The organism is Rhizobium leguminosarum, assembly GCF_010668065.1.
Taxonomy (GTDB): Bacteria; Pseudomonadota; Alphaproteobacteria; order Rhizobiales; family Rhizobiaceae; genus Rhizobium; species Rhizobium leguminosarum_S.
The window spans coordinates 57,672-115,342 of sequence record NZ_WUEN01000001.1 but is presented as its reverse complement, the minus strand read 5'-3'; the positions used below and the strand labels follow the sequence as shown (position 1 = coordinate 115,342).

45 protein-coding genes (2 of these 45 cut by a window edge) are annotated in these 57,671 nt (G+C 62.0%); 21 read left to right on the top strand and 24 right to left on the bottom strand.

What is annotated here, in order from left to right; all coding sequences use genetic code 11:
- Together GR198_RS00480 and GR198_RS00475 are read right to left on the bottom strand one after the other, a co-directional pair.
- Positions 1-2,166, bottom strand: the 5' portion of a protein-coding gene (locus GR198_RS00480; RefSeq protein WP_164066953.1) for a hypothetical protein. 378 nt of this gene lie to the left of the window's left edge; the window shows 2,166 of its 2,544 coding nt (coding positions 1-2,166); it begins with the start codon at positions 2,164-2,166; its stop codon lies off the left edge, out of view.
- A gap of 60 nt (positions 2,167-2,226) precedes the next feature.
- A complete protein-coding gene (locus GR198_RS00475) occupies positions 2,227-3,525 on the bottom strand; it encodes an adenylosuccinate synthase (protein WP_011653210.1) in 1,299 nt (432 codons plus the stop codon).
- Positions 3,526-3,716: 191 nt separating this feature from the next.
- Between GR198_RS00475 and GR198_RS00470 the strand changes: the two genes are divergently transcribed.
- A complete protein-coding gene (locus GR198_RS00470) occupies positions 3,717-4,634 on the top strand; it encodes a DMT family transporter (RefSeq protein ID WP_029872445.1) in 918 nt (305 codons plus the stop codon).
- A 25-nt stretch (positions 4,635-4,659) separates the two neighbouring features.
- On the opposite strand, the gene GR198_RS00465 is transcribed toward GR198_RS00470, so the two are convergent.
- The 7 genes from GR198_RS00465 to GR198_RS00435 form a co-directional block, all read right to left on the bottom strand.
- Positions 4,660-5,508 (bottom strand): GNAT family N-acetyltransferase, encoded by an 849-nt coding sequence (locus tag GR198_RS00465; RefSeq protein ID WP_029872446.1) that lies wholly within the window; start codon positions 5,506-5,508, stop codon positions 4,660-4,662.
- Between the two features lie 369 nt (positions 5,509-5,877).
- Positions 5,878-7,695 carry a putative bifunctional diguanylate cyclase/phosphodiesterase gene (locus GR198_RS00460; RefSeq protein ID WP_029872447.1) on the bottom strand — a complete coding sequence of 606 codons (1,818 nt, stop codon included), beginning with the start codon at positions 7,693-7,695 and terminating at the stop codon, positions 5,878-5,880.
- Positions 7,696-7,826: 131 nt separating this feature from the next.
- Complete coding sequence (locus GR198_RS00455; protein WP_029872448.1) at positions 7,827-9,611, bottom strand: IlvD/Edd family dehydratase; 1,785 nt, start codon at positions 9,609-9,611, stop codon at positions 7,827-7,829.
- On the bottom strand, positions 9,608-10,519 hold the full coding sequence (locus GR198_RS00450; RefSeq protein WP_029872449.1) for an NAD(P)-dependent oxidoreductase: 912 nt from the start codon (positions 10,517-10,519) through the stop codon (positions 9,608-9,610). Before GR198_RS00450 ends, GR198_RS00455 begins: the two co-directional genes overlap by 4 nt.
- Before the next feature lie 161 nt (positions 10,520-10,680).
- Positions 10,681-13,881 (bottom strand): efflux RND transporter permease subunit, encoded by a 3,201-nt coding sequence (locus GR198_RS00445; protein WP_164022934.1) that lies wholly within the window; start codon positions 13,879-13,881, stop codon positions 10,681-10,683.
- 120 nt (positions 13,882-14,001) lie between these two features.
- Entirely contained in the window at positions 14,002-15,192 is a 1,191-nt protein-coding gene (locus GR198_RS00440) for an efflux RND transporter periplasmic adaptor subunit (RefSeq protein ID WP_029872451.1), read from the bottom strand.
- Positions 15,193-15,238: 46 nt separating this feature from the next.
- A complete protein-coding gene (locus GR198_RS00435) occupies positions 15,239-16,051 on the bottom strand; it encodes an alpha/beta hydrolase fold domain-containing protein (RefSeq protein WP_029872452.1) in 813 nt (270 codons plus the stop codon).
- 163 nt (positions 16,052-16,214) lie between these two features.
- Between GR198_RS00435 and GR198_RS00430 the strand changes: the two genes are divergently transcribed.
- Positions 16,215-17,126 carry a LysR family transcriptional regulator gene (locus tag GR198_RS00430; RefSeq protein WP_029872453.1) on the top strand — a complete coding sequence of 304 codons (912 nt, stop codon included), beginning with the start codon at positions 16,215-16,217 and terminating at the stop codon, positions 17,124-17,126.
- A gap of 281 nt (positions 17,127-17,407) precedes the next feature.
- Here the strand turns inward: GR198_RS00430 and GR198_RS00425 are convergent, their stop codons facing one another.
- Together GR198_RS00425 and GR198_RS00420 are read right to left on the bottom strand one after the other, a co-directional pair.
- Positions 17,408-18,310, bottom strand: a complete 903-nt coding sequence (locus tag GR198_RS00425) for an SDR family oxidoreductase (protein ID WP_029872454.1) — start codon at positions 18,308-18,310, stop codon at positions 17,408-17,410.
- An 87-nt stretch (positions 18,311-18,397) separates the two neighbouring features.
- Positions 18,398-19,141 (bottom strand): SDR family oxidoreductase, encoded by a 744-nt coding sequence (locus GR198_RS00420; RefSeq protein ID WP_029872455.1) that lies wholly within the window; start codon positions 19,139-19,141, stop codon positions 18,398-18,400.
- 119 nt (positions 19,142-19,260) lie between these two features.
- Here GR198_RS00420 and GR198_RS00415 point away from each other — a divergent pair, with 119 nt between their 5' ends.
- Genes GR198_RS00415 through GR198_RS00405 form a run of 3 tightly spaced genes read left to right on the top strand, consistent with a single transcriptional unit; the run spans position 19,261 to position 21,209 of the window.
- On the top strand, positions 19,261-20,169 hold the full coding sequence (locus tag GR198_RS00415; protein WP_164066952.1) for a LysR family transcriptional regulator: 909 nt from the start codon (positions 19,261-19,263) through the stop codon (positions 20,167-20,169).
- A gap of 54 nt (positions 20,170-20,223) precedes the next feature.
- Positions 20,224-20,538: a hypothetical protein gene (locus GR198_RS00410; protein WP_003542413.1), complete on the top strand. Its 315-nt coding sequence runs from the start codon at positions 20,224-20,226 to the stop codon at positions 20,536-20,538.
- A 53-nt stretch (positions 20,539-20,591) separates the two neighbouring features.
- Positions 20,592-21,209 (top strand): DNA-3-methyladenine glycosylase, encoded by a 618-nt coding sequence (locus GR198_RS00405; protein WP_032984064.1) that lies wholly within the window; start codon positions 20,592-20,594, stop codon positions 21,207-21,209.
- 123 nt (positions 21,210-21,332) lie between these two features.
- On the opposite strand, the gene GR198_RS00400 is transcribed toward GR198_RS00405, so the two are convergent.
- From GR198_RS00400 to GR198_RS00390, 3 genes are read right to left on the bottom strand one after another with little or no spacing between them, the layout of a single operon-like run.
- Entirely contained in the window at positions 21,333-22,874 is a 1,542-nt protein-coding gene (locus tag GR198_RS00400; protein WP_029872458.1) for a DHA2 family efflux MFS transporter permease subunit, read from the bottom strand.
- Positions 22,867-24,096, bottom strand: coding sequence for an HlyD family secretion protein (locus GR198_RS00395; RefSeq protein ID WP_029872459.1), 1,230 nt, complete (start codon positions 24,094-24,096; stop codon positions 22,867-22,869). The genes GR198_RS00400 and GR198_RS00395 overlap by 8 nt, the downstream gene beginning before the upstream one ends.
- Positions 24,089-24,553, bottom strand: coding sequence for a MarR family winged helix-turn-helix transcriptional regulator (locus tag GR198_RS00390; RefSeq protein WP_018073683.1), 465 nt, complete (start codon positions 24,551-24,553; stop codon positions 24,089-24,091). Before GR198_RS00390 ends, GR198_RS00395 begins: the two co-directional genes overlap by 8 nt.
- A 245-nt stretch (positions 24,554-24,798) precedes the next feature.
- On the opposite strand from GR198_RS00390, the gene GR198_RS00385 reads away from it, so the two are divergent.
- The 3 genes from GR198_RS00385 to GR198_RS00375 all read left to right on the top strand — a co-directional run bounded on the left by GR198_RS00385 (position 24,799) and on the right by GR198_RS00375 (position 30,966).
- Positions 24,799-26,343 (top strand): cation:proton antiporter, encoded by a 1,545-nt coding sequence (locus tag GR198_RS00385; RefSeq protein ID WP_029872460.1) that lies wholly within the window; start codon positions 24,799-24,801, stop codon positions 26,341-26,343.
- A 262-nt stretch (positions 26,344-26,605) separates the two neighbouring features.
- Positions 26,606-27,781: an efflux RND transporter periplasmic adaptor subunit gene (locus GR198_RS00380; protein WP_029872461.1), complete on the top strand. Its 1,176-nt coding sequence runs from the start codon at positions 26,606-26,608 to the stop codon at positions 27,779-27,781.
- Entirely contained in the window at positions 27,778-30,966 is a 3,189-nt protein-coding gene (locus GR198_RS00375) for an efflux RND transporter permease subunit (protein ID WP_029872462.1), read from the top strand. Before GR198_RS00380 ends, GR198_RS00375 begins: the two co-directional genes overlap by 4 nt.
- Positions 30,967-30,995: 29 nt before the next feature.
- Here GR198_RS00375 and GR198_RS00370 read toward each other — a convergent pair whose 3' ends face one another.
- Positions 30,996-31,772: a metallophosphoesterase family protein gene (locus GR198_RS00370; protein ID WP_029872463.1), complete on the bottom strand. Its 777-nt coding sequence runs from the start codon at positions 31,770-31,772 to the stop codon at positions 30,996-30,998.
- 164 nt (positions 31,773-31,936) lie between these two features.
- Between GR198_RS00370 and GR198_RS00365 the strand changes: the two genes are divergently transcribed.
- A complete protein-coding gene (locus GR198_RS00365) occupies positions 31,937-33,064 on the top strand; it encodes a monooxygenase (protein WP_029872464.1) in 1,128 nt (375 codons plus the stop codon).
- Position 33,065: 1 nt separating this feature from the next.
- Here GR198_RS00365 and GR198_RS00360 read toward each other — a convergent pair whose 3' ends face one another.
- Together GR198_RS00360 and GR198_RS00355 are read right to left on the bottom strand one after the other, a co-directional pair.
- Positions 33,066-33,530 (bottom strand): RrF2 family transcriptional regulator, encoded by a 465-nt coding sequence (locus tag GR198_RS00360; protein ID WP_029872465.1) that lies wholly within the window; start codon positions 33,528-33,530, stop codon positions 33,066-33,068.
- A 176-nt stretch (positions 33,531-33,706) separates the two neighbouring features.
- Complete coding sequence (locus GR198_RS00355; RefSeq protein WP_025395731.1) at positions 33,707-34,495, bottom strand: SDR family NAD(P)-dependent oxidoreductase; 789 nt, start codon at positions 34,493-34,495, stop codon at positions 33,707-33,709.
- Between the two features lie 143 nt (positions 34,496-34,638).
- Between GR198_RS00355 and GR198_RS00350 the strand changes: the two genes are divergently transcribed.
- A complete protein-coding gene (locus GR198_RS00350; protein WP_029872466.1) occupies positions 34,639-35,409 on the top strand; it encodes a TIM barrel protein in 771 nt (256 codons plus the stop codon).
- On the opposite strand, the gene GR198_RS00345 is transcribed toward GR198_RS00350, so the two are convergent.
- Complete coding sequence (locus GR198_RS00345) at positions 35,406-36,425, bottom strand: LacI family DNA-binding transcriptional regulator (RefSeq protein ID WP_029872467.1); 1,020 nt, start codon at positions 36,423-36,425, stop codon at positions 35,406-35,408. The two genes, GR198_RS00350 and GR198_RS00345, sit on opposite strands and share 4 nt — an antisense overlap.
- Before the next feature lie 178 nt (positions 36,426-36,603).
- On the opposite strand from GR198_RS00345, the gene GR198_RS00340 reads away from it, so the two are divergent.
- The 8 genes from GR198_RS00340 (at position 36,604) to GR198_RS00305 (ending at position 48,634) form a co-directional block, all read left to right on the top strand.
- Positions 36,604-38,529, top strand: a complete 1,926-nt coding sequence (locus tag GR198_RS00340) for an ABC transporter substrate-binding protein (RefSeq protein WP_029872468.1) — start codon at positions 36,604-36,606, stop codon at positions 38,527-38,529.
- A gap of 87 nt (positions 38,530-38,616) precedes the next feature.
- Entirely contained in the window at positions 38,617-40,725 is a 2,109-nt protein-coding gene (locus GR198_RS00335) for an alpha-amylase family protein (protein WP_029872469.1), read from the top strand.
- A 104-nt stretch (positions 40,726-40,829) separates the two neighbouring features.
- A complete protein-coding gene (locus GR198_RS00330; protein WP_029872470.1) occupies positions 40,830-41,816 on the top strand; it encodes an ABC transporter permease in 987 nt (328 codons plus the stop codon).
- Positions 41,817-41,826: 10 nt separating this feature from the next.
- A complete protein-coding gene (locus GR198_RS00325; protein WP_029872471.1) occupies positions 41,827-43,017 on the top strand; it encodes an ABC transporter permease in 1,191 nt (396 codons plus the stop codon).
- A gap of 10 nt (positions 43,018-43,027) precedes the next feature.
- Positions 43,028-44,746, top strand: coding sequence for an ABC transporter ATP-binding protein (locus tag GR198_RS00320; protein ID WP_029872472.1), 1,719 nt, complete (start codon positions 43,028-43,030; stop codon positions 44,744-44,746).
- A gap of 10 nt (positions 44,747-44,756) precedes the next feature.
- A complete protein-coding gene (otnI, locus tag GR198_RS00315) occupies positions 44,757-45,551 on the top strand; it encodes a 2-oxo-tetronate isomerase (RefSeq protein ID WP_029872473.1) in 795 nt (264 codons plus the stop codon).
- On the top strand, positions 45,548-46,423 hold the full coding sequence (locus GR198_RS00310) for a 2-hydroxy-3-oxopropionate reductase (protein ID WP_029872474.1): 876 nt from the start codon (positions 45,548-45,550) through the stop codon (positions 46,421-46,423). Before otnI ends, GR198_RS00310 begins: the two co-directional genes overlap by 4 nt.
- 108 nt (positions 46,424-46,531) lie before the next feature.
- On the top strand, positions 46,532-48,634 hold the full coding sequence (locus GR198_RS00305) for a beta-galactosidase (RefSeq protein WP_164066951.1): 2,103 nt from the start codon (positions 46,532-46,534) through the stop codon (positions 48,632-48,634).
- 4 nt (positions 48,635-48,638) lie between these two features.
- Here the strand turns inward: GR198_RS00305 and GR198_RS00300 are convergent, their stop codons facing one another.
- Positions 48,639-49,181 carry a hypothetical protein gene (locus GR198_RS00300; protein WP_132613883.1) on the bottom strand — a complete coding sequence of 181 codons (543 nt, stop codon included), beginning with the start codon at positions 49,179-49,181 and terminating at the stop codon, positions 48,639-48,641.
- Positions 49,182-49,313: 132 nt separating this feature from the next.
- Here GR198_RS00300 and GR198_RS00295 point away from each other — a divergent pair, with 132 nt between their 5' ends.
- On the top strand, positions 49,314-49,787 hold the full coding sequence (locus tag GR198_RS00295) for a cupin domain-containing protein (protein ID WP_003542461.1): 474 nt from the start codon (positions 49,314-49,316) through the stop codon (positions 49,785-49,787).
- Positions 49,788-49,873: 86 nt separating this feature from the next.
- Here GR198_RS00295 and GR198_RS00290 read toward each other — a convergent pair whose 3' ends face one another.
- From GR198_RS00290 to GR198_RS00270, 5 genes are all read right to left on the bottom strand, one after another.
- Positions 49,874-50,983, bottom strand: coding sequence for a sn-glycerol-3-phosphate import ATP-binding protein UgpC (locus GR198_RS00290; RefSeq protein ID WP_029872477.1), 1,110 nt, complete (start codon positions 50,981-50,983; stop codon positions 49,874-49,876).
- Positions 50,984-50,995: 12 nt separating this feature from the next.
- Complete coding sequence (locus GR198_RS00285; protein WP_029872478.1) at positions 50,996-51,910, bottom strand: ABC transporter permease subunit; 915 nt, start codon at positions 51,908-51,910, stop codon at positions 50,996-50,998.
- Positions 51,911-51,920: 10 nt separating this feature from the next.
- Positions 51,921-52,805: a carbohydrate ABC transporter permease gene (locus GR198_RS00280; RefSeq protein ID WP_003542466.1), complete on the bottom strand. Its 885-nt coding sequence runs from the start codon at positions 52,803-52,805 to the stop codon at positions 51,921-51,923.
- A gap of 232 nt (positions 52,806-53,037) precedes the next feature.
- On the bottom strand, positions 53,038-54,393 hold the full coding sequence (locus GR198_RS00275) for an extracellular solute-binding protein (protein ID WP_003542468.1): 1,356 nt from the start codon (positions 54,391-54,393) through the stop codon (positions 53,038-53,040).
- A 361-nt stretch (positions 54,394-54,754) separates the two neighbouring features.
- The gene (locus GR198_RS00270) at positions 54,755-55,960 is read right to left on the bottom strand and encodes an ROK family transcriptional regulator (protein WP_029872479.1); all 1,206 of its coding nucleotides are present in this window, start codon (positions 55,958-55,960) and stop codon (positions 54,755-54,757) included.
- 223 nt (positions 55,961-56,183) lie between these two features.
- Here GR198_RS00270 and GR198_RS00265 point away from each other — a divergent pair, with 223 nt between their 5' ends.
- Positions 56,184-57,422: an extracellular solute-binding protein gene (locus GR198_RS00265; protein ID WP_029872480.1), complete on the top strand. Its 1,239-nt coding sequence runs from the start codon at positions 56,184-56,186 to the stop codon at positions 57,420-57,422.
- 73 nt (positions 57,423-57,495) lie between these two features.
- Positions 57,496-57,671: the 5' end (the start) of a carbohydrate ABC transporter permease gene (locus GR198_RS00260; RefSeq protein WP_029872481.1), read on the top strand. It continues 709 nt past the right edge of the window; the window shows 176 of its 885 coding nt (coding positions 1-176); it begins with the start codon at positions 57,496-57,498; its stop codon lies beyond the right edge, outside the window.

Sequence of the window (57,671 nt, the reverse complement as noted above, 5' to 3'; positions counted from 1 at the left end):
GCGCTTGAAGGTGACGAGAGCCGAGAGATTGCGCTCCGGAACCGTGACATTGCCCTGCACCGTCGCCTCCTGCCGGCCATCCTGGCCGGCCTCGTGCTGCACGCTCCAGACGACCGATCCCTCGATCGCCGTCGGCGAGCTCTGGCCGATGCGCTCCTCATAGAGGAACATCTTTTGCGACGAACCGACGGGCGCGGTCTGCGGCGGCGATGTCACCGGGCCATTCGGCGTCCGCGTGTCGGCGGGTGCCGCATCGCCCTGCGCGCTGGCAGGCGGCGTATCGGCTGCCGCGACATTCTGTTCGGCGACCGACTTTCCTTCCGCGGTCGGCGTTCCCGGCACCGTCGCCGGGCCACTGTCGACCTCGGTTCCATCGGTCAGCAGCCGCTGGGTGAATTTCGAATTGGCCGCAGCGCCGTCATTGTTCACTGACGCTACCTGCGGGTTCGGGTTCGGGTTCGGCTGCGCCGGCGCCGCTGGAGTATTCTGCGCTCCTGGTGTGGTTGGCTGGGCTGGCGTCACCGCGCTCGGCTGGGCAGGCGTCGTCGTCGAGCCGTCCGGTGCGGTTGCCGCCTCGTTCCTGGTAGCCTGCGACGGTGCCGAGCTGACGAGCCCGTCGACCATCGCCACCAGCGCCTCTCTGTTCGTCCAGCCGGCATAGGCGCCCCCACCGATCAGGATGAGTGCGAAGATGAGCGTGATCACGGTGCCGATGCCGAAGCGGCGGCGCTTCGGCTCCATACGGAAGCTCTTGCCCTGCAGCTTGGAGGCAACAATCTGATCGATATCCATTGACGGATTGGTGTCATCGTCATCAGCGGCGACCGAGCCACGGCGGTCGTAACCGCGCAGCGCCTTCGCCTCTCGCCAATCCTCGCTCGGCGCGCCGCTAGCAGGAGCCGGCTTGCCGTTGTGCACTTCGGCGAAGATATCGACATCGTCGAAATGCGAAGCAACAGGCGTCTTCTTATTATTGCCGGCCTCGATCGGCGGCAGATCGTCGAAGGCGGCCGTCTCCCAGGAAAAACTTTCCTTGGCGGCCGGCATGACGGCCGCGGGTGCCACTTTTTCGAGGCTCGATATCACCTCCTCGAAGGCGCGCGCCGAGGCATCGGCGGTAATCGGCGCCGGCGCCGTCTCCGAATATTGCCTGAGCTCCTCTTCCGCCCATTCGGTCTCCGCATCCTTGGGCGCCGGAGCCGGCGTTTCGGCAACGGGCTCGGTCCAGACGGGGTCGAAATGCGCCGCAGCTTCGGCCTGCAACGGCTCCTCGCGGCTGTGCTCGACGAACTCCTGCGGACGATCGAAATCGGCGACCGGCTCCACCAGGCGGTTGGATGCGTGGTCTATGCCGCGGGTGATCGGCTGCAGCGGCTCGTCGGGCTCGTAAGCCTCCTCGGCCTCCGGCTCCTCGCTTTCCACTGCCGCAGGTTCGTCCGCGATCTCGTCGGCTTCTAGGGGATGCTGCTCGTCGGCATGCTGTTCGTCGGCTTGCTCGTCGCGATGCTCGGAGGCTGGCGCTTCCCAGCCATCATGTTCGGCCGGCACGTCTTCGGCAGCGCCGTCGCGCGCCTCGCTGGCATGCCATTCCTCGGCCGGCGCTTCCTCCTCCTGGGAGGGATGCCAGTATGTTTCGGCCAGACCGGATGTTTCCGGCGAAACCGGTGTCTCCGCGGAAACAGAGGTTTCCGCGGAAACGGATGTTTCAGGGGAAACGAGTGTTTCCTGGGAAAGAGGCTCCTCGGAAGCGACCTCTTCCTCAGCCTCCTCCGGTGCGCCGGCCTCCACGTGATCGGGCTCGTCGGCGGCCTCGGCCGCCTGCGGTTCCTCATAAGCTTCGTATGCCGGTTCCTCGACAGTCGTCTCCGGCGCCGGTTCGCTTTCGTCGGGAACCGGGTGTTCTTCGAAGGATTCCGCCGCGGCGACGGCCGCAACCGGCTCATCGAGCGGCATCGCCTCGGAGTGTTCGCCTTCCACTTCGCGGATGGCAGCCTCGAGCTTTTCGAGCTGGCGTTGCAGCATGGCTTCCGGCGGACGCGGCTTCATGTTCTCGAGCTGCCGCTGCACTGCGCCGCGGGCACGTTCGTAGACCTTCACCCGCATCTCGGGGGTATTTTCAGCCAGGCCGTCGACGGCCCGCCGAATGACTGCAATAAAATCCGCCATCAGTACTTTCTCAAGAAGTCCGGCACTCTACCGAACCATCCTCCACAGTGACCCGTGAGCTTAATCCTCAAACGGATCGGTCACAAGTATCGTGTCATCCCGCTCCGGGCTGGTGGAAAGGAGCGCGACGGGTGCCCCGATCAGCTCTTCGACCTGGCGAACATATTTGATCGCCTGTGCCGGCAGATCCGCCCAACTGCGGGCGCCGACGGTCGATTCCTTCCATCCCTCCAGGGTGATGTAGATCGGTTCGACTCTAGCTTGCGCTCCCTGGCTTGCGGGAAGATGATCAATCTGTTCGCCGTCGAGCATATAACCGACGCAGATCTTCAATTCCTCAAGGCCGTCGAGCACGTCGAGCTTGGTGAGCGCGATGCCCGTAATGCCATTGGTAGCGATCGATTGGCGCACGAGTGCGGCGTCGAACCAGCCGCAGCGCCGCTTGCGTCCGGTCACCACGCCGAACTCATGACCTTTTTCGCCAAGGAACTCACCGATCGCGTCCTTCAGCTCGGTCGGGAACGGGCCTTCGCCGACGCGCGTCGTATAGGCCTTGGTGATGCCGAGGATATAGCCGAGCGAGCCAGGTCCCATGCCTGAACCGGCAGCGGCCTGACCGGCCACCGTGTTCGACGAGGTCACGAAAGGATAGGTGCCGTGATCGATGTCGAGCAGAGTGCCTTGCGCGCCTTCGAACAGGATGCGGGAGCCCTTGCGACGCTCCTTGTCGAGGAAGAGCCAGACTGTATCACGGAAGGGCAGCACCCGATCGGCGACCGAGGTCAGTTCGTCCATGATCGCCTGGTGGCTGACTTCGGCAACGCCGAGGCCGCGGCGAAGCGCATTGTGATGCGTCAGAATACGGTCGACCTTGCCGGAAAGACTATCGAGATCGGCAAGATCCATGACGCGGATGGCGCGGCGGCCGACCTTGTCTTCATAGGCCGGGCCGATACCGCGGCGCGTCGTGCCGATCTTGGTGCCGCTGTTCGACGCCGCATCCTCGCGCATCGCGTCGAGCTCGCGATGCAGCGAAAGAATGAGCGTCGCATTGTCTGCAATGCGCAGATTGTCAGGCGTGACCGTCACGCCCTGCGCCTCCAGCCGGCCGATCTCGGCGATCAGCGCATGCGGATCGACGACGACACCGTTGCCGATGACGGCCATCTTGCCCGGGCGCACGACGCCGGACGGCAGCAGCGAGAGCTTATAGCTCGTGCCGTCGATGACGAGCGTATGGCCGGCATTGTGTCCGCCCTGATAGCGCACAACGATATCCGCACGCTCCGAAAGCCAGTCGACAATCTTGCCCTTGCCTTCGTCACCCCATTGCGAACCGACCACGACTACGTTCGTCATCCAACTCTTCCTGTTACCGGCGCGAAACCGCGCACCTGCTCAAACCCGCGCATCTATAAAGCTTTGTTTTTTGGAAAGCGACCCTGTTGTCACAGTAGATTGGGCTTTTTACGTGACAAATCAGCAGCCGACAGGCTATTTCCCGTCACAAAACGCCGCTCGGCGATCGCGGAAAGACGGGAAGAACGCTCTTGCAAGCCACGGCCTATATCAGTCTCGTTATCGCCACCCTCTGCTGGGGCGGCAACTCCGTCGCCGGCAAACTCGCGCTCGGGCATATCAGCCCGATGATGCTGACCTTCCTGCGCTGGTTCCTCGCCGTGGCGATGATCGCCGTGATTTCAGTACCGCAACTGCGGAAGGACTGGCCGGTGGTGAGGAAGAACCTGCCGCTGCTCCTCTTCTACGGCGTCATCGGCTACACCCTTTTCAACGCTATGCTTTATTCGGCCGTGCAATATACGACGGCGATCAACGTCGCCATCGAGCAGGCCGGCATCCCGATGCTGATCTTCCTGCTGAATTTCATGTTCTTCCGTACCGGCATATCGCTGGCGCAATGTCTCGGTTTCGGCATGACGCTGATCGGCGTCGCTCTGACCGCCGCCCATGGCGACCTCGCAACGCTGCTGCAACTCAGCCTCAACCGCGGCGACGGGCTGATGCTGATCGCCATTGCCGCCTATTCGGTCTACACGATCTTCCTGCGCTGGAAGCCGCCGCTCGACTGGCGCACGCTGATGGCGGTCCCGGCGCTCGGCGCCATGCTGACCTCGCTGCCGCTGCTCTTCTGGGAGGCCGGCCGGGGTGCCGCGCAGTGGCCGGACCAGGCCGGCTGGGTCATCACTCTCTACACGGCGATCTTCCCCTCGCTGGTGGCGCAAATCCTCTATATCAAGGGCGTCGTGGCAATCGGCGCCAACCGGGCCGGCCTCTTCATCAATCTCGTGCCGGTGTTCGGAACGCTGCTCTCCGTCGCCCTGATTGGCGAGCAGCTGCAGTCTTTCCATGTGATCGCACTGGTGCTGACCTTGGGCGGCATCGCGATCGCCGAAAAGGGCCGCCCGAAAGCTTCGTCGCCGACCGTGCCCGCCTCACCCGTGGATTAAAACCTTTTCCTGGTCAGGAAAGGTTTTAACCAAGCTCCAGCGTCGTCACGCCGAAGACGTGCTTCAGCGGGATGGCCGGTGCCGGTCCGCGATACATGCGTGTCGCCTCGAATACCGGTTGAAGGCCGATGCCTTCGGCAAGCGCGACCGCCTCGTGGTTCTCTGCGGGAATGTCGATGAAGACCGCGGCTCCCTTCGCCTCGGGGATCAATTCGGCAAGCAGCGCCGCGGCGCTGTCGGCATCGTTGGCAAAGAGCGGGCCGATCTTGTAGCCCTCGTAGCAGCGGCGGATCGTGCCGTAACCGCGGATCTTGTGGCTCTTGCGCACCACCGCCGAACGACGGCCCTTGCGGGCGGTGCACCAGGCAGCGAGAAAGGCATCCCGCGGCTGCGGAAAGATCGCCGAATCATATCGCTGCAGGCCTTCCAGGCGTGAATCCAGCACCGGCTGCGCGACAAGCGTCGAGACCGGCAAGGAAGTAGCGACACCGCCGTAACGAATGGTGGAATAGGCGGGTTCGAAGCCGGCCTTGCGGTAGTTGTCCTGCTGTGCGGCGACGCCATCGAGACCGATGGTGCGGTCTCCCGCGCTGGCGATGCCCGCCGCCCAGATCGCCTTGCCGTAACCCTTGCCGCGAAAATCGGGATGGACGATGTAGAGGCCCAGGAAGGCGAAAATATCGCCATATTTGACGACCGAGATCGAGCCGACGGGGACTTCACCGATGGAGCCGACGAAAAATCCCGACGGATCGGCCTCGTTGAATGCAAGCGAATCGTCGAGGCCAGGGTTCCAGCCTTCCTGACGCGCCCATTCGAGCACGAGTTCCAGTTCGCCGGGCCGCATCGAACGAACGGCAAATTCCGAATTCATGCAACTTTCCCAGATTGAATGTCCCGCAAGTCCATCCCGGCAACGGCAAAGCAATTGTCAGGCCCCAGCCCCCGGTTGCACCTGCGAATGATGGAGAGCCGCGCTCATGGACTTGACGACGCGTATAATCATTTTTCGATGCAATACAGAAAGCTTCGTTTCCGCATTACCATGAAACAATGCCGTTGCAAGCTCAAGAAAATTACTTGCGCCTCAATTATCTTCCAGCCGATGCGAATAAAAAGCCACGCCGAAAAGATACCGCCTGCCAATTTGAAGGACGAGAGAAGCATTCGTCCGAAATCACCTCCGCGACGCGGCAAAAAACCGGGAGCGACGGCCGTCGCCCGCGGAAGGATCACCGGCCGTTCAGCTGCCGATCGCGGTCTTCTGCTTTTCGGCTCGGCTCGTCATCGATGAGAAAAGACGGTCTGTCTCGGCCGCCGGTGCGGGATAACCGAACGCATAACCCTGCAGGCCGTCGCAGCCGAGCTGCGCCAGCACGACGGCATGCGCCTCGGTCTCGATGCCCTCGGCGATCACCTCGACATCGAGTGCCTTGGCGATTTCCACGATCGAACCCACCACGCGCCGCTGCTCAGCGGAGCTGACGACCTCGGTGACGAGCTGCCGGTCGATCTTCAGCCGCTTCGGCCGCAGCTTGACGAGACCGATGAGCGAAGCATGGCCCGATCCGAAGTCGTCGATCTCGATGTCGATGCCCATCTTTTTGATATCGCCGATATGAGCGAGCAGTTTTTCGTCGCTGTCGTCGAGGAAAATCGTCTCAACCAGTTCGAAGACGATCACGCCGGGCGGGATATCGAGTTTCCTCAGCTTGTCGAGCAACGCCGGATCGGCAAGGCGCGACGCCGAGATATTGACGGCGATGCGCGGAACTGCAAGGCCGCGCAACAGCCAGAACAGCCGGTCTTCGAGAACGCTTTTGAGGATCGCCGCGTCGATCTCCGCCGCAAGCCCGTGCTCGTCGGCGATCTTCAGGAATACCCCCGGGGCGAGCACGCCCTTTTCGGGATGTTTCCAGCGCGCCAGCGCCTCGAAGCCGATGACCTCCCGCGTCCGGGCGTCGAGCTGCACCTGATAATAGGGAAGGATCTCGCCGCGCTCCAGCCCGAGCTTCAGCTCTTCGGCGAGGCGACGCTTGGAGCGCAGATCCTCCTGCAATTGCCGTGTGAAGAATTCGACGCGGTTACGCCCGAGCTTCTTGGCCTGGTAGAGCGCCAGGTCGGATTCGGCAAGCAGGTTGCGCGCTCGCCGATCGCCGCTCCAGGAAACGCCGATCGAGGCGCCGGATTGCAGCATCTCCTGGCCGAAGCGGATCTTCTTTCGCAGCCGGCGCTGGAGATCCTCGGTGATCAGCTTCAGCTCAGTGAGATCGGTGAAATTGACCAGCACGATGACGAATTCATCGCCGCCGACACGGGCGACCATGCCATTCGCAGGAATGGCAGCGGTGATGCGAAGGGCCGCGGTCCTGAGCACAGCGTCGCCTGCCGCATGACCGTGGCTGTCGTTGATCTGCTTGAACTGGTCGAGGTCGAGATGCAGCACGCCAAACGTCGTGATGCTCTTGTCGGCCGGCAACTCCGCCAGCCGCTTGTCGAGAAGGCGCCGGTTCGGCAAGCCGGTGAGATAGTCGTGATCGGCGACATGTTCGATGCGCGCGTTGCTTTCTTCCAGCGCCTGCGCCCTCGCTTCGGCCACCACCTTCTGCCGCGCGAGTTCCGCGTTGAGCATTACGTCGGCCGTCACATCCCATTCGGCGCCGATGAAGGAGGGAAGACCTTCCGCATCGACATAGAAATGCGCGCGCGAACGCAGATGGCGGATTTCGCCGCTCGGCAGCACGATCCGGAATTGTGAGTTATAGGCGCCGCGCGTCGCGATCGCCTGCTCGAAGTCGCGTTCGGCCCGCTCGCGATCATCGGGATGGATGGCATTCGACCAAAGCGATGCCGTCACCAGCCGGCAGGTCTCGCCGGTCTCGTAGAGACGATGCATCTGCGCATCCCACAAGATCCCGTCCTGCTCGATGCTGTGCTCCCAGACACCGATCCTGGATGCATCGAGAGCGAGTTCGAGCCGACGCAGAAGATCCTGAAACTCGTGTTCGGATCGTGTGGCTTTTTTCTCTGGCAACGCGGTCCCAGCCTTAGAAGCTTGCATAACGGCAATATGGTCTCAATCCGGCATTAATGAAGCCTTGTCCTGATGACCGAACTAGTGACTAGGTGAACTGTTCGTTACGACTTTCCCCTTTTGGATCAACGGACTTGCAGTCTGCGGCACCATCAAGATCAGTGGTTGTGCCGCGGCGGGTTTTTTGCGATCTGGCGGAATTCGGTCGCTCCCTCCAGCACCGCGCCGTCCGACAACTGCGTAACCGAGCGGCGGTAGATCTGCTGCCATGGCGTCGCATCCGCCGGCACTGGCGGGATGCCATCGCCCTTGCGTCGGTCGATCTCGGCGTCCTCGACCAACATGTCGCAGCGCCCGTGGTTGAAGTCGATGCGGATGATATCGCCGGTACGAAGCCAGGCAAGGCCGCCGCCGGCGGCGCTTTCCGGCGAGGCGTTGAGGATCGAGGGACTGTCCGCCGTGCCCGATTGGCGGCCGTCGCCGATCGTCGGCAGGCTTCGGATGCCGCGCTTCAGGAGATGATCCGGCGGCTGCATGTTGACGACCTCAGCCGAACCCGGCCAGCCGATCGGCCCGGCGCCGCGGATGACGAGGATGGTATTTTCGTCAATGCCGAGTTCGGGATCGTTGATGCGCTTGTGATAGTCCTCGGAACCGTCGAAGACCACCGCCTTGCCCTCGAAGACGCCTTCGCGCCCGGGTTCCTCGAGATAGCGCCGGCGGAAATCCTCCGAGACCACGCTCATTTTCATGATCGCGAAATCGAAGAGATTTCCCTTGAGAACGAGGAAGCCCGCCCGCTCCTTCAGCGGCTCAGCGAACGGCGTGATGACCTCGCGGTCGCGCGCTTCCTTGCCTTCCAGGTTCTCGGCCATCGTCCTGCCCGTCACCGTGCGACAGTTGCCGTCGAGCTTTCCGGCCTGCAACAGTTCCCACATGATCGCCGGCGTGCCGCCGGCACGATGAAAGCGCTCACCGAGATAGGCGCCCGCCGGCTGGACATTGGCCAGCAGCGGGATATCGAAGCCATGCACCTGCCAGTCGTCGGGATAGAGTTCGACGCCGGCGTGCTTCGCCATCGCGGCCAGATGCGGCTGCGCGTTGGTCGAGCCGCCGATCGCCGAATTGGTGCGGATCGCATTCAGGAAAGCCTCGCGCGTCAGGATATCCGACGGCTTCAGATCCTCGAACACGATTTCGACGGCGCGTCGCCCGGTGCGGTAGGCCATCTGGCCGCGCTCGCGGTAAGCGGCCGGAATGGCGCCACAGCCGGTCAGCGACAAGCCGAGCGCCTCGGCCAGCGCATTCATCGTCGAAGCGGTGCCCATCGTATTGCAGTGGCCGACGGAAGGCGCAGAATCGAGCGCCGCCTGAAGAAATTCTTCCCGATCGATCTCGCCTGCCGCATATTTCCGCCGCATCCGCCAGATCACCGTGCCGGAGCCCGCCAGCTCCCCCTCGTGCCAGCCGTCGAGCATCGGGCCGCCGGAGAGCACGATCGCCGGGATATCGACCGTCGAAGCCGCCATGATCGCCGAAGGCGTGGTCTTGTCGCAGCCGGTGGTCAGCACGACACCGTCGAGCGGATAGCCGTAGAGGATTTCGACGAGGCCGAGATAGGCGAGATTGCGGTCGAGTGCGGCTGTCGGGCGCTTGCAATTCTCGAAGATCGGATGTGTCGGAAACTCGATCGGAATGCCGCCGGCATCGCGAATGCCGTCGCGCACGCGTTTGGCAAGCTCGACATGCACCCTGTTGCAGGGCGTAAGATCACTGCCGCTCTGGGCAATCCCGATGACCGGTTTGCCGGAGCGCAGTTCTTCCGGCGTGATGCCGTAATTCATGAAGCGCTCGAGATAGAGCGCTGCCATGTCGATATGATCGGGATTATCGAACCAGTCCTGCGAACGTAGGCGCCGCTTCGGCGAATGGCTGTCCGTCACTTCTTTCCTCCCGGCCGGGCATTCTTCTCTTCGAGATGGAGGAGCAGGCCGCTGTGATCCTTTTCGCCATTGCCATTGGCGACGAATTCGCTGAATTCGGCATATACCGCCGCAGTCAGCGGCAGCGTCAACGACAGGGACTTGGCCGTCTCCATGGCGGCGTTCAGATCCTTCAACTGGTTGCTGGACGAACCGCCTGGCGTAAACTGCCGCTCGACCATGCGCTTGCCGTGCAGTTCAAGGATACGGCTCTCGGCAAAGCCGCCGCGAATGGCGTCCCGGAAGGCCGCCTGCGAGCCGCCGCCCGCTTCGATCAGCATCATCGCTTCGGCGACGGCGCCGATCGTCACCGCGACGATCTGCTGGTTGGCAAGCTTGGCAAGCTGACCCGCCCCGCTTGGACCGACGCGGGTCACCCGCCCCATCGGCGCAAAGACATCCGCAAGCCCGTCGACCACGTCCTTGTCGCCGCCGGCCATGATCGCGAGCGTACCCGCTTCCGCCCCGACGACGCCGCCAGATACCGGCGAATCGACATGATGGATGTCGCGGTCGGCAAGCCTCGCCGAATGGTCGCGGGCGAAATGCGGGGCAATCGAACTCATGTCGATGACGGTTGTGCCAGGCGTCATCGCATCGGCCGCTCCGCGGTCGAACAACACGTCCTTCACCGCCTCGGCGTTGGTGAGCATGGTGATGACGACGTCGGCGCCCGAGACGGCATCATCAGGTGTTTTCGCGCAGATCGCGCCGTCTCCCGCAAGCGGCTCGGCCTTGCCGGGATCACGATTCCAGACGGTGACGGCAAAGCCCGCGCCAAGCAGCCGGCGAGCCATCGGCGCGCCCATCAGGCCGGTGCCGAGAAAGGCGATCCGCCTGCCGCCATGACCTTCTCTCGAACTCGTCATTCAGTCCTCCCAACTGTTGTCCGTCTTTGATAGTCCCCTCGCCCATCGTTGCAAACCGTTTTGACGGACGTAACGCTTTTTTGTGGAACACCCTGAAAACGATACGGGCGAGAACCGAAGTTCCCGCCCGATTTACTCGACAAAGGAAGGTTGAATTCCGTTTATTCCGCCGCGAGCCGGATGACTTCCGCCTCTTCTTCCTTGTGTTCGTCCGGTTTGTGCTGGATGAGCGGACGGTTGCCCGTCAGCCGCCGCAGCAGCACATAGAACACCGGCGTCATGAAGATGCCGAAGAAGGTTACGCCGATCATGCCCGAGAAGACCGCGACACCCATGGCCGCGCGCATTTCCGCGCCGGCGCCGGTGGAGACGACGAGCGGCACGACACCCATGATGAAGGCGAGCGAGGTCATGAGGATCGGGCGAAGGCGAAGGCGGCTGGCCTCGATCGCGGCCTCCCGCGGTGTCCTTCCCTCGAACTCCAGTTCGCGGGCGAATTCCACGATAAGGATGGCGTTCTTCGCCGATAGACCGACAAGCACCACAAGACCGATCTGGGTGAAGATGTTGTTGTCTCCACCGGTGAGCCAGACGCCGGTCAGCGCAGCCAGCACGCCCATCGGCACGATCATGATGATCGCAAGCGGCAGCGTCAGGCTTTCATACTGGGCGGCCAGCACCAGGAAGACGAGCAACAGTGCCAGGGGGAAGACGACGATGCTCGAATTGCCGGCCAGGATCTGCTGATAGGTCAGATCCGTCCATTCGAAGTCGATGCCCGCAGGCAGGGTCTCGTGAAGAATCTTCTCGATTGCCGCCTGCGCCTGACCCGACGAGAAGCCCGGTGCCGGACCGCCGTTGATATCAGCAGCAAGGAAGCCGTTGTATCGGTTCGCGCGTTCCGGACCGGTGCTCGGCTCCACCTTCAAGAGGGCCGAAAGCGGGATCATCTCACCCGATGCCGACCGGACCTTCAACTGGCCGATATCTTCCGGCTGGGCGCGGAATTTTGCATCGGCCTGCACACGGACGCTGTAGGTGCGGCCGAAGGCGTTGAAGTCGTTCACATAGAGCGAACCGAGATAGATCTGCAGCGTCTGGAAGACGTCGGTGACGGAAACCCCCAGCTGCTCGGCCTTGGCACGGTCGAGATCGGCATAGAGCTGCGGCACGTTGATCTGGAAGCTGGAGAACAGCCCGGCGAGCTCAGGCGTCTGATAGGCTTTTGCAAGCACGGCCTTGGTCGCTTCGTCGAGCGCCTGGTTGCCGAGGCCGGCACGATCCTCGATCTGCAGCTTGAAACCGCCCGTCGTGCCGAGACCGTTGACCGGCGGCGGCGGGAACATGGCGATGAAGGCATCCTGGATGACGCCGAACTTCTGGTTCAGCGCCATGGCGATTGCGCCGCCCGAGAGATCAGGCGTCTTGCGCTCTTCGAAGTCCTTCAGCGTCACGAAGACGATGCCGGCATTCGAGGAGTTGGTGAAGCCGTTGATCGACAGGCCCGGGAAGGCAATTGCATTGGCAACGCCCGGCTGCGCCAGCGCGATGTCGGTCATGCGCTTGATGACGTCTTCCGTGCGGTCGAGGCTTGCGGCATCCGGCAACTGGGCAAAGCCGATCAGATACTGTTTGTCCTGCGATGGCACGAAGCCGCCGGGGACCGTGCTGAACAGGCTGTAGGTCGCACCGACCAGCGCCAGATAGATCACCATGACGATGCTCTTGCGCGACAACAGCCCGCCAACGCCCTTGCCGTAGGCATTCGAGCCCGCGCCGAAGACACGGTTGAAGCCGCGGAAGAACCAGCCGAAGATAGCGTCCATGAACCGCGTCAGCCAATCCTTCGGCTGATCATGGCTCTTCAGGAGAAGGGCTGCCAGCGCCGGAGACAGAGTGAGCGAGTTGAAGGCCGAGATGACGGTCGAAATCGCGATCGTCAGCGCGAACTGGCGGTAGAACTGACCCGACAGACCGGAGATGAAGGCAAGCGGCACGAAGACCGCGACGAGCACCAGCGCGATCGCGACGATCGGACCGGAGACTTCCCTCATCGCCTTGTAGGTGGCAGCCCGCGGCGACAGGCCTTCCTCGATATTGCGCTCGACGTTTTCGACCACCACGATCGCGTCGTCGACGACGATACCGATCGCAAGCACCAGTCCGAACAGACTGAGCGCGTTGATCGAGAAGCCGAAGACATACATGACCGCGAAAGTGCCGATGATCGAGACGGGAACGGCGATCAGCGGGATGATCGAGGCGCGCCACGTCTGAAGGAACAGGATGACGACGAGGACGACGAGCGCGATGGCTTCGAGCAGCGTGTCGATGACCTTCTCGATCGAGGCCCGCACGAATTTCGTCGTATCGTAGACGATCTCGTATTTGACGCCCTCAGGCATGGCGAGCTGCAGCTGATCCATGGTCGCGTTCACATTGTCCGCGATCTCGATCGCGTTCGAACCGGGCGCCTGAAGAACGGCGACGGCGACGGCCGGCTTGCCGTCGAGCAGCGAACGCAGCGTGTAGTCCGCAGCACCGAGCTCGATGCGGGCGACATCGCGAAGGCGGGTGATCTCGCCATTGGCGCCCGTCTTGACGATGATGTTGCCGAATTCCTCGGGCGTGCGCAGGCGGCCCTGGGCATTCACGTTGAGCTGCAGGTCCACACCGGGCTGGCTCGGCGATGCGCCGATGATACCGGCGGCGGCCTGGATGTTCTGGGAGCTGATCGCGCTGCTGATGTCGCTGGCGGCAAGATTGTGCTCGGCGGCCTTCTGCGGGTCGATCCAGACACGCATGGAATAGTCGCCGGCGCCGAAGACCTGCACCTGACCGACGCCTGCGATGCGGGCGAGCCGATCCTTGACGTTCAGGGTCGCGTAATTGCGAAGATAGGTGATGTCGTGATTGTTCCCGTCGGAGACGAGGTTGACGACCATGATGAAGTTGGGTGAGCTCTTGACTGTCGTGATGCCGAGCGAACGCACTTCCGCCGGCAGGCGCGGTTCGGCCTGTGAAACGCGGTTCTGTACGAGCTGCTGCGCCTTGTCGGGGTCGGTGCCGAGCTTGAAGGTAACGGTGACGTTGAGCACGCCGTCCGATGTCGCCTGGCTGGCCATATAGAGCATGCCTTCGACGCCATTGATCTGCTCTTCGAGCGGCGTCGCCACCGTTTCGGCGATGACGCTTGGGTTGGCGCCGGGATAGGTAGCGCGCACGACGATCGACGGCGGCACGACCTCCGGATATTCGGAAATCGGCAGCGCGCGCAGGCCGATCAGGCCGGCAACCAGGATGAGGACCGAAAGAACGCCGGCAAAGACCGGGCGGTCGACAAAGAATCTGGAGATGTTCATATCAAAGCCCTCTCCGGGGTGAACATGGATGCAAAGTCCCTCTCCGGCGGTTTGGGAGCCGCCGGCGGGTCGTATCATTTCGAGTATTGGCCCTCCCCCCTCAGGGGAAGGCGAAAGTCTTTACTGCGCGGTCGCGACCTTCTCTTCCATCTGAGGCGCGACGACTGCGCCCGGACGGATGCGCTGCAGACCGTTGACGACGATCTTCTCGCCGACGTTCAGGCCGCCTTCGACCACCCGCTGACCGTCAGCCACTGTGCCGAGCTGGACCTGCCGATAGGCGACCTTGTTCTCGCCATCGACGACGAAGACGAACTTCTTGTCCTGGTCCGTGCCGACGGCGCGGTCACTGATGACGATCTTGTTCTCGGCCTTCGGCTGGCCCATGCGCACCCGCACGAACTGGCCGGGGATGAGACGCCCGCCCGGATTATCGAAGACGGCGCGAACGCCGATCGTGCCGCTTGATGCATCGACCTCGTTGTCGATCAGTTGCAGCTTGCCCTTGATCGGCGTGCCGCTGTCGGTCAGCGTGCCGACCTCGACCGGGATCTGCTCGACGGGAGGCAGGGCGCTTTCCGTCTGCGGAAGCTGGGCAAGCGCGCGCGTCACCATCTCTTCGCTGGCATTGAAGCTTGCATAGATCGGATCGACCGAAACGAGCGTCGTCAGCGCCGGCGAGGTCGAACCGGCCGCGACGAGGTTACCGGCAGTCACCTCGATCTTGCCGATGCGGCCGGAAACCGGAGCCCGCACTTGAGTGTAATCGAGATCGAGCTGAGCTGACTGCAGGGCAGCCTGCGCCGAACGCAGCCCCGCCTGAGCCTCAGCCAGCGAACTCTGGCGCTGATCGAGATCGCTCTGGGAGATGGTGCGGTTGTCGGAAAGCCTGCGGCCGCGATCGAGTTCGGTCTGCGCCAGGCTGACCTTGGCCTCGGCCGAAGCGACCTGGCCCTGCGCCTGCGCCACGCTCGCCTGGTAGGGAGCCGGGTCGATGGTGAAGAGCAGGTCGCCCTGCTTGACCAGCGCCCCTTCGCGGAAGGCCACCGAAAGGATGGCGCCGGCGACACGGGAACGCACCTGCACCCGGTCGACCGCTTCGAGACGGCCGGAGAAACTTTCCCAGGCCGTCACGTCTCGCGCCGCGACGACGGCAACCGTCACCGGCACAGCGGGAGCCTGCGCGGGGGCGGAAGCAGCCGTGGCGGTCGTGCTCATCGGCAATTCGAAAAACAATGCAGCGCCGGCAATGGACGCAACAAGGCCTATGCCAGCGCCCATCAGGGCCCAGCGCTTACTTCTGGACGTCATTATTACTCTCCTTGCGGCTCTAAGCCGCCGAAATATCAGGTCTTCTTCAATGCAATTGCGGTTGGACGCTTACCTCCCGAAGGAAGCTTCCAAAATGGCGGCTGACGTTTTCCTGCCAGTCGGGCGCTCCGTCGGATTTCCCACCATAAATCGAGGGCCAGCCCGTCCCGGCGGGAAGGACATGCTGGCGCACACCGACGCCGGCCTGTTTCAGGCGGACACCGTAACCAATCGTTTCGTCGTGCAGAGGATCATCCTCCGCGGTAAATATCAGCGCCGGCGCGACGCCTGAAATACGCGAACAGAGACAAGGCGCCGCGTAAGGATGGCAACCGCCGCCGCTCAGATAGTGACTCCAACCTTCCGTCCAGCGCTGGCGCATGCCGATGGCTTCAGCCTTGCGGATCGAGGAAGTGCCCATGAAGGGATCGAGCAGCGGCGAAATCAGCACCTGGCCGTCGAGCGCGTCCGGCATCTGGTCGCGCGCCTTCAGCGCCACGCCGGCGGCAACATTGCCGCCCGCCTCCTCGCCGGCGACGAAGAGCAGCGACTTGCGGTCGCCGAGACCGGCGCGTTTGTTGGCGAGATAGGTGAAAACGGAGAAGGAGACTTCCAGCGCCTTTGGAAACAGATTGCCGGAAAGGCTGCTGTAATCGGCGGCAACGACGATAGCGCCGGCCTTGGCGAGGCTCATCGCCACCGGCCGGTCGACATGTTTGTCGCTATCCAGAAACGCGCCGCCATGCAGGTAAAGCACGATCGGCGGACCCTTGCCGTAATCGGCGCCCTGGTAGATGCGTGCGGAAACGGGGCCGATGGCCACCTTATCCAGCATCATATCTTTCCATTCCACCGTCATGCTTCCGGTCTCTTTGTGTCGGCGACAAGCGGACAACGTCCGCCGCTTGCATTTTGTAGAAAAAAGATATTGTTATTCCAACCAAGGAATAAGAAGCTTTAACGCGATAACACTGTTCCAGATCTCGAACAATGGTGCAACGCAAACTGCGGATTTGAAACCGATGGATCAGCTCTCGGCAATGCGCGTCTTCATTCGTGTCGTGGAGACGGGCAATTTCACCCGCGCCGCCGACATGCTCGCCATGCCCAAGGCGACGGTGACCAATCTCATCCAGGGCCTGGAAGCGCATTTACGCACCAAGCTTTTGAATCGGACCACGCGCCGGGTCATGGTGACCACGGACGGCGCGCTTTATTACGAACGCGCCGCCCAGATCATTTCGGAACTGGAGGAGCTCGATGGCAGCCTCTCCAATTCGCAGAGCTTGCCGAGCGGACGGCTGCGTGTCGAGATGGCCGGCGCTTTCGCCGATTGGATCGTCGTTCCGGCACTTTGCGATTTCTATCAGCGTTATCCCGATATCCGTATCGACCTCGGCGTCGGCGACCGCACGGTCGATTATCTTGCAGAAAATGTCGATTGCGCGCTGCGGGCCGGCACGCCGGCCGACCAATCGCTGATTGCGCGGCGCGTCTCCGAAGTCGAGATGATCACCTGCGCTTCGCCGAGCTACATCCAGAAATTCGGCATGCCCGAGCGGCCGGAGGATCTGGAGGCGGAGCATTACACCGTCAACTATTTCCGCGCCCAGAACAACCGGACGCTGCCCTTCGAATTCCGCCGGCACAACGAGGTGATCGAGACCAGTCCGCGGTACATCGCCTCGGTCAACGATAGCCGCACCTATCTGACGGCGGCGCTGACCGGCCTAGGCATCGCGCAGGTGCCGATCTTCATGGCGCGCGAGCCGATGGCAAGGGGCGAACTCGTCCGCGTGCTGCCGGACTGGCGTCGCGATCCGCTGCCGCTCTATGTCGTCTATCCGCCGAACCGCCACCTCAGCAACAAGGTCCGCGTCTTCGTCGACTGGCTGGTGAAACTTCTGGTCGAGGCGAAACTGAACGACGTCTGAGCGCCAAGACAAATACGGCCCGGAAGGCAGGGGAAACCTTCGACGGGCCGCAATCTATAACTTTGAACATCAAGCCTGTCGCACCGTAGCAAGGGCGCGGCAGGCTCTGGAGGTTCGCAAAGAGAGCGGCAGGGAATTCCACTCTCTCGCGATAAAGCAGATATACGCACTCCCCATAGGATTGTAAGGAAAAATTCCGCAATCACGTTCACATAATTGCGATGATGGCTTGGCCACGGTTCCCCGCGCGGTTGTTCCTGCGCGCGGTGGCGAACCGGGTTTCAATTGCCGACCGCCGGCTTCAGTAGGTCCTCGAGACCGATGCGGCGGAACAACTCCGCCCGGACACGATCGGCGACGCCGTTGACGATCTCCGCGCCGTCCTCGGACGGATCGATATGGACGCGGAACGGCCGGGTGCCGAAGGGCTTGCCGACGACATCGACGATGGCCGCGGCAACCACGCCGGCATCGGCGTCGGCAGGTTCGAGTGCTGCCAGGCCCTGCAGCGCCTGTTCCGGCACGCCCTTATAGGGTCCTTCATTGTATTCGGCGGCGCGGGCCGTATCGGCGGGCGAGCCGGAATGGGCGAAATGGTTGGTGCCCTTGGTGAAGGCGCCAGGCACGATGATCGAGGTCTCGATGCCCCAGCGGGTCAGCTCGCCGGCATAGGAGACGGCAAGTGAATCCATCGCCGCCTTGGCGGCGAAATAGGGCGAGAGGTAGGGAGGCGTGCCGCCGCGGCTGCTCGACGACGATACCCAGACCACCAGGCCCTTGCCCTGCTTGCGCAGATAGGGGAGTGCCGCGCGGTTGACGCGCTGGGTGGACAGCACGTTGATGTCGAAGAGTTCGGCGAACTGTTCCGGCGTGAAGGCTTCGGCCGGACCGAAGGACATATGGCCGGCATTGTGGATGATGACATCGAGGCGACCCGCATCGGCGATGATCCGGGCGATACCTGATACAACCGACGCGTCGGAGGCGACATCGAGTTCGACCGAGCGCAGATCGACATTGTTCTCCTTGGCGAATTCAGCAGCATCGGCGACGGCGGCAGCGTTGCGGCCTTCCGTGGCGCGCATGCCGGCATAGACGGTATGGCCGGCCTTAGCGAGAGCGCGGGCGGTAAGTGCGCCGAAACCACTGGAAGCGCCTGTTATGACGATGACTTCCTTGCTCATGATCCTATTCCTTCTGGGTTCGATTGGGGTTGCTTGAAGTGGAAACTTTGAGTTGGCGGCAGCCTGGAGACCGCCGCCGGTCTTTCGTCAGATCACGCCGCCATTGGCGCGCAGCGTCTGGCCGTTGATCCAGCCACCATCAGGGCCGGCGAGGAAAGCAACCGCAGATGCGATGTCTTCCGGTGTGCCGAGGCGCTCCAGCGGGTTCATTTTCGCCGTGCGGGCGATGAGTTCGTCCGACTTGCCGTTGAGGAAAAGGTCAGTGGCCACAGGGCCAGGCGCGACGGCGTTGACGGTGATGTTGCGGCCGCGCATCTCCTTGGCCATGATCGCCGTCAGCGTTTCCACGGCAGCCTTGGTAGCGGCATAGACGCCGTAGGTTTCGAGCTTCAGGCCGACAACAGATGTCGAAAAGTTGACGACCCGGCCGCCGTCGCGCAGACGCTTGGCTGCCTCGCGCAACGTATTGAAGGTGCCCTTCAGATTGACGCCGATCTGGCGATCGAAATTGGCGTCATCGGCCTCGGCAAGCGCAGAGAGCATCATGATGCCGGCATTGTTGACGAGCACATCGACGCCGCCGAAAGCGGTTTCCGCGGCATCGAACATGCGGCGGACGGCTTCGGCATCGCTGACATCGGCTTTCGCCGTCAGCGCCTTGCCGCCGGCCTGCTCGATCTCCTGGGCCAATTCCTCGGCCGGAGCGGCATTGCCGGAGTAATTGATGACGACGGTGAAACCGTCCTTGGCGAGGCGTCGGGCGACTGCCGCGCCAATGCCGCGGGAAGCGCCGGTGACCAGTGCTACCTTGCCGTTTTCTTTGGAAGCCATTGTCCTTCTCCTTCATCCTGCGCCGCAGCGCGTTTTCGATGAGGAGAAGATGCGCCTTTTCCTTTTGCGGATAATCGGGCATTATTCGGCATCACTATCCGGGAATGACGAACAAATAGATGGACAGATTTGACGCCATGCGTGTGTTTTGCCGCGTCGTGGAACGCCGCAGCTTCACGCTTGCCGCCGAAGACACCGGTCTGCCGCGTTCCACCGTCACCGATGCGGTCAAGGGGCTGGAAGCCCGCCTCGGCGTGCGCCTGCTCCAGCGCACGACACGCCATGTCAGTCCGACCCTTGATGGCGAAGCCTATTACCAACGCTGCCTGTCGATCCTTGCCGATATCGAGGATGCCGAAGGCGCCTTTGCCGGCGCCAAGCCGAAGGGCATGGTGCGTGTCGACGTGCACGGCACGCTTGCCCGCCATTTTGTGCTGCCGAGCCTGCCGGCCTTCCTGGAGACCTATCCTGACATCGAATTCTACATGAGCGAGGGCGACCGGCTGGTCGATCTGGTGCGCGAGGGCATCGATTGCGTGCTGCGCGTCGGTACGCCTGGGGATAGCGACATGGTCGCCCGGCGCGTCGCCATGCTTGATGAGATCACGCTCGCCTCTCCCGATTATATCGCCACCCGTGGCGTGCCCCAGCATCCTGACCGGCTTGCCGGTCATCGAATGGTCGGCTTCCGTTCAAGCAGCACGGGCAGCCTGCTGCCGCTCGAATTCATCGTCGACGGCACGGTGCGTGACGTTACCATTCCCGCTACCGTCGCGGTCAACGCCGCCGAAAGCTATATTTCAGCGGCGAGGATGGGCCTCGGCATCATTCAGATCCCGCGCTATCACGCTGAAAAAGACCTGACCGAGGGAACGCTGATCCATGTGTTGCAGGATTTTCCGCTGACCCCGACACCGGTTTCCCTGCTCTACCCCCGCAACCGCCAGCTTTCACCACGCGTGCGCGTCTTCATCGACTGGCTGGTGAAGGTCTTCGCTCGACAAAATTCCGAAAACGCGCTTCACTAAAATGCATCTCACTAAAATGCATATTGCTAATGTGAGCGCCCTCGGAGAACGGCCATGGCACTCAACGATATCACCGTCTACCAGACGGAAGACGGCTTCGTCGTCGAATTTGGCGGCGAAGGCGAAGACAGCATTGCCGTGACGCTGCGGAGCACGCCTGAGCTGACGTCGGAAAACGCTGTCTTGCGGGCCAAGGCCCTGCTTGCCACAGCAATCGAACCTGCCCATAGCGACGGCGCGCGCAGCAAGGATCCCGCTTTGCTCGAAGAAGAGCTGGAGGAGGGTCTGGAAGATTCCTTCCCGGCAAGCGACCCGGTCTCGGTCACATCATCCTCGATCCCGATGCGCGATCCGAATGCCGGCCGCTGATGTCTCCGGCCGAAAAACATGAAGCGGTTTCGGGATGACGGCGAGCACGCTGAATGTTATCTGCGTCGACCATGACCGATGGCGGAACGATATCAGGTGCGATCGGCACCGGCACCCTCACCGGCGAAAGCCTCAGGAAGTTTTTCGAGCGCGATGCGATCGCCGTCTCTCGCGACCTGCTCGGCTGCCATCTGACCGTGGACGGCGTCGGCGGACGCATCACCGAGACCGAAGCCTATTTCCCTGATGACGAGGCTTCGCACAGCTTCCGCGGCCCGACCAAGCGCAACGGCGCCATGTACGGCAAGCCGGGCAACGTCTATATCTATCGCATCTACGGCATGTACTGGTGCCTGAATTTCGTCTGCCATCCGGGCTCGGCTGCCCTCATCCGCGCCCTGGAGCCGGAAACGGGAATCCCTCAGATGATGGAGCGGCGCGGCACCGATACGCTGACGTCACTCTGCAGCGGCCCCGGCAAGCTCTGCCAGGCGCTTGGCATCGATATCGCGATCAATGACAGGCTGCTCGATCGCCCGCCCTATGCGATCGCGCCGTCAGCACCTGTGCCGATCGTCTCGGGAAAACGCATCGGCATTACGAAAAATGCCGAAGCACCATGGCGCTTCGGCGTTCAGGGATCGCGTTATCTCAGCAAGCCGTTTCGCTAGAGCATGATGCCGAAAAGTGTAAGCGGTTTTCGGGCGACATCATGCTCCAACTATTTAATTTATAACAAAATTCCAGGAAAAATGCGAAGCGGTTTTTCGTCCGGAATTGCGCGAATCTGGAGTTCATTCCATCACCGCGCTATGGTCGACGGCGGGTGCTGCCTTCGGCTTGCGCAGCAGCAGAACCAACGGAATGACCGCAAGCGACATCAGCATCAGCAGCTTGAAATCGTCCATATAGGCGATGATCGTCGCTTGCAGCGTGATGATCTCGTTGAGCGAGGCGCGGCCGGCCGCCGTCACCGGGCTGAGCCCCTGCGCGGCCACCGCATTGAAGGCGTGGTTGAACGGCGTCACATAGGCCGCGATCGATTCATGATTGCTCTGCGTGTTCTCGACGATCAGCGCCGAGACGATCGAGATGCCGACCGCCGAGCCGATGTTTCGCGACAGGTTGTAGAGACCGGTGCCGTCGCCGCGCATATGGGCGGGCAGCGTGGAAAAAGCGATCGTCGTCAGCGGCACGAACAGAAAGCCGAGGCCGGCGCCCTGGATGAAGCCGACCGAGACGATCGTCCATTGCGAGACGTCGGGTGTCCAGCCGGTCATGTCGTACATCGCCCATGCGGTGAGCCCCAAGCCGAGCGCCAGCAACGCGCGCGTATCGACCTTGCCGACCAGCCGCCCGACGATGAACATGCAGAGCATGGTGCCGAGCCCGCGCGGCCCCATGACGATGCCGGCGGTGATGACGGGATAGCCCATCAGCGTCTGCAGATAAGGCGTCATCAGCGCCAGTGAGGCGAGATAGGTAATGCCGACCACGAAGATGAAGATCATGCTGATCGCGAAGTTCTGGTCGAGGAACAGCTTCGGATTCACGAAGGATTTCTCCGCCGTCAGCGTATGCACGATCAGCAGATAGAAGGCTGAGGCGCAGATCAACGCCTCGAGCATGATCTCACTGGAAGAGAACCAGTCGAGCTGCTCGCCGCGGTCGAGAAAGAGCTGCAGCGCGGCGATGCCGAGGCTCATCATCCCGAAGCCGAACCAGTCCAGCTTGGCGAGCAGATCCCTCTTGGTCTCGGTGACGTAGACGACAATGCCCATGAAGGCCAACGCGCCGATAGGCACGTTGATATAAAACACCCAGCGCCAGCTGATATTGTCGGTCAGCCAGCCGCCGATGACAGGCCCAAGCACTGGCCCGACCATCACCGAGACGCCGAAAAGCGCCATCGCCGAGCCGCGCTCCTCGACTGTATAGATGTCGAGGAGGATGCCCTGAGAAAGCGGCACCAGCGATGCCCCGAACAGGCCCTGCAGCAGACGGAAGGCGACGATCTGGTTCAGCGATTGCGCCAGGCCACAGAGAACGGAGGCCGCCACGAAGCCGGCAATGGCGACGAGCAGCACGCGTTTGCGGCCGAACTTGGCGGCAAGAAAGCCCGACGGCGGCGTCATGATTGCCGCCGCGACGATATAGGAGGTCAGCACCCAGTTGATCTGGTCGGCAGAGGCCGACACGCTGCCCTGGATATAGGGCAGCGCCACGTTGGCGATCGTCGTGTCCAGCGCCTGCATGATGACGGCGAGAATGACGCAGGCCGTGATCGCACCGCGATTGGCAATCGGCGTCGCCGGAGAAGCGGGAGCGTTACTCATGATCCTTGCCCTGAGGCCGGCCCAGAAGCTTGTTGACGAAATCAGGCAGGCCGCGGGCATGACCGGTCTCGACATCGACCACCGTACTCATGCCGACGCGCAGCGGCGGCTTGCCGTCGGCGTCCTCGATGCTGACGCGCATCGGAATGCGTTGGACGACCTTCACCCAGTTGCCCGTGGTGTTCTGCGCCGGCAGCAGCGAAAAGCTGGAGCCGGAGGCCGGGCTGATGCTCTCGACCTTGCCCTTCCAGACCACAGCCGGATAGGTGTCGACGGAGATATCGGCCGTCTGACCGGGCTTGACATAGGTGAGCTCGGTTTCCTTCGGGCTGGCGGCGATCCACAGATGGTCGGTGGCAACGAGCGAGAAGGCCTGCTGCGAAGCCTGCAGGTAGGAACCGACCTGCAGCGCGTTGACATTGGTGACGATGCCGTCGAACGGCGCCTTGACGACGCTGTGGTCGAGTTCGCGCTGGGCATTGTCGACCTGCGACTTGGCCTGCAGGTAGAGCGGGTTTTCCTCGGCCGGCTGGTCGGCATTGCCGCCGAGTTGGGCGAACGTCGTTGCGGCTTCCGCCTTGGCGACGGCAACCTTCTGCTGCGCGGCTTCCAGATTGTGCTTGGCTTCGTCATAGGCCGACTGCGTCGCGCTGCCGTTGTTGACGAGGTTCTGCTGCCGGTCAAACTGATCCTGATAATAGGGCAGATCGGCTTGCGCCTGCGTGATCTCGGCAAGCGACTGCTGATAGCTGGCCTTGAGATTCATGATCTGGTTGCGCTGCGCGCCGAGCTGCGCCTTGGCGCCATCAAGCGCGATCTTGAAAGAATCCGACCGCAGGCTGAAGAGCACCTGTCCCGCCTTGACCGCCTCGTTCTCATGGACGTTGATCTGGTCGACGATGCCCGAGACATCGGTGGTCAGCCCGACCATGTCGGCCTGGATATAGGCGTTGTCGGTCGACATCACCTGGCCGCCATTGACGTAATAATAACCACCGACGACGAGCCCCACCGGCAGCAAGGCAAACAGGATGGGCCGCGTGAGACTGCGCCGGCGGCGGACCTTGTTGCCGCCAGGCGCAGCCACGGCGGCAGCCGGCGCTGAATTGGATGAAGGCGCTTCGGCTACCGTTTCCTGCTGTTTCGCTTCATTGTCTTCGACAGGAGTCTCGGTCTTCGCATTGGCGTCGGCAACGACGCGGAGGGGGGATTGATCAGCCATCGTTCGTCTCATTCTCGTCAACCGGGCTCCGGCATGCCTGAACCAGGTTCGTCTTCATTACGGATAGGATGTGGAAAAGCTGCTCGCGCTGCTCGGCCGAAACACTTTGCAGCGCTTCCGCGCGGGTGGTGTCGCCGAGCTCGCGCATTTCGGCAAGCAGCGGGTGCGCCTCATCGCGCATATAAAGCAACCAGATACGCCGGTCGGTCGGGTGCTGGCGGCGCTCGATCAGCCCGCGTTCGGCGAGCTTGTCGAGAATGCGCACCAGCGTGATCGGCTCGACTTCGAGGATTTCGGCAAGGCCGCCCTGATGGATACCTTCGTTATTCGAGAGATAGGCAAGCGTCTGCCATTGCGACCGGGTCAGCCCAAGGCACTTCGCACGCTGCTCGAACCGCTTGCGCAGCAGCCGTGCGACGTCGTGGAGAAGGAAACCGAGGGTCGGAGTGGCGTTCATGAAAACCTGTGACCGTTATTTATAAGCATCCTTATAATATCGGTAGATATATTGAGCATGTGCACTGCACAAGGGCATGGACGGCAGATTCAGCAATGGCGGCTAAAATGCCGCAGACCGGGCCAAGCATAGCCGGCAGTTTCTCCTTTCGCCGTTTCCAAGCACCAGCCGGTAGCCGCAGCCCAGCTCCGCCCTAATTCTGCGGCAGGAGCAGCCTCCGCCGGAGGCGCGCATTGGGGAGCTCGATGGCGTTCTTCGAAAGCATGCTGACGCTGCTGCTGGTGGCGATCGTCTTTCTGCAATTCTCCAGGAAGTTCCGGATCCCCTATCCGACAATGCTGGCGATCGCCGGCGTCATCGTCGCGGCCGTGCCCTGGGCGCCCGAGGTCGCGATCGATCCCGAGCTTGCGCTGGCGCTGTTGATCGCGCCCGTGCTTTTCGACGCCGCCTATGATCTGCCGCCGAGGACATTGAGACGCAACTGGCTGCCGCTGTTCTCGCTCGCCGCCATCGCCGTGATCGTGACGGCCGCGGCCGTCGCTACCGTCAGCGTGACGATGGCAGGCCTGCCGCTTGCCGCAGCCGTCGCACTCGGCGCCATCGTCGCGCCGCCGGATGCGGCCGCCGCCACCGCCATGCTCGACCGCTTCACCCTGCCGCGCCAGACCTATGTGATCCTGAAGGGTGAAAGCCTCCTGAACGACGCCGTCGCGCTGCTGATCTTCAGCGCCGCGGTGGCAGCCGCCGCAAGCCCCACCTTCTTCGCCGGCGCCCTGGCGGAGTTGGCGCTCGCCGTGCCTGGCGGCCTCATCCTCGGTTATCTCCTGGGCCGTCTCTACATGGTCGTCGGCCTGAGGCTCGCCGGCACGCTCGGCGGCACCTTGCTAGAATTCGTCGCCACTTTCGGCACGTGGATCATCGCCGAGCGGCTGCACCTTTCGGCAATTCTGGCGATCGTCGTCTATGCGATGGTGATCGCCCGCTACATGCCCGAGCGGCAGACGGCCCGCCACCGCATTCATTCCTATTCGGTCTGGGAAGCCGCGGTCTTTCTGCTCAACGTGCTCGCTTTCCTGCTGATGGGCCTGCAGGCCCGCCAGATCGTCCTTGACCTCGATCCCGGCCGCCTGAATTTCGCGATCACTTTCGCCGCCATGGTCTTCGCCACCGTCATCGTCGTCCGCCTGGCCTGGGTGCTCTTCTATAACCGCGTCATCAACTTTCTCGCCGCGCGCGGACGCACGACACAAGCCGTTCCGACCTTCGCCACCAGCCTGCTAGCCGGCTGGTGCGGCATGCGCGGCCTCGTCACGCTGGCGACCGCGCTTGCTTTGCCGATCGATTTTCCCGATCGCGATATCATCCTGCTCTGCGCGCTCGCCGTCGTCCTTGGCACGCTCATCGTCCAGGGCCTGACGCTCGGGCCGCTGATCCGTTTCCTGAAATTCGACCCGGACACCTCCCTGGACCGCGACCTCGCCAGAGCCCGCGTCACGTTGATCGATGCGGCCCTTGCCGAACTCGCCGGCGGCGAGGACAAATCCACCCGCATCCTGCGCGACGTCTACACCTCCGAGCGCGAAATCGCCGCTGACGGGAAACACCCGCGCGAGGTCAGCAGGCTCGACAAGCAGCGCCGCAACGTCATCGTCGCCAAACGCCGCAGATTGGCAGCGATGCGCCGCGCCGACGAGATCGACGATGATGTCTTTCACATGCTGGAACAGGAGCTCGACTGGGCCGAACTCGCCGCCCTGCCGCCCGGCAGAGACGAGATCGTCGAGAGTTGATGCCCTCTGTGACGTTTTGATGGATTCCGGAAACGTTACCAATTGGCATTTGCAATTTTTCGCCGCTGCCGTTTATAGTCCAATTCCATAGGGTTACGATTTTTCCGATGTGCATTGCGTGCCGGCCTTCCTTTTCCAAGGGATTGAACGCCGGGGAATCACGGGGGCAGAGACCCTCGGTCAAAGCAGCAAGACATGAACAGCATCACTTCATCTTGAGGTTGGCGGCAGTGAATCGGGCCGTCGAGATTGGGGGACCGGTATGACTTACGCGCTTCGACAGATGGTGGTGCTTGGCTGTATCGCCGCATTCATGCCCCTCCCCGCGCTGGCCCAGAGCGCCCCGCCGGCGCCACCCGTCACCGTCGCCAAGCCGGTCGTTCGCGATGTCGTCGACAGCGACGAATTTATCGGCCGGTTCGAGCCGGTCGACGAAGTCTCCGTTCGTTCGCGCGTCGGTGGCTACCTGCAGGAAATCCATTTTCAGGATGGCGCATTGGTCAAGCAGGGCGACCTGCTCTTCGTCATCGATCAGCGGCCGTTCGTAACCGCGCTCAATCAGGCAAAGGCGACACTCGAATCGGCGCAATCCGCCCTGGTCTTTGCCGATGCGCAGTATAAGCGCACGCAATCGCTTGCTTCGAGCGGCAGCCAGTCGGCGCAGACGCTGGACGATCGCCGCCGCGAATTCGATTCGGCCGAAGCCAATGTCCGCGGCGCACAGGCCGCAGCCGATCGCGCGTCTCTCGACATGGAATATACCGAGATCAAGGCGCCGCTCAGCGGCCGCATCGACCGCCGGCTGATCTCGGCCGGCAACCTCGTGCAGACCGATCAGACTGTGCTGACGACGATCGTTTCTCTCGACCCGATCGATTTCTATTTCGACGTCGATGAGCGCCGACTGCTGAACTTCGCCGATACGGCGCGCAAACTGGGCAAGGATCTCCAGCAGGGTGGCGGCGGCTTGGATGTATCGGTCACGATCTCTGATCCCACTGCCAAGCCATTCAAGGGAAAGCTCGATTTCGCTGAGAACCGGGTCGACAATGAGAGTGGCACCATTCGTCTGCGTGCCCGCTTCCCCAACCCCGATCTCGTCCTTCAGCCCGGCCTCTTCGGTCGCATACAGGTCGAAGCCTCCAACACCTACCAGGCCATTCTCGTCCCCGACGAGGCAATCGGCTCGGACCAGAATGAGCGCGTCGTCTATGTCGTCGCCGAAGACGGCACGGTGTCGACCAAGCCCGTAAGGCCCGGACCGCGTCTCTACGGCTACCGCGTCATACGCGAGGGCCTCGACGGCACCGAGACGATCATCGTCAACGGCCTGATGCGTGCCCGGCCGGGCGCAAAGATCACGCCTCAGATGACCGAACTGCCGCAGGAGCGGCAGGACGCTCCGCCGGAAACCGTCGGCGCGGAGAACGGACAATGAGATTTGCTCATTTTTTCGTAGACCGGCCGATCTTTGCGGCCGTCATCTCGATCCTTTTTCTCGTCGTCGGCAGCATTGCTTATACGCAATTGCCGGTATCGCAGTATCCGGAGATAGCGCCGCCGACCATCGTCGTGCGCACCTCTTATCCGGGTGCCGACCCGCAGACGATCGCCGATACCGTTTCGACGCCGCTTGAACAACAGATCAACGGCGTCGAAGACATGCTTTACATGTCGTCCTACTCCAGCGCCGACGGCGCCATGTCGCTGACGATCACCTTCAAGCTCGGCACCGATCTCGACAAGGTCCAGGTGCTTGTCCAGAATCGCGTTTCCATCGCCCTTCCCCGTCTTCCCGAGGAAGTTCAGAGGCTTGGCGTCACCACCGACAAAAGCTCACCCGATCTGATGATGGTGGTGCACCTGCTGTCGCCGTCGCACCGCTATGACCAGCTTTACGTCTCGAACTACGCCCGCAACCGCATCCGCGACGTTCTCGTGCGCCTTGACGGCGTCGGCGACGTGCAGATTTTTGGCGAACGCCAGTATTCGATGCGAATCTGGCTGGATCCGGAAAAGCTCTCCGCTTACGGGATGACATCCGATGACGTCGTTTCCGCGTTGAGAGATCAGAACGTCCAGGTGTCGGGCGGCAAGATCGGGGCCCCACCCGTCACCGGCAAGAATGCTTTCGAATATACGGTGCGAACGGACGGCCGCTTCTCCGACGTGCGCGAGTTCCGATATGTCATTGTGAAATCGACAACATCGGGCCGGCTCGTGCAGTTGCAGGATGTCGCCCGGATAGAACTCGGCGCACAGGATTACGTCACTAACAGTTATCTCAACAACGATCCCGCAGTTGCTCTCGGCATCTTCGCCCGGCCGGGAACCAACGCCCTGGACACGGCCCATCAAGTCCAGACGCTCATGAAGGACATATCCCAGAATTTCCCGCCGGGTCTGGAATATCGTATCGTCTACGACACGACCGAATTCATCTCGGATTCGATCAATGAGGTCTACAGAACCATTGCAGAAGCGGCCATCCTGGTAGCAATCGTCGTTCTTGTCTTCCTGCAATCCTGGCGAACCGCGATCATTCCGATTATTGCCATCCCGGTATCGCTGATCGGCACCTTCGCCGTCCTGCTCGCCTTCGGCTTCTCGCTCAATATGCTCACGCTGTTCGGTCTCGTGCTGGCGATCGGTATCGTCGTGGATGACGCGATCGTGGTGGTGGAAAACGTCGAGCGCAATCTGGCACGCGGCATGACGCCGAAGCAGGCGTCCCATGTCACGATGGACGAAGTCGGAACCGCCGTCGTCGCCATCTCGCTGGTGCTGATCGCCGTGTTCGTGCCGACAGCCTTCATTCCAGGCATCTCTGGCCAGTTCTACAGGCAGTTCGCGGTCACGATCTCCGTCACCACTGCAATTTCCGCATTGAATTCGCTCACATTGTCGCCCGCGCTTGCAGGCATATTGCTGAAAACCCATGACCATGAAACCAAGCGCATGAATGTCGCGTCACGCCTGGGAAAAGGGCTTGCAGATGGCTTCAATCATGGATTCGATCGCCTGAGTTCCGGCTATTCATGGACCGTTCGGCATCTGGTCAGCAGTTGGGTGGGCTTGACAGCCGCGATGGTCACCTTCGTCTGCCTGCTCGGAGCGACTTGGTACATGGGCACGAAAGTTCCCGCGGGCTTTATCCCGACCATGGACCAGGGTTACGCCATCATCGTCATACAGCTACCTGATGGAGCGTCGCTTGCGCGTACCGACGCCGTCGTCAAACAGGTGGGCGATATCGCCCGCACCGTGCCCGGCGTCGGCAATGCCGTGCAATTTGCCGGCTTCAGCGGGGCGACATTCACCAATGCCTCAAATGCCGGCGTCGTCTTCGTCCCGTTCAAATCCTTTGCCGAACGTGAAGAAGGCGGCGAGAACGCCAACAAGATCATCGGCGAGCTTTACGGAAAGCTGCAAAGCATCCAGGAAGCCTTCATCATCGCCATCCCGCCGCCATCCGTGCGGGGCGTCGGTAATTCCGGCGGCTTCAAGATGCAGATTTCCGATCTCGAAAACGCCGATATGACCCGCGTGCTCGGCCTCGCCCGGCAAATGATGGGCGCGGCGGCAACGACCGAGGGGCTGACCGGCGTCTTTACGACATTTTCGGATGCCAGCCCGCAATACTTCCTGGCGATCGACCGCGACAAGGCGCGTTTCCTGAATGTGCCGATTCCCAATATCTTCAACGCCCTTTCCATCAATCTCGGCGTCTCCTACGTCAACGATTTCAATGCGTTCGGCCGCGTCTACCAGGTTCGGGCCCAGGCCGACCGGCAATACCGCATGGACCGGGAAGACATCCTCGCCCTGAAGGTCCGGTCGGCGACCGGCGCGCTGGTTCCGCTTGGAACCTTGATGGATATCCAGGATGCCAGCGGCCCGGCGCTTGTCCAGCGCTACAACATGTATGTCTCCGTGCCGCTTCAGGGCAATCCGACGCCGGGCACGTCGACGGGCGATGCCATTGCCAAGATGGAGGCCTTAGCGGCGAAGATCCTGCCGCAGGGGACGACCTTCGAATGGACGGAACTCGCCTATCAGGAGACCCACACCGGCAACACTGCCATCTACATCTTCGCCCTGTCTGTCGTCTTCGTCTTCCTGGCGCTGGCGGCGCAATATGAAAGCTGGGTTCTGCCGCTCGCGATCATTCTCATCGTCCCGCTTGCGGTGCTTGCGGCGCTGATCGGAGTCTCGCTAAGGGGAATGGACAACAACGTCCTGACGCAGATCGGCCTGATCGTCCTGATCGGCCTTGCGGCCAAGAACGCCATTCTGATCGTCGAGTTCGCCAGGCAGGCGGAAGACGAGGGCAAGTCGCCGGTGGAGGCGGCCATCGAGGCCAGCCATCTTCGCCTGCGACCGATCCTGATGACGGCATTCGCCTTCATCTTCGGTGTTCTGCCGCTTGCCATCGCCACCGGCCCCGGCGCCGAAATGCGCCAGTCGCTTGGCACCGCCGTCTTCTCGGGCATGCTCGGAGTGACGATCTTCGGCCTGTTCCTGACGCCGGTCTTCTACGTCGTGCTGCGCGGCTGGCGCCGCAAGCGGCCGGCCACTGTAGAACCAGCGAAGACAGAGCCGGTCGAGGAAGGGGTCGTCTGAGACGATCCCATCGGCTGAGGAAACGGAAGTCAGGTCGAAAACAGATGCACTCGGCCTTGCCACAAGCGAGCGACGGTGAGTTTGCCGCTGCGATAGGCGCGCGTATCGATATTGAGCCGCTTCGGCCGTATGTCGGGTTCATCGTTCGGCGTATGACCGTGAACGACGAGTTTCGGCAACGGCACCCGGCTTTCGAGAAACCGCTGGCGGATGATGACCAGATCCTCGTCCGTCTGCTCACTGAGCCGCAGCTTCGGATTGATGCCGGCATGCACGAAAATCACGCTTGGGGTCTCCAGCAGGACAGGCATCGCCCGCATGAAATCGATATGCGTACGCGGTAGCGACTGGCGGATGAAGGCATCGAGCTTCGCGCCGGAGGGAAAGACCAGCGGTAGATGCTCCGGATCGAGGCCATAGGATTTGAGCGACTCCGCCGACCCCATCTGCATCCAATCGTCATAGGAAATCCAGCCATCGATATAGTCGAGCATGGCGACTTCGTGATTGCCGGCAAGGCAGATGCGGTCGAATCCCTCCGGCGGAGGCTCCATCAGATGGGTGATGACCTGTGCCGATTCAGGGCCGCGGTCGATATAGTCGCCGAGCGTGACGATCAGCTTTTGCCCGGGCAGCCGCGCGCCATCACGCAGGATCGCCTCCTCGGCTTTCACAAGCAGATCGTACCGACCGTGAATATCGCCGATCGCATAGGTTGGGATCGCGGCAATATCCAGCGTCAGGCGCGGTCTCGGCTGGCGTGCCATTTTCGAAACCTCGCTGTTGCGAGCACGAGAGTCGCTCATCATATTTCTCGATCAAGGAAGCCCCACTTCACCGTAAGTAGCGTGGAGAACAGGGCAATCAAGCTGGTAAGAAAATTCAAAGCACACGGGTTTTGTAGAAAAACCGGCCTTATCATTCGAGGGGCAATCCCTCACTCCTGTATCCGTCGAGAAAAGAGTGACCGATGGGAACGGTATCGCAGTTTCAAGAGAGCCTGAGGCCTCCCGCGCATCGCATCGAAAGCGAAGAGGAGGCGATATCCACGGCCCGCGACCTCGCCGCCGCATTCCGGCATCAGGCGAGCGAACGTGATATCAACCGCATCCTGCCCTTTGCCGAGCTTGATGCGCTGTCTGTATCGGGGCTGACGGCAATCACTGTTCCGCCAGACCATGAAGGGCTCGACGTGTCGAACGCCCTGCTCGCCGAAATCGTTGCAATCATCGCTGAGGGCGATGCATCGATCGGCGAGACGCTGGAAAATCATTTTTCTGCGCTGGAAACGCTGCGCACTCAGGCTGCCGAGGATTTGAAGGCATCGCTGTTTGCCCGTGTGCTGCTCGGCGACCGCTTCGCGGGCGCCGCCCTCACCGACGGGACCGAACTGACCGCCGAAGGCCCGGGTTACCGCCTGAGCGGGCGCACGCGCCAAGTGCCCGGTATTCTATTCGCCGACTGGATCGCCGCTGCCGCCACCGCTCCTCCCAGCCGCCCGGTGACACTCTACCTCGCACGCGGTGAAGAAGGCTTGCAGGTGGTCGACGATTGGGACGGCTTCGGCCAGCGCACCAATGGATCGGCGACGGCGATCGTCGGAACGCTTCATGTCAATGCCGATGCGATTGCGCCTGCCCCCTCCTCCGGACATTCGACCGGCATCTCGCTCGGCCTGCTGCTCAAGGCGGGCGTCAGCCTGGGTATCGCGCGGGCCGCATGGAGCGACCTGATGACCGCAATTGGCGATCGCAGCACGACCGTCCTTCCCCAGATCGGCGAACGCGCCATCCGCATCGAAGCAACGGCGGCAGCCTTGGAACGGGCTGGCCGCAAACTCGACATTGCCCAGGTCAACCCTGTGGAGGCCGCAATGGCGGACGCGCATTTCTCCGCCTCAGCGGCCGCGATCCTTGCCGAGGAAACGGCGCTCGACACCGCAAACGCGCTGTTCGAACTTGCAGGGGAAACATCGGCCGGCATCGGGCTCAATCTCGATCGCCATTGGCGCAACACCCGCATTCACGCGCTATCGCTGCCGCGGGATAAGTTGCTGCACACCGCAGGCGAATATATGTCGGAGCCTGGGAGAGCCTAATTCAGCTGGCGGCGGAGATCGGGAATTCTTCCTTGGCGCCTTCGATGCGGCCGCCGTCGGCGACGAATTGCTCGAGGGTCATATTGTCGAGAATGGCGGCGATCGCGTCCCGAACATCGGTCATCGAGCGCCGCACCTGACAGGTTTCCGGATCGGCACAGTCGTCGCAGGCCTCGTAAGCCGTACGGCTGGCGCAGCGGATCGGCGCTAAGGGCCCGTCGAGCGTGCGGATGACATGGCCTATGCGGATTTCGGTTGCCGGCCGCGACAGGGAATAGCCCCCGCCCGGCCCCTTCTTCGAGCGCAGGATGCCGACATTACGCAGTTCGAGCAGGATCGTGTCGAGAAACTTCTTCGGGATATTGTTGCGGGCCGCGATGTCGTTGATGAAGGCGGTCTCACCCGGCGCCAGCCGCGCCAGGTCGACCAGCGCCTTCAGCCCGTACTTTCCCTTTTTCGTCAGCATCGTCGTCGCCTTGTAGAAATCGCAGTATTTATCCTGCCAATAGCAGGCAAATAGCGTCAAAAGCGTGAACATACAACAAAATAGCTATTATTTATAGCTTGTATCGGAAACGTCCACAGGCTCGCGCGGCAGCCTTGAGAAGGACCGGCCGCCACGCGCCTTGTCAGCCGCCTTGGTTAGATCGTCTTCAGCATGCCGCCATCGACGAAATAGGTCGAGCCGATGCAATAGCTCGCACGCTCCGAACTCAGGAACACGAAGACGTTGGCCAACTCCTCGGGCGTACCGAAGCGTTTGGAGGCGGCATGCTCGTTGGCGACGCTCTGCAGATAGCCTTCCCAGTTGCCGCCGGTTTCCGCCGTCAATTGCTTGGCGGTCTTGATCCAGTCGGGCGTCAGGATCAGGCCGGCATTGACGCAGTTGACGCGGATATTGTCCTTGATGAGCTCGGTCGAAAGCGTCTTCGAAAACATCATCAGCGCCGACTTGCTGACATTGTAGATCGGCTCGTACCAGAGCGGCTGGACGGCACAGATCGAGGCATTGTGCAGGATCACCCCGCCGCCGCGTTGCTTCATCTGCGGCGCGATGCCGCGCGCCAGCCGCACGGCGGCCATCACATGCAGGTCCCAATAGTCCTGCCACTTCTCGTCGGGCGCCTCCATCACCGTCTCGTTCGATCCGGTGCCGGCATTGTTGATGAGGATATCGGCGCCACCTTTTTCGGCCGCCGCCGCGATGATCGCCTCGGTTCCCGCAACCGTCGCCACATCGGCCGCGACAGCGGCGGCGCTGACGCCGTACTTTTCGGCGATCCGGGCGGCCTCCGCCTCGAGCCTTTCGCCGCCACGGGCTGCCAGCACAAGGTCGGCGCCCTCAGCCGCCAGTCCCTCGGCGATCGCCAGCCCGATGCCAACCGACGCACCGGTTATGACGGCAGTCTTTCCCTTCAATCCGAGATCCATGTCTTCCTCCGCAAACGGCCGGAGATCCCGGCCTGATGTGCTGAGTGTTCCGCCAATGAGCCCCGGGCGTCAAGCGCCTGCACTCCTCTTGCGGCAGGCGCCGATCTGTCGCATGCCTGCATCAACAGATGGGAGGAGTTTTCATGCGACGTTATTCAGCCTGCATAGAGTGGCTGTTTGCCGAAGAGGGCGACAGCTTTCCCGATCGCATCCGCCGCGCCCATGCGGCCGGCCTGACGGCGATCGAATTCTGGCGCTGGACCGACAAGGATCTGGATGCGATCGAGACGGCGCTGAAGGAAGCCGGTCTTGCCGTCTCCAGCCTCGTCGCCGAACCGATGATCGCGCTGACCGACGCCGCCAATCGGCAGGCCTGGCTGAAAGGCCTTGCCGAATCCGTCAGTGTCGCCAAGCGTCTCGGCGCGCCGGTGCTGATTGCCCAGGCGGGCGACGATCTCCCAGGCTTGACCCGCGAAGAACAGCGCCGGGCGCTTACCGAAACGCTGAGAGCCGGCGCCGATATCCTCAAAGGCAGCGGTGTCCGCCTCGGCGTCGAGCCGCTCAACATCCGCATCGACCATGTCGGCTATTTCCTCGATTCGACCCGCGAAGGTCTCGACATCATCGATGACGTCGCTCGCCCCGAGATCGGTATCGTCTACGATATCTACCATTCCGCCGTGATGGACGAGCGCACCGAGGAGGTGCTGAACGGCCGTCTCGACCGTATCATCCATGTCCATGTCGCCGATCATCCCGGCCGCAACGAACCGGGCTCCGGCGATATCGACCTTGCCCGACGCCTCGGCTGGATCTTTGCCAACGGTTACGACGGCGCCGTCGGTCTGGAATACCGGCCGACCAGGCCCGGCGCGGACGCGGTCAAGGCCGCGATTGCTTCGCTCGGCGGTTAAACCTCGGCGGCATCGACGCTTGCCGCCGCCTTGCAGGGTCCGGCCGAGCGGCGCTCGATAATGCGCGAGGCAATCATGATGCGCCGCGCCGGCATGCCCGGCAGGCGCGGATTTTCGATGCGCTCGAGCAAAAGCCGCAGGCCGACCGCCCCACATTCCTGCCCCTCCATCCTCACCGTCGTCAGCGCCGGCGAGATCTGCGTTGCCGGCGAGTAGTCGCCGAACCCGACGACCGAAATATCGTCGGGAATGCGGTATCCCTGACCGAGCAATTCGGAAACCACGGTCAGCGCCAGCCCGTCATGGGCGCAGAAAAAAGCCGTCGGCCGGATGCCTTTTTCCACGAGCGCTCGGAAGGCCGCGCTGAAGCCATTCTCTTCGTCGAACTGCATAACATGAAGCGCAACGTCAGGATAACGTTCGGCGATTTCGCGGGCGCCATAGTGCCGCTCCTGGCGTCCCCGCAGGCCTGGCATGCCATAGACGTACACAATAGACCGATGGCCCAACCCGACCAGATACTCCACTACCGCCTGCCCTGCCTCATGGTCGGTGCCGCCGACATGGTCGATCTGTTCGAGCGCATCGACCCAGCCGAAACGCACGATCGGAACGCCGGTGGCACTCACAGCCGCCACGGCCTCACGGGCATGCGGACCGACGAGCATCAGCCCGTCGCAGCTGCGCGCCAGCTCTTCCAACTGGCCAGAATCATGGGTCCAGCGTACGCGCAGCGTCATGCCAAGCCGATGAGCCTCGCGCTGCACACCGTTCTGCACCTGCATATAGAGCTCACTGTTGACGGCATCGAGATCGTGAAAGACGACCGCGACCTCGCCGGCAGCACCCTGCCCGGCGGGCTTGGTATAGCCGAGGCGCTGCGCCGTCTCGCGGATCAGCGCGCGCGTTTCCTCGCTGACGCCGCTCTTGCCGGCAAGCGACCGCGACACGGCGTATTTTGACAGGCCGACCTCCCGCGCGATCGTCTGCAATGTAACCCGGCCCCTGCTTCCCACGTGGCACCTCGCCGTTCGATTGATGCGACGCTGGCTATATCAACCGCGCCGGTATGGCAAATTTTCGCACTAACAGAAACATAACGCTTTACCTAACAATATCCAAATGTAATCTTTCCCTCATCCCAGCCCACAGCAAAAATAATGATAAGGGCACGGATTTTTGGAGGAGATCCCTATGATCAAGCTGAAACGACGTGCGTTTCTGGCCGGGACGTCGGCCGCCCTGATATTGCCGGCCCTGCCGGTTTTCGCCGCTGACTTCAAGGAAGCGGATATCCTGAAAGCGAAGGTGTCGAGCGGCGCCCTGCCGGGCCTGAAGGACCGGCTTCCTGAAAATCCGCTCGTCGTCAAACCGGTCGAAAGCGTCGGCAAGTACGGCGGCGACTGGAACATGGCGCTGGTCGGCGGCGGGTCGCTGTCGATGCTGTTCCGCTACCAAGCCTATGAGCCGCTGTTGCGCTATACGCCCGACTGGTCTGGCGTGACGCTGAATGTCGCTGAGTCCTTTGAGGGTGACGCCGACTCCAAGGTCTATACGATCCGCCTGCGCAAGGGCATGAAATGGTCGGACGGCCATCCCTACACCACCGCCGACATCAAGTTCTGGTACGACACCGTTTTCACCGACAAGCGCGTCGCCTTTGTCGGTCAGGATCATTGGAAGTCCGGCGGCAAGCCGGCCAAGCTGGAGATCGTCGACGAGCAGACCTTCAAGGTCACCTTCGACAAGCCGAACGGCCTGTTCCCGCTACAAGTCGCCTGGGCAAACAACGACCAGACGACACGCACACCGAAACATTATCTCGAGCAGTTCCACATCGACTTCAATCCGAAGGCCGATGAACTCGCCAAGCAACGCGGCTTCGAAAGCTGGATCGCCTCCTTCCAGGCGGCTGCCGGTTTCCAGGACGACAACGCCTTCTTTCTGAACTCCTCGAAGAAGCCCTGCGTGCATGCCTGGATGTTCGCGATAGCGCCCGGCGAAAACACCGAACGAGCCGTTGCCGAACGCAATCCCTACTATTGGAAGGTCGACACCGAGGGCAACCAGCTGCCCTATATGGACCGTATCGTCTACCAGATGGTCGCCGACCCGCAGGTTCTGCTGCTGAAGTCCATGCAGGGCGAAGTCGACCTGATGGACCAGTATATCGCCACGCCGAACAACAAGTCGGTTCTTTACGATGCGCGTGAGCAGGGCGGCTATGATTTCTACACGCTGACTTCGACTGAAGCCAATGTGATGAATTTCATCTTCAACCTGAACCACAATGACGAGACCAAGCGGAAGCTCTTCCGGAACAAGGATTTCCGTGCGGCACTCTCGACAGCACTCGACCGGCAGTCGCTGATCGATGCGGTGCTAGTTGGCCAGGGCGCGGCTGCCCAGCCGTCGATCAAGAAGGAGGACCCGCTCTACAATGAGCAGCTCGCCACACAGTTCACGGCCTATGACGTCGACAAGGCGAATGCCATGCTCGACCAGCTCGTGCCGAAGCGCGACGACCAGAACTTCCGCCTCGACGAAAAGGGCCGCCGCCTGACGATCATCTTCGAGATCGACCAGGCGCGCGCCGTCTTCCTCGATCTCTTCCAGCTTGTCATTCCGATGTTCCAGGCGGTCGGCATCGATGCGCAGATGCGCTCGATGGACCGTTCGCTCTGGGAGACGCGCGTCCGCCAGGGCCGTGATTTCGATGCGACCGCCCACCAGTTCGGCGCGAATGGCGGCGTCGCCGCCATGCTCGACCCACGCTACTACGTGCCGACCGATGCCAACGCCATGTACGCCCCGGCCTGGCAACTCTGGTATCGCGACCGCGCCAATGCCAATGCCGAGGAACCGCCGGAAAGCACGAAGAGCCAGCTTGCGCTCTACGACAAGCTGAAGGCGACGTCCGACGCATCAGGCCAGCGCGAGGTCATGAAGCAGATCCTGCAAGGCGCCGCCGACAATTTCTATGTCTTCGGCATCTCGCTGCCGCCTGACGGCTACGGCATCGTCAAGAACAACATGAAGAACATCACCAAGATCATGCCGAACTCCTTCGGTTGGCCGACGCCCGCTCCGACCATGCCGGAGCAATTCTACAAGGTCTGAAGACCTTTTATCCCAGGAGCCCAGTCAGGCGCCGGCCCCGCCGGTCGGCGCCTAGAGGCTTTCTTTGCCAATGATTGGATGAAGACGATGCTCGATGCCAGAAAACAGAATACCCACACGCTGAGGACGCCGGACTGGTTCAAGACCGCGACCCGCTGGACCCAGCTGACCTTTGTGGAAGACGATCCGGAGAAATACGACCCGGCCTTCTGGATCGATGTCTTCAAACGCACGAAATCGAACGCGGTCTGCCTCAGCGCCGGCGGCTATATCGCCTATTATCCGAGCGAAGTGCCCTACCACTATGTGAGCAAATATCTCGGCGACAAGGATATCTTCGGCACGCTCGTCGATGCCGCCCGCAAGCTCGACATGCATGTCATGGCCCGCGTCGACCCGCATGCGATCCATGACGATGCCGCCAAAGCCCATCCCGAATGGGTGATGATCAATGCCGACGGCACGCCGCGCCGCCACTGGGCCTATCCCGATGTCTGGGTGACCAATGCCTACGGCGACTACAACAGCCTCTTCATGCCTGAGGTGGTCAAGGAGATCGTCCGCAAATACGATATCGATGCGGTCTTCGCCAATCGCTGGCAGGGCCACGGCGTCGATTATAGCGAAGACAGCGCCCGCCGCTTCAAGGACATGTCCGGCCACGCCCTGCCTGTAAAACCCGATGCCGAGGATCCCGCCTGGCAGGCCTGGGTGCAATGGCGCCGCCGCGTGCTCACCGACATGATCGCGCAATGGGACGATGCCGTCAAAGCGATCCGCCCGCATGCGAGCTTCATTCCGAACATGGGTGGCGCGTCGCTGATGGAATTCGACCTCTCGGTCATCGCCAGGCACTGCCCCTTCCTCGTCGTCGACCATCAGGGCCGCAAGGGCCTTGAGCTCGGCTGGTCGGCTGGCCGCAACGGCAAGCGCATCCGCGCCACCTTCCCCGACCGCCCGGTCGTGCTGATCACCTCGATCGGCCCAGAGGAGGAATATCGCTGGAAGGATGCCGTCACCTCGGGTGAGGAGATGCAGCTCTGGATCAACGACGGCACTGCCCACGGTCTCTATGCCTGGTTCACCAAGTTCAACGGTGTCGTGCCCGACAAACGCTGGGTCGAGCCGGTGGCCGACGCCTTCGGCCTGCAGGCCGCTGTCGAGCCGGTGCTGGAAAGCATGAAACCGACCGCCGAAATCGCCGTCATCGATCCCTCGACGACGCTGCGCCACTGGGCGCCGGAAGATCGGCATTCCGCCGAGAAGCACGATCTCGGTCTCTACCACGCCCTCGTCGAAGCCCACCTGCCCTTCGAGCTGCTCTCGGACCAGGTGCTGACCGCGGAAAACCTCGACCGCTTCAAGCTCATCATTCTCGCCAACGCCTCCTGCCTTTCGGATGCGCAGAACGCGGCGATCCGCGCCTATGTCGATCGTGGCGGCAGCGTCATTGCCTCTTACGAGACGTCGCTGCGTGACGAATTCGGCAAGAAGCGTGACGAATTCGGTCTGGCCGACGTGCTCGGCGCCAGATACGTCTCCGGCCCGCGCGGCATCGTCAAGAACACCTATGTCGCCCTTTCCGGCGATCACCCGATCAATCGGGGTTTCGACGGCGCCGAACGCATCATGGGCGGCACCCGCCTGATCCACGCCGAACCGTCGGCCGATGCGAAGACGCCCTTCCTCTATGTCCCCGATTTTCCCGATCTGCCGATGGAAGAGGTCTATCCGCGCGAGGATCCGAAAGGTGCTGCCGTCATCGCCCGCGAAACCGGCAAGGGTGGCCGCACGGTCTATATTCCCTGGAATATTGGCGAGATCTTCTGGGAGGTCTTTGCCGTCGACCACGCCCGTCTCATCGCCAACGCCGTCCATTGGGCACTCGGCAAGACGCCGCGCGTCACCGTCAAGGGCAAGGGCGTCGTCGATCTGGCGTTGCGCGAAAACGCTGAGGGTCTGGCGCTCAGCCTCTTCAACCTCACCAATCCGATGATGATGAAAGGCCCAATCCGCGACAATTACCCTCTGGCAGCGCAGACCGTTTCGGTGGAGATTCCGGAGGGCCGATCGGTGGCGAAGGCGTGGCTGGTCGTTGCCGACCGCGCCGCAAGCTTCAGCCTCGGGAATGGCCGCGCCGAGGTGGAGGTGCCTGGTATCGATCGGCTGGAGGTCCTGCATCTCACCTGGAAATGAGATGACACGCGACGAAGGAGCGCTTTCGGCCTGGAGGGCCGAAGGCGGGTGAAGATCCGGGGGAAGCGCGTCACAGCGTTCCCGACGGGAGGAGAAACGTTTCGATGCTTGGCTATATCTTCAAGCGCGTGCTCTACATGATCCCGACCTTGTTTGGCATGTCGCTGATCTCGTTCCTGATCATCCAGCTGCCGCCGGGTGACTACCTGACCTCGATGATCGCCACCATGAGCGACAGCGGCCAGACCGTCGATCCCGCGCAGATCGAGCGGCTGAAGGAAATCTACGGCTTCAACGACCCCTTCTATGTCCAATATCTGAAATGGATCTGGGGCATCGTCAGCCGCGGCGACTTCGGCTACTCCTTCGAGTGGGGCCAGCCCGTCTCCGGGCTGATATGGGCGCGTATGGGCTCGACGCTGGTAATCTCGCTCTTGAGCCTGCTCTTCGTCTGGATCGTCGCTTTGCCGATCGGCATCTACTCGGCCGTCCGCCGCCACTCCATCGGCGATCACGTCTTCACCTTTCTCGGCTTCATCGGCCTTGCGGTGCCCAACTTCATCCTGGCGCTGACGCTGATGTACATCGCCTATAAATATCTCGGCCAGAGCGTCGGCGGGCTGATCTCGCCTGAGTATGCCGAGGCGCCCTGGAGCCTCGCCAAGGTCGGCGATTTCCTCGCCCATCTCTGGATCCCGATCATCATCATCGGCGCATCCGGAACGGCAGCGATGATCCGTATCCTGCGCGCCAACCTGACCGACGAACTGCACAAGCCCTATGTCGTCACCGCCCGCGCCAAGGGACTGCCGGAATACAAGGTCATCCTCAAATATCCGGTCAGAATCGCGCTCAATCCCTTCGTCTCGGCGATCGGCTGGGTGCTGCCGCATCTCGTCTCGGGCGTGACGATCACCGCCATCGTGCTGAATCTTCCGACAGCCGGCCCGCTGCTTTTCCGCGCGCTGATCTCGCAGGACATGTATCTCGCCGGCAGTTTCATCCTGCTTTTGAGCGCGCTGACCCTTGTCGGCATGCTGCTGTCGGATCTGCTGCTGGCGCTGCTCGATCCGCGCATCCGGTTCAATTGAGGGGAATGCGATGAGCACGCACGAAACCTTCGGAGCCCATGCTGGTCCGCTCCACACCGTTGCCGACGGCCCCTCGATCAGCCCGCTGAAACAGGGCAAGACCGTCTCGACCGCCGCCATCGGCCCCTGGCGGCTGGTCGCCGGCAAACTGGTTCGCCAGAAGGTGGCGATGGTGGCCGGCGCCATCATCCTCTTCCTCTATCTGGTCGGCCTCTTCGCCGAATTCCTGGCGCCCGCTTTGCCGATGACCTCGCGGCCGCAATATACCTATGCCCCGCCGCAGGGCTTCAGCTTCTTCGTCGAAAAACCGGACGGCAGCTCGGAGTTCAATTTCCACGTGAAGGGCTACAAGGTCGAGATCGACAAGGTGGCGCTGCGCCGCACCTTCGTCGTCGACGACACCAAGGTCGTCCCGATCGGCTTCTTCGTCAAAGGCGCCGCCTACGATCTCTGGGGCCTGATCCCGATGAACCGCCATCTGATCGGCCCCCTCAACCAGAACGACCCGATGTACCTGCTCGGTGCCGACCGGCTCGGCCGCGACGTCTTCTCGCGCCTCGTCTACGGCACCCGCGTATCCATGTCGATCGGCCTCGTCGGCGTCGCCATGTCGCTGATCCTCGGCGTCGTGCTCGGCTCGATCTCCGGCTTCTACGGCGGCTGGGTGGATACGCTGATCCAGCGCATCATCGAGGTCGTCAGCGCCATGCCGACCATCCCGCTATGGCTCGGCCTGGCGGCGGCGATCCCGCTGACATGGTCGCCGGTCAATGTCTATTTCGTCATCACGATCATCGTCTCGCTGCTCGGCTGGACCAGCCTGGCGCGGGAGGTGCGCGGTCGGTTCCTGGCGCTGCGCAGCGAGGATTTCGTCGTCGCCGCCCGGCTCGACGGATCGAGCGAAGCACGGCTGATCTTCCGCCACATCCTGCCGTCGCTGACGAGCCACATCCTTGCGGTCGTGACACTGGCCGTGCCGACCATGATCGTCGCCGAGACCTCGCTGTCCTTCCTCGGCATCGGCCTCAAGCCGCCGGTCGTCAGCTGGGGCGTGCTGCTGCAGGACGCCCAGAACATCCGCACCGTCGCCACCGCGCCGTGGCTCTTGATCTGGCCGTCGCTCGCAGTCGTCGTCGCCGTCCTGTCCTTCAATTTCTTCGGCGACGGCCTGCGCGATGCCGCCGACCCCTATGACAATTGAGGAGGAAACCATGACCGACCTTTCAGAAGACGTCGTTCTCTCCGTCGAAAACCTCTCGATCGATTTCAGGTTGCGCACCCACATCCTGCACGCCGTCGAAAATGTCAGCTTCGAGCTGAAGCGTGGCCAGACGCTCTGCCTCGTCGGCGAAAGCGGCTCCGGCAAAAGCGTCACCGCCCGCTCGCTGCTGCAGATCGTCGACAGCCCCGGCAGCATCGTTTCCGGCCGCATCTTGCTCAGCAATGGCGACGGGGGTAACGGGGTCATCGACATTGCCGCCTTGAAGCCGTCCGACCGGGCGATGCGCGCCATCCGCGGCCGCCGCATCGGCCTGATCTTCCAGGAGCCGATGAGCTCGCTGTCGCCGGTGCACACCATCGGCTCGCAGATCATCGAGGCGGTGCGCCTGCACAGCAATCTCGATCATCGCGCCGCCCGCGAAAGGACCGTCGAACTGCTGCGCCAGGTCGAAATCCCGAACCCGGACAAGATGGCCGACCGCTACACCTTCGAATTCTCCGGCGGCATGCGCCAGCGCGCCATGATCGCCATGGCGCTTGCCGGCAATCCCGATATTCTCATCGCCGACGAGCCGACGACGGCGCTCGACGTCACCACCCAGGCCGAAATCCTCGACCTGATCAAGCGGCTGCAGGTCGAACGCGGCATGGCCATGCTGCTCATCACCCATGACATGGGGATCGTCGCCGAAGTGGCCGATGATGTTGCCGTCATGCGCTTCGGCCGCATCGTCGAGCGCGGACCGGTCGATGCGATCTACCACGCCGCCGAGCATCCCTATACCCGCCAATTGCTGGCCTCGACGGTCAAGCTCACCCACCATGTCGAAGGCAGGCTGCCCGCCGTGGCGCTGTCGCCGGAGGCACCGCAGCCGATCCTGTCCGTCCGCAATCTCGGCAAGATCTACGGTTGGCACGGCAAGGCCAATACGCTGCGCGCCGTCGACGACGCCAGCTTCGATCTTTATCCCGGCGAAAACCTCGGCATCGTCGGCGAAAGCGGCTCCGGCAAGACGACGCTCGGCCGGCTCATCCTGCGCACCGTCGAGCCGACATCGGGCAGCATCAGCTATCGCGGCAAGGACGGTAGCGAGATCGACGTCACGAAACTCACCAAGCGCGAACTCCGCACCTTCCACCGCGAAGTCCGCCTGGTCTTCCAGGATCCTTTCGCCTCGCTCAATCCGCGCATGACCGTCAAGGAGGTGATCGGCGATCCGCTTGTTGTCAACGGTCTGGCCAAGGGCAAGGCGCTGGAGGACCGCGTCGCCGAACTGATGCGCCTGGTCGGCCTCGACCCGATGGGCATGGAGCGTTATCCGCATGCCTTCTCCGGCGGCCAGCGCCAGCGCATCGGCATCGCCCGCGCCCTTGCGCTCGACCCGCGCATCATCATCGCCGACGAGGCAACGTCGGCACTCGACGTCTCGATCCGCAGCCAGATTCTCGACCTGCTGCTCGATATCCGTCAGCGGCTGAACCTGAGCTTCATCTTCATCTCGCACGACATTTCGGTCGTGCGTTATTTCTGCGATCGTGTCGCCGTCATGCATCGCGGCAAAATCGTCGAACTTGGCGAGGCCGAACAAATCTGCACCGCTCCCGAGGGGGCCTATACGAAGAGCCTCATCTCCGCCGTTCCCAATCCCGACCCTCGCGACAAGCGCATGCTGCACCGGCATCGTTTCGTCGCACCTGCCAATATTTAAGGACGATCCCGTGCCGAAATTTTCCGCCAACCTTTCCTTCCTCTACCAGGACCTGCCCTTTCTCGACCGCTTCACGGCAGCCGCAAAGGACGGCTTCGGCGCCCTCGAATATCTCGGCCCCTATGCCGAACCGAAGGAGAAGGTCGCCGAGGCGCTGAAGGCGAGCGGCCTGAAACAGGCGCTCTTCAACGTGCCATCAGGCGACTGGGCCGGCGGCGAGCGCGGCATCGCCTGCCTGCCGGAGCGCGTAGAGGAGTTCCGCAACGGGATCGCGCAGGCGCTCGACTATGCCGCAGCGCTCGATTGCCGGCAGGTGAATGTCATCTCCGGGCTGGTGCCGAAGGGTGCGGACCTTCAAACGCTGGAAAATGTGCTGGTCGACAATCTGAAATATGCTGCAAAGCGTTGTGCCGACGTCGGCGTCAAGCTGCTGGTCGAGCCGATCAACCTGCGCGATATTCCCGGCTTCTTCCTGTCGACCACCGCTGATGCCGAACGCATTCTCGACCGGGTCGGCTCGGACAATCTCTACATCCAGTATGATTTCTACCACATGCAGATCATGCAAGGCGACCTGATCCCCACCTTCATCCGGCTGAAGGAGAAGATCGCCCATGTGCAGATCGCCGACAATCCCGGCCGCAACGAACCCGGCACCGGCGAGATCAATTACGGTTTCATCCTCTCCGAGCTCGATCGCCTCGGCTACGACGGCTGGGTCGGCTGCGAGTATAAGCCGAAATCCGGCACCAGCGAAGGCCTCGGCTGGATGAAACCCTATCTGAAGTCAGCGAGGACAGCATGAACATCGGATTTATCGGACTGGGCGTCATGGGCCGCCCGATGGCCGAACACCTGATCGACGCCGGCCACACGCTGCATCTGAGCCGCGTGAAGGAGGCTTCGCAGCATCTTGTCGACAAGGGCGGCAAAGTCGCCGCCAGCGCCAAGGCCGTGACTGAGGCCTCCGACATCATCATCCTGATGCTGCCGGATACACCAGATGTCGAGGCGGTGCTGTTCGGCGAAGATGGCGTCGCCGCCGGCCTTTCCCGGGGCAAGCTTGTTATCGACATGAGTTCGATCTCGCCGGTCACCACCAAGACTTTCGCCAAACGCATCGAGGCGCTCGGCTGCGATTATCTCGATGCCCCGGTTTCCGGCGGTGAGGTCGGCGCCAAGGCCGCCTCGCTGACGATCATGGTCGGCGGCAAGGAGCAAGCTTTCGAACGCGCCAAGGCGCTTTTCGAGAAGATGGGCAAGAACATCACTCATGTCGGCGGCAGCGGCGACGGGCAGACGGCCAAGGTCGCCAACCAGATCATCGTCGGTCTAACGATCGAGGCGGTTGCCGAAGCGCTGCTGTTTGCCAAGCGTGCCGGCGCCGATCCGGCCAAGGTGCGCACCGCGCTGATGGGCGGCTTTGCCTCCTCGCGCATCCTCGAAGTGCATGGCGAGCGCATGGTCAAGGAGACCTTCGAGCCCGGCTTCCGCATCCGCTTGCACCGCAAGGACATGACGCTTGCCGTCGATGCCGCCCGCACACTCGATCTGTCGCTGCCGAACACGGCCGCCACGCAGCAGCTGATGAATGCCGCGATCGCCAATGGCGACGGCGAACGCGACCATTCCGCCCTCATCCGCACCCTGGAACTCCTCGCCGGAGGGCCGCGCTAGATCAACGCTTTTTAGAACAACCGGACGACATCTTCGATTGCCGACTGCCGGAGCCTTCTTTCCGGACGGCGAAGCCATGTCCGGTCATCGATAGAGAAGGACAGGAAAATGCTCAACAAAGATATCCAGCTGCCCTACGGCGCCGTCTATTTCCGCAAGTCCAACCCGCCCCGCGAAGATTGGGAACGCGACTACGCCACCGCCGGGCAGGACGGCCTCAACATCTTCCGCCACTGGTTCATGTGGAGCGCGATCGAAACCGCCCCCGGCGTCTACGATTGGGAGGAATACGACCGTCAGATGGACCTTGCCGCTGCAAACGGCATCAAGACCGTCATCGCCGAATTGATCCATGCCGTGCCGGACTGGGCAGTGCGCAAATATGCTCATGCGCTGCAGGTCAATGCCGACGGCACCAAACTCGGTTCCTATATGGGCGTCTCGTCGGCGACCGGCGGCTTCTCCAACAATGGTGGCGGCGCCGGCGCCCTGACGCTGAACTGCCCCGAAGTGAAGGAAGCGGCGGGAAAATTCCTGACCGCGCTCGCCACCCGCTACAAGGATCATCCAGCGATCTATGGCTATGACGTCTGGAACGAGTGCAACTATTCCGCCGATGTCGATTACAGCCCCTATGCCAAATCAGCCTTTCGCAAATGGCTGGAGAAGAAGTACGGCAGCCTGAAGGTCCTGGCGAAAGCCTGGTACCGCTACAGCTATGCCGAATGGGACGATATCGAGCCGCCGGTGCACATGGCGCCCTACCCCGAATGTATCGACTGGCTGCAGTTCAAGCGCGACAATTTCTACGACCAAATGCAATGGCGCATCGACACCATCCGCGCCGTCGACCAGAAGAACACCATCGTTGCCCACGGCATATCCGGCGCAATTCCCAACATGGCGGCCAACGGATGCGACGACTGGCTCGCCGCCTCCAAGGTCGAGGTTTACGGCTTCACCTGGATCCAGGCCCGCAAGGGGTCGGAAGCCTGGAAGAACTGGTACGGCGTCGACATCAACCGCGCTGCCGCCCGCGGCAAGCCGTTCTGGCACGCCGAGCGCCAGGGCGGCCCGCTCTGGCTGCAGCCGCAGGTGATCGGCCGCGACAAGGAGGATGGCCGCATCGCCGAGCCCGAGGATATCCGCCTCTGGAGCATGACCTCGCTTGCCGGCGGCGCCCGCGGCGTGATCAATCTGCGCTGGCGCCCGCTGCTCGATGGCCCGCTCTTCGGCGCTTTCGGCTCCTACGGCATGGACGGCTCGCGCACGCCGCGCTCCGACATGGCAAGCGCCATGGCGCAATGGGCAAACGACAAGGCGCAAGGCCCCCTCTGGGAGGCAAAGCCGGTGCGCGGCGAAGTCGGCATCCTCGTCGTTCGCGAAACACAGGAATTCGATTACCTCCTGAACCACGACCGCAAGGAGAAACCCTATCCCGAAGCCATGTGGGGCGCCTATCGTGCCTTCCTCGAAAATGGCGTGCAGCCGGACTGGGTGCATATCGACGATATCGCAGCCTATGATTTCCTCTATTTCCCCTATCCGATCATGTTCACATCGGAGCAGGCCAAACGCCTGAAAGCCTGGGTCGAAAACGGCGGCACGCTGATTGCCGAAGCATGCCCCGGTTATTTCAGCGATCGCGGCCATGTCGGCACCGTGCAGCCGAACATGGGCCTCGACGAGGTCTTCGGCGCGCGCGAGGAGGACGTCGAATTCATGCCCGATATCGGCGACCGCATCCATTTCGATCTCGACGGCGCGGCGGTCGACGGTGGCGGCTTCCTGCAGTCTTATCGGCTGACCGGCGGAACGGGGCGCGGCCACTTCACCGACGGTCGTCTTGCCGTCGTCGAAAATGCCTATGGCAAGGGCCGCACGCTGCTGATCGGCACCAATCCTTCCGTGGCCTATTACCGCACGCAGGGAAAGGCGAACGGCGCTTTCTTCGCTGAACTATTGAGATGGAGCGGGAAGAAGCGCCATGTGACGCTGTCGAATGCCGCACTCTTCGCCCGTATCCACGAGGGAGAAAAGGGCAGCTTCCTCTGGCTCGTCAATCCGACGAGAATGGCGCAGAACACCGAGGTGACGCTCGCCCGAGGAACGCTTGCGCAAAGCCAGGCAGTCTGGCCGATCGATCATATCGGCAATAGTGGCATCGAGGTCCCGCCGCGCGATGTGCTGATCCTGCCGCTCGGCAGCTGAAATTTCAGGATGCGGATGAACTGGCGCCTTCGGCAAAGGCTTCAAGCTCGGGGTCGAAGTCGACCTCGACGACATTGTTGAAGACGGCGGTGGCCAGCATGATGCCGGCAAAGGCGACGAGATCGACAAGCACCTTGGTCTCGTAGCGCTCTTTCAGCTTCGCCCAGAGTTCGGCGGGAACAGCGTTGGAATCGGCGACGATCGCCTTGCCGAAGGCGTCGAGCAGCGCTTCCTCGTCGGAAAGCTCCAGCGCATCGGGATTGAAACCCTTGTTGATCAGCGCCCGGCGAAAGAAGGTGATGGCGATCTTCGATTTCGCCGCCTTCGAGATCGCATGCGAGAAGATCCAGATCGCCCGGTCGCTGACGGCAGGATCGAGTTCGGCGCGTAGCGTGAACCATTCGGCATAGATGCGATGGGCGGCCGGCGAATGCAGCAGCGTGCGCTTCATGTTGGTCATCCGCCCGCGTAGCCTGACTTCCTCGTCATGCGCCGCACGAACCTCTTCCGAAGCGGTGTCGTAGTCGATTTGCGGGAGGTGGCTCATCGGGATCCGTTCTTTCCTTAGGCACACAGAAGCTATCGGTGCGGAGATGTCGTGTGGCTGCGCAACGGCAAATCCGCTTGGCCACCGCCCGGCTCCCGCTTAGACTGACGAAATCGAAAGTGGAGGCAAGGCATGGGCGACGACCACGAGCATCATCATGTCGACTGGCGGGAACATGGCGTCAAGGTCATTCCCGGCAATTCGCTCGATCCGAACACCGCGCAGACGCCGGGCATGAACCGTGCGACCGCAATCAACAATGCGCGCGCCGGCGCCGAGAAGATCTGGGCCGGCACGGTGACGATCCATGCCAACGCCAAGACCGGCGCCCATCATCATGGCGATCTCGAAAGCATCATCTACGTGGTCAAGGGCAAGGCCCGCATGCGCTGGGGCGAGCATCTGGAATATACCGCCGAGGCCGGCCCCGGCGACTTCATCTATGTTCCGCCCTATGTGCCGCATCAGGAGATCAACGCCAGCCGCGACGAGACGCTGGAATGCGTTCTCGTCCGCTCAGGCCAGGAACCGGTCGTCGTCAATCTCGACATCGAGCCGGTCGAAAAGCCGGAGGACGTCGCGTGGATCGACCCGATCCACCGTTAGAGCAATTCACCGTCGAGCAAGCGGCTGACATCCTCAGCCGCCGAACGCTCTGCCAAGATCGTCGCAAAGGATCGTCGCAGACCGCTTTAGGCGTGGACGGCGCCTGCGCTGTTCATAACAGGGTTCTCGATGATCCGGCCGGTATCGGCGGCATAGAGGTGGATCTGGTCGTAATCGATCGCGATGCCGATCGGATCGCCCGACTTCACCTTCACGGCCTCAGTCAGCGCCACGGCAAAGGGCAGCCCATCGAAATCGGCGTGGACAATGCGGCTAGCGCCGAGCTCTTCGATGAAGTCAGCCGTTGCGACCAACGCACCCGGCGCATCCGGGGCGACCAGCCGGGCGGCCTCGGCGCGCATCCCGAGCACGACGCGTTTGCCTTTCAGCGGTGCGGCGCGCTCGCGCGGCAGCGCGACCTTGCGGCTTTGATCGTAGACAAAGACGCCCTCGTCATTGATCGTGCCCTCGAGCAGGTTCATCGCCGGTGTGCCGACGAAGCCCGCGACGAAGCGCGAAACCGGATGATGATAGACCTCTTCCGGCGTGCCGACCTGCTCCACCCTGCCGCCGTTCATCACCACCAGCCGGTCGGCCAGCGTCATCGCCTCGGTCTGGTCATGCGTGACGAAGATCGAAGTGGCCCCGAGGCGGCGGTGCAGGCGGCGGATTTCGGCGCGCATGGCGATACGCAGCTTGGCGTCGAGGTTCGACAAGGGCTCGTCGAAGAGAAATACCTTCGGTTCGCGGATCATCGCGCGGCCCATGGCGACGCGCTGGCGCTGACCGCCGGAAAGAGCGGCGGGCCGACGGTCGAGGAAGGGTTCGAGGCTGAGCGCCTTGGCGACCTCGCCGATGCGCCGCTGACGCTCCGCCTTCGAAACGCCGGCCACCTTCAATGCATAGCCGATATTCTCGGCAACACTCATATGCGGATAAAGCGCATAGTTCTGGAAGACCATGGCACAGCCGCGCTCGCGCGGCTCCAACTGGTTGACGACGCGGCCGTCAATAGCGATTTCACCGCCGGTGATTTCCTCGAGGCCGGCGATCATGCGCAGCAGCGTGGACTTGCCACAGCCGGACGGGCCAAGGATGACGATGAACTCGCCCGACTGGATGTCGAGATCGACGCCGTGAACGACGGGGGTCTTGCCGTAGTTTTTCTTCACGCCACGAATGGAGATCGGTGCCAAGGGAGTACTCCTTCACTTCTCGGTGGAGATAAGGCCGCGTACGAACCAGCGCTGCATCAGAATGACGAGGATCAATGGCGGCGACATGATGATCAGGGTTCCGGCCATGGCGACGTTCCAGTCGGGCAGGCCGAATTCGGACGGGATGAGCGTCTTGAGCTGCGTCACGGCGATGCCGAAATTCGGATCGGTGGTGATCAGCAGCGGCCAGAGATACTGGTTCCAGGCCCAGACGAACATGATGGTGAAGAGCGCGATCATATTTGGCCGCGAGAGCGGCAGCAAAATGTCCCAGAAGAACCGGACCGGACCTGATCCGTCCATCTTCGAGGCCTCGGCAAGTTCGTCCGGAACCGTCAGGTAGAACTGCCGGTATAGGAAGGTGCCGGTCGCGGTTGCGACCAGCGGCAGAACGAGACCGGGATAGGAATTCAGCAGGCCCCATTGGAGCTTGATCTGGACGCCGGTGATCTGCGCGACGAGCCAGCTTATGCCGGTGACGTCGAGGATCGTCTGGAAAGGCTGCAGCGCGTTGGCCGCGATCGAATAGGTCGGCACGATGCGGACTTCCAGCGGCAGCATCAGCGTGATGAAGATGATCCAGAAAATCACATACCGGCCGCGGAAGCGGAAGTAGACGATCGAGAAGGCTGCCATGGAAGACAGCATGACCTTGCCGGCGCCGACGGTTGCGGCGAAGATGACGCTGTGAAACAGCTTGTTGCCGAGATCGGCGCGAACCCAGGCGGTCTCAGCGTTTTCCCAGAAATGCGAGCCCGGCATCAGCGGCAGCGGCACACGATTGACCGTCTCCAGATCAAGCGTCGAGGCGATGATGACGATGGCGAAAGGCAGAAGCGCGATCACCATGCCGAGCGCGAGAAGCGTATAGCAGATGAAGTTGAATATCGGCGTGCGTTCGATCATGTCCGCGACCTCACTTGTAGTGCACGCGCCGCTCGATGAAGCGGAACTGGAAGATGGTGAGCAGGACAACGAGCACCATCAGGATGATGGACTGCGCTGCAGCGCCCGAATAGTCGAGACCTCTGAAGCCGTCGAAATAGATCTTGTAGACCATGAGCTCGGTGGCACGCGCCGGGCCGCCCTGCGTCATGACGTCGACGATACCGAAGGAATCCTGGAAACTCTCGGTGATGTTGATGACGAGCAGGAAGAACAGCGTCGGCGTCAGCAGGGGCAGCTGGATATCCCAGATCCGGCGCATCGGCCCCGAACCGTCCATTGCGGCGGCCTCGATCAGCGAGCGCGGAATGCCTTGCAGCGCTGAGAGGAAGAAGATGAAGTTGTAGCCGATATATTTCCAGGAGAAGGCCACGACGACCGCGATCATCGCGTCCTTGCCGTCGAGCGCGGGGTTCCAGAGGCCGGGCCAGACGTGGTTGATAACAGACAGAAGGCCGGCCTCCGGTGCCAGGATGAAGCGGAAGGCGAGGCCGAGAGCGGGGGCGGCAATTGCGTAAGGCCAGATGAAGACTGAGCGGTAGACTTTGTGGCCGCGCAGTTCACGATCCGTCAAAAGCGCCAGGATCAGCGCCAGCCCCATGGCGATGGCCGTCGAGCTGAAGCCGAAGATCATGCTGCGGGTGATCGAGTCCCAATAAACAGGATCGGTGAGCAGCTGTCTGAAATTGTCGAAACCGACCCAGGCATTACCGCCGCCCCATGGCTGCTCGAGCGTGAACGCCCAATACAGCGCCTGCGCGCTCGGCCAGTAGAAGAAGACGAAGATCAGCAACAGCATCGGAAATGCGAAGAGCAGTCCGATCGTCGTCGAGGAGAAAGTGACGCGCTTTTCCATGAGTGGCCGTTTTCGTCCTGGTTTGGTTTAAAGCATGTCGCGCAAAACTGTGCAGCAGTTTTGCTGTAGCGACATGCGTAAAAATATAGATCTAAAGCGCCAGGAGCGAACCTGAAAGATTGCGGCGCGCTTTAGGCGCGGGCGGCGAGCTCGCATCCGCGGCCGAATAAAGAACTTACAAAGACGCACCCGGCGCGCAAAATGCGGGCCGGGTGCGGCTCATATCAGCCGATCAGGGGAGCTGAACGTTCTTGTAGGTCTGCTGGAAGCGACGCAGGAGCGTATTGCCGCGTTCGGCGGCACTGTCGAGCGAAGCCTGGACATCGGCATTGTTGACGAAGATTGCCTGCAGACCATTGGCGATTTCGGTGCGGACCTGCAGCAGGCCACCGAGGCGGATGCCCTGCGGAGCCGCGTCGCCAGCCGGCGAAGCGGTCAGGCTCTGAATGGCGAGTTCGCGGCCGGCATAAGGCGCCTTGCCGTAGAAGCCCTGCTTATTCAGATATTCGAAACCGGAGTTGCGAACCGGGATGTAGCCGGTAACGGTCGACCAGGTAAGAGCTTCTTCCGGCTTTGCGATGAAGTTGAAGAACGCGGCAGCAGCCTTGTATTCGGCGTCGGAGTGACCCTGCAGAACCCAGAGCGAAGCGCCGCCGACATAAGAGCTGTGACGGGTTGCGTCGCCGTAGGTCGGCAGCATGGCAACGTCCCAGTTCATGCCTTGCTTGGCGGTACGGCCAACGTTGCCGTGGTCGCCGACGGAGGTCAGGATGACCTGGCAATCGCCAGCGGCAAAGGCTTCGACGAAGGTCTGGCCGACAGCCTTGTTCTTGATGACGACCAGCTTGTCGTCGTACCAGGACTTGAGGTCCTTGATGTAGCTGACGAGAAGCGGGTTCTTGTTGAACACCAGCTCGGCGTCGAGACCTTCAAAGCCGTTCTTCTTCGTGGCGATCGCTTCGCCGTTGACGGCTTCGAACTGCTCGATGTACTGCCAGACTTCGTTGTTGGAGATGTCAAAGCCGAGCGGGCAAGCATAGCCCGCATCCTTCAGAGCCTTGAGGTCCTCGCCTGCTTCCTTCCAGGTCGCCGGGGCATGATCCTTGCCGATCTTGGCGAAGGCGTCCTTGTTCCAATAGAGAAGAGCGGTCGAGGAGTTGAAGGGGAAGGAGTACATCTCGCCCTTCGATGTCGCGTAGTAGCCGGAGATACCGGAGAAGTAGTCCTTCCAGTCGACGGTGTAGCCCATGTCGGTCATCAGCTTGTTGGCCGGGTAGTAGGCGCCGGAGAGCATGATGTCGAGGGTGCCGGCGTCGGAGACCTGGGCGATGGTCGGCTGCTTGCCCGCGCGGAAGGCAGCAATGGTGTTCTGAAGGGACGCGTCGTAGCTGCCCTGGCTGGTGCAGACGACTTCGTAGTCGGCCTGCGACTGGTTGAAGCGATCGCACTGCTCCTGGACACGCTTTGCGATGTCACCGGAATTGCCGAACCAGAAGTCAATCTTGGTCTTATCGGCGGCGGCAGCGGGACCAGCAAGAAACGCTGTAGCGAGAAGGGCGCCAACGGCGCCGAGAAGCTTGGCTTGCATGAGAACCTCGAACGTAAAAGGACGCGCACTTTCAGCGCACGCCCTATTAGCTGGTTCAAATTGCCGCCGCCAATGAATATTACATGACATGAAATGTTCCAATTCTAGTTGTCACAAAACAGTCATACAATCATTATTCGTAACATCTCGAGAAATATTTAGAGGAACTTAGCGGGCCTCTTAAATGTATTTGAAATACTATATACTTACATTAAAATAAACGCAATTTTAGAAGGCGTTTAATGTTTAATTATATTGGAAAAAAGCGCCTTTATTCGTGCGTCCAGCTGGAACGAAACTTGCAAAAACAGCCGCATTTTGCCGTTGCACTGCTGTGCAACGCTCGGTTTCAGCCTCAAAATCAAAGGGAATCCTTCAAAATTGCAGCAAAACGCGGATCGAATGCACGGCTGATCGGTCCCGCGGCAGCCCCGAGCGCCACAGACCAGGGATCGGCCATGCCGGGCTGCAGGCGCGGCAGCGTCCGGCCACGACGTTCGGCGATCGAAGGCAGCAACGGGCCGATTGCCGCAATCAACCTGTTCACCAGCGCTTCCGGCGCGCTGCCGCAGAGGATCACGGTCTGCGGATCGAACAGTGTCTCGATGAGATGGATGCTCCAACGCAGGTCCACAGCGGCCGCCTCGACCCAGGCGTTGATGCTTTGATCGCCTCTCAAGGCAAGGTCGTTGATCCGTGCATAAAGGCCGGGATCGGCGGGATCGACCGACAGATGCTGATAGAGCGAGGCGAGCGAGGCACGATGTTCGAGCGGCGTCGCTTTGCCGTCGGCAAACAACAACGCCATGCCGATCTCGCCGGCATTGCCGTTGGTGCCGCGGTAGAGTTCGCCGTTCAGAATGAGGCCGGCGCCGATGCCATAGCCGACGAAGAGGCAGACGGCATGGTCGATGCCGTGGGCGGCTCCCACCATGCGCTCGGCGGTGGCGGCCGCGGCCGCGTCGTTCTGCAGGCCGACATCGAGCCCGGTGCCGGCGGTCAGCGTTTCCAACAACGGAAATTTTTGCCAGGCCTCCATCATCCACGGATCGTCGCCGCTGCCGGCAACCCCGAAAGGCCCGGGCATCGCGGCGCCGAGGCCGACCAGCCGCTTTTCCGACTGCTGGACGACGCCGGCAAGCTTTGAGCGTATGCCGGCGACGAGATCGAGGATGACCTTCGTCCCGTTCGACGGACCTCCGGGCGGTAGCCCGGCCTCATCACGCACGAGAACGCTGCCGACGAGATCGACGGCGACCGCCCGCGTCACATGCCGGTCGATCTGCAGGCCGATCGCAAAGGCGCCTTCGGGCACGAGACGATAGGGTGTCGACGGCTGGCCTCTGCCCCTCCTCACCGCCTCTTGCGAACTGACGAGACCGTCGCGCTCGAGTTCCTCGATGATATTGGACACCGTCTGCTTGGTCAGCCGCGTCGCCCGCGCCAGATCGGCGCGTGAAAGCGCACCGTTGATCCTCAGGGCATCGATCATCACGCGCCGGTTATGCGCGCTGGTGCCTTCGTGATTGGTGCCGCTCTTGGCCCGGATCGGGCGGCTGTCATTCATGTGCAATTCCCTCTTGACTCCAATAGAATGTTGAAGAAGTAATAAGTCAAGACACTTGACTTAATGAGGAACCGGAGAGTTCCAGGGAACGCAGGAGGCGGGCAACGGCTCCGACGACGCTCCGAGACGACGAACCGGCACGCTTTCCACGCGTGCCTTCTCGAACACCGATGGCGGAGGACCGCCCTCGGCAATGCGTAAATGTCAAAAACTGGAGGCTGCAATGCTGAATTCCTTTAACAAGACGCTTCTGGGTGCGGCCTTGATCGGCGCATCCCTTGCGCCGCACGCTTTCGCCGAAACGACGCTGAACGCGCTTTTCATGGCGCAGGCCGCCTATAGCGAGGCCGATGTGCGCGCCATGACCGACGCCTTCGCCAAGGCGAACCCCGATATCAAGGTCAATCTCGAATTCGTTCCCTATGAAGGCCTGCACGACAAGACGGTGCTGGCGCAGGGTTCCGGCGGCGGCTATGATGTCGTCCTCTTCGACGTCATCTGGCCGGCCGAATACGCCACCAACAAGGTGCTGGTCGACGTCTCCTCGCGCGTCACCGACGAGATGAAGAAGGGCGTGCTGCCGGGTGCCTGGACCACCGTACAATATGACGGCAAATATTACGGCATGCCATGGATCCTCGACACCAAATATCTGTTCTATAACAAGGAAATCCTCGAAAAGGCCGGCATCAAGGCGCCGCCGAAAACCTGGGACGAGCTGACCGAGCAGGCAAAGACGATCAAGGACAAGGGCCTTCTCGCCACGCCGATCGCCTGGAGCTGGTCGCAGGCCGAAGCCGCGATCTGCGACTACACCACGCTCGTCAGCGCCTATGGCGGCGATTTCCTCAAGGACGGCAAGCCGGCCTTCCAGACCGGCGGCGGCCTCGATGCGCTGAAATACATGGTCTCCAGCTATTCCTCGGGCCTCACCAATCCGAACTCCAAGGAATTCCTGGAAGAGGACGTCCGCAAGGTCTTCGAAAACGGCGATGCCGCCTTCGCGCTGAACTGGACCTACATGTACAACATGGCCAACAATCCGAAGGACAGCAAGGTCGCGGGCAAGGTCGGCGTCGTGCCGGCGCCGGGTATTGCCGGCAAGAGCGAGGCTTCGGCCGTCAACGGCTCGATGGGCCTCGGCATCACCTCGGCCAGCAAGCATCCCGAGGAGGCCTGGAAATACATCATCTTCATGACCTCGCAGGCGACGCAGAATGCCTATGCCAAGCTCAGCCTGCCGATCTGGGCGTCGTCCTATGAGGACCCAGCGGTCACCAAGGGCCAGGAAGAGCTGATCTCCGCCGCCAAGATCGGCCTTGCTGCGATGTATCCGCGTCCGACGACGCCGAAATATCAGGAGCTCTCGACCGCGCTGCAGCAGGCGATCCAGGAATCGCTGCTCGGCCAGTCCTCTCCCGAGGACGCGCTGAAGTCGGCCGCCGACAATAGCGGCCTCTGATCAAGCATGAAGACCCGGGCGGCGCCTGCCGTCGCCCGGTCTCGAACACCTATAAGGAAGAAGGGTCGCCTTGATGTCGGGCACTTGGCTGACAACCCGCGCGTGGCTTTTGATGCTGCCGCTTCTTGTGGTCATGATTTCAGTCATTGGCTGGCCTCTGATCGATACCGTCGGCCTCTCCTTCACCGATGCCAAGCTCGTCGGCACGGAAGGAAGTTTCGTCGGCATCGACAATTACGCGAAGATGAT

Excerpts from the sequence above, each read along its gene's own strand:
- GR198_RS00475 (WP_011653210.1), bottom strand. The coding sequence starts at position 3,525 with ATGACGAACGTAGTCGTGGTCGGTTCGCAATGGGGTGACGAAGGCAAG.
- GR198_RS00465 (WP_029872446.1), bottom strand. The coding sequence starts at position 5,508 with ATGAATTCGGAATTTGCCGTTCGTTCGATGCGGCCCGGCGAACTGGAA.
- GR198_RS00460 (WP_029872447.1), bottom strand. The coding sequence starts at position 7,695 with ATGCAAGCTTCTAAGGCTGGGACCGCGTTGCCAGAGAAAAAAGCCACA.
- GR198_RS00450 (WP_029872449.1), bottom strand. The coding sequence starts at position 10,519 with ATGACGAGTTCGAGAGAAGGTCATGGCGGCAGGCGGATCGCCTTTCTC.
- GR198_RS00445 (WP_164022934.1), bottom strand. The coding sequence starts at position 13,881 with ATGAACATCTCCAGATTCTTTGTCGACCGCCCGGTCTTTGCCGGCGTT.
- GR198_RS00440 (WP_029872451.1), bottom strand. The coding sequence starts at position 15,192 with ATGACGTCCAGAAGTAAGCGCTGGGCCCTGATGGGCGCTGGCATAGGC.
- GR198_RS00435 (WP_029872452.1), bottom strand. The coding sequence starts at position 16,051 with ATGACGGTGGAATGGAAAGATATGATGCTGGATAAGGTGGCCATCGGC.
- GR198_RS00430 (WP_029872453.1), top strand. The coding sequence starts at position 16,215 with ATGGATCAGCTCTCGGCAATGCGCGTCTTCATTCGTGTCGTGGAGACG.
- GR198_RS00425 (WP_029872454.1), bottom strand. The coding sequence starts at position 18,310 with ATGAGCAAGGAAGTCATCGTCATAACAGGCGCTTCCAGTGGTTTCGGC.
- GR198_RS00420 (WP_029872455.1), bottom strand. The coding sequence starts at position 19,141 with ATGGCTTCCAAAGAAAACGGCAAGGTAGCACTGGTCACCGGCGCTTCC.
- GR198_RS00415 (WP_164066952.1), top strand. The coding sequence starts at position 19,261 with ATGGACAGATTTGACGCCATGCGTGTGTTTTGCCGCGTCGTGGAACGC.
- GR198_RS00410 (WP_003542413.1), top strand. The coding sequence starts at position 20,224 with ATGGCACTCAACGATATCACCGTCTACCAGACGGAAGACGGCTTCGTC.
- GR198_RS00405 (WP_032984064.1), top strand. The coding sequence starts at position 20,592 with ATGTTATCTGCGTCGACCATGACCGATGGCGGAACGATATCAGGTGCG.
- GR198_RS00400 (WP_029872458.1), bottom strand. The coding sequence starts at position 22,874 with ATGAGTAACGCTCCCGCTTCTCCGGCGACGCCGATTGCCAATCGCGGT.
- GR198_RS00395 (WP_029872459.1), bottom strand. The coding sequence starts at position 24,096 with ATGGCTGATCAATCCCCCCTCCGCGTCGTTGCCGACGCCAATGCGAAG.
- GR198_RS00390 (WP_018073683.1), bottom strand. The coding sequence starts at position 24,553 with ATGAACGCCACTCCGACCCTCGGTTTCCTTCTCCACGACGTCGCACGG.
- GR198_RS00385 (WP_029872460.1), top strand. The coding sequence starts at position 24,799 with ATGGCGTTCTTCGAAAGCATGCTGACGCTGCTGCTGGTGGCGATCGTC.
- GR198_RS00380 (WP_029872461.1), top strand. The coding sequence starts at position 26,606 with ATGACTTACGCGCTTCGACAGATGGTGGTGCTTGGCTGTATCGCCGCA.
- GR198_RS00375 (WP_029872462.1), top strand. The coding sequence starts at position 27,778 with ATGAGATTTGCTCATTTTTTCGTAGACCGGCCGATCTTTGCGGCCGTC.
- GR198_RS00370 (WP_029872463.1), bottom strand. The coding sequence starts at position 31,772 with ATGAGCGACTCTCGTGCTCGCAACAGCGAGGTTTCGAAAATGGCACGC.
- GR198_RS00365 (WP_029872464.1), top strand. The coding sequence starts at position 31,937 with ATGGGAACGGTATCGCAGTTTCAAGAGAGCCTGAGGCCTCCCGCGCAT.
- GR198_RS00360 (WP_029872465.1), bottom strand. The coding sequence starts at position 33,530 with ATGCTGACGAAAAAGGGAAAGTACGGGCTGAAGGCGCTGGTCGACCTG.
- GR198_RS00355 (WP_025395731.1), bottom strand. The coding sequence starts at position 34,495 with ATGGATCTCGGATTGAAGGGAAAGACTGCCGTCATAACCGGTGCGTCG.
- GR198_RS00350 (WP_029872466.1), top strand. The coding sequence starts at position 34,639 with ATGCGACGTTATTCAGCCTGCATAGAGTGGCTGTTTGCCGAAGAGGGC.
- GR198_RS00340 (WP_029872468.1), top strand. The coding sequence starts at position 36,604 with ATGATCAAGCTGAAACGACGTGCGTTTCTGGCCGGGACGTCGGCCGCC.
- GR198_RS00335 (WP_029872469.1), top strand. The coding sequence starts at position 38,617 with ATGCTCGATGCCAGAAAACAGAATACCCACACGCTGAGGACGCCGGAC.
- GR198_RS00330 (WP_029872470.1), top strand. The coding sequence starts at position 40,830 with ATGCTTGGCTATATCTTCAAGCGCGTGCTCTACATGATCCCGACCTTG.
- GR198_RS00325 (WP_029872471.1), top strand. The coding sequence starts at position 41,827 with ATGAGCACGCACGAAACCTTCGGAGCCCATGCTGGTCCGCTCCACACC.
- GR198_RS00320 (WP_029872472.1), top strand. The coding sequence starts at position 43,028 with ATGACCGACCTTTCAGAAGACGTCGTTCTCTCCGTCGAAAACCTCTCG.
- GR198_RS00310 (WP_029872474.1), top strand. The coding sequence starts at position 45,548 with ATGAACATCGGATTTATCGGACTGGGCGTCATGGGCCGCCCGATGGCC.
- GR198_RS00305 (WP_164066951.1), top strand. The coding sequence starts at position 46,532 with ATGCTCAACAAAGATATCCAGCTGCCCTACGGCGCCGTCTATTTCCGC.
- GR198_RS00300 (WP_132613883.1), bottom strand. The coding sequence starts at position 49,181 with ATGAGCCACCTCCCGCAAATCGACTACGACACCGCTTCGGAAGAGGTT.
- GR198_RS00295 (WP_003542461.1), top strand. The coding sequence starts at position 49,314 with ATGGGCGACGACCACGAGCATCATCATGTCGACTGGCGGGAACATGGC.
- GR198_RS00285 (WP_029872478.1), bottom strand. The coding sequence starts at position 51,910 with ATGATCGAACGCACGCCGATATTCAACTTCATCTGCTATACGCTTCTC.
- GR198_RS00280 (WP_003542466.1), bottom strand. The coding sequence starts at position 52,805 with ATGGAAAAGCGCGTCACTTTCTCCTCGACGACGATCGGACTGCTCTTC.
- GR198_RS00275 (WP_003542468.1), bottom strand. The coding sequence starts at position 54,393 with ATGCAAGCCAAGCTTCTCGGCGCCGTTGGCGCCCTTCTCGCTACAGCG.
- GR198_RS00270 (WP_029872479.1), bottom strand. The coding sequence starts at position 55,960 with ATGAATGACAGCCGCCCGATCCGGGCCAAGAGCGGCACCAATCACGAA.
- GR198_RS00265 (WP_029872480.1), top strand. The coding sequence starts at position 56,184 with ATGCTGAATTCCTTTAACAAGACGCTTCTGGGTGCGGCCTTGATCGGC.